Annotated in this window: 50 protein-coding genes and 1 tRNA gene (1 of these 51 running past the window's edge); 28 read left to right on the top strand and 23 right to left on the bottom strand. The window is 72.2% G+C overall.

Going from position 1 to position 56,685, the window contains the following annotated elements:
* Window positions 1–553: 553 nt before the first annotated feature.
* Window positions 554–1,168 carry a WecB/TagA/CpsF family glycosyltransferase gene (locus Q9S36_RS11000; protein ID WP_311285180.1) on the top strand — a complete coding sequence of 205 codons (615 nt, stop codon included), beginning with the start codon at window positions 554–556 and terminating at the stop codon, window positions 1,166–1,168.
* 250 nt (window positions 1,169–1,418) lie between these two features.
* Here the strand turns inward: Q9S36_RS11000 and Q9S36_RS10995 are convergent, their stop codons facing one another.
* From Q9S36_RS10995 to Q9S36_RS10980, 4 genes are all read right to left on the bottom strand, one after another.
* Window positions 1,419–2,600, bottom strand: coding sequence for a DegT/DnrJ/EryC1/StrS family aminotransferase (locus Q9S36_RS10995; protein WP_311285179.1), 1,182 nt, complete (start codon window positions 2,598–2,600; stop codon window positions 1,419–1,421).
* A 30-nt stretch (window positions 2,601–2,630) separates the two neighbouring features.
* Complete coding sequence (locus Q9S36_RS10990; RefSeq protein ID WP_311285178.1) at window positions 2,631–3,698, bottom strand: Gfo/Idh/MocA family oxidoreductase; 1,068 nt, start codon at window positions 3,696–3,698, stop codon at window positions 2,631–2,633.
* A 534-nt stretch (window positions 3,699–4,232) separates the two neighbouring features.
* The gene (locus Q9S36_RS10985) at window positions 4,233–5,480 is read right to left on the bottom strand and encodes a glycosyltransferase (protein WP_311285177.1); all 1,248 of its coding nucleotides are present in this window, start codon (window positions 5,478–5,480) and stop codon (window positions 4,233–4,235) included.
* Window positions 5,480–6,514, bottom strand: a complete 1,035-nt coding sequence (locus Q9S36_RS10980; protein ID WP_311285176.1) for a hypothetical protein — start codon at window positions 6,512–6,514, stop codon at window positions 5,480–5,482. Before Q9S36_RS10980 ends, Q9S36_RS10985 begins: the two co-directional genes overlap by 1 nt.
* Before the next feature lie 126 nt (window positions 6,515–6,640).
* On the opposite strand from Q9S36_RS10980, the gene Q9S36_RS10975 reads away from it, so the two are divergent.
* Genes Q9S36_RS10975 through Q9S36_RS10960 form a run of 4 tightly spaced genes read left to right on the top strand, consistent with a single transcriptional unit; the run spans window position 6,641 to window position 10,645 of the window.
* Complete coding sequence (locus Q9S36_RS10975) at window positions 6,641–7,762, top strand: hypothetical protein (RefSeq protein ID WP_311285175.1); 1,122 nt, start codon at window positions 6,641–6,643, stop codon at window positions 7,760–7,762.
* Window positions 7,759–8,865, top strand: a complete 1,107-nt coding sequence (locus tag Q9S36_RS10970) for a glycosyltransferase (RefSeq protein WP_311285174.1) — start codon at window positions 7,759–7,761, stop codon at window positions 8,863–8,865. Before Q9S36_RS10975 ends, Q9S36_RS10970 begins: the two co-directional genes overlap by 4 nt.
* Window positions 8,862–9,851: a hypothetical protein gene (locus Q9S36_RS10965; protein ID WP_311285173.1), complete on the top strand. Its 990-nt coding sequence runs from the start codon at window positions 8,862–8,864 to the stop codon at window positions 9,849–9,851. The genes Q9S36_RS10970 and Q9S36_RS10965 overlap by 4 nt, the downstream gene beginning before the upstream one ends.
* Complete coding sequence (locus Q9S36_RS10960) at window positions 9,848–10,645, top strand: galactosyltransferase-related protein (protein WP_311285172.1); 798 nt, start codon at window positions 9,848–9,850, stop codon at window positions 10,643–10,645. Before Q9S36_RS10965 ends, Q9S36_RS10960 begins: the two co-directional genes overlap by 4 nt.
* A gap of 66 nt (window positions 10,646–10,711) precedes the next feature.
* On the opposite strand, the gene Q9S36_RS10955 is transcribed toward Q9S36_RS10960, so the two are convergent.
* Genes Q9S36_RS10955 through Q9S36_RS10945 form a run of 3 tightly spaced genes read right to left on the bottom strand, consistent with a single transcriptional unit; the run spans window position 10,712 to window position 13,124 of the window.
* Complete coding sequence (locus Q9S36_RS10955) at window positions 10,712–11,911, bottom strand: glycosyltransferase family 4 protein (protein WP_311285171.1); 1,200 nt, start codon at window positions 11,909–11,911, stop codon at window positions 10,712–10,714.
* The gene (locus tag Q9S36_RS10950) at window positions 11,908–12,741 is read right to left on the bottom strand and encodes an ATP-grasp fold amidoligase family protein (protein ID WP_311285170.1); all 834 of its coding nucleotides are present in this window, start codon (window positions 12,739–12,741) and stop codon (window positions 11,908–11,910) included. Before Q9S36_RS10950 ends, Q9S36_RS10955 begins: the two co-directional genes overlap by 4 nt.
* A gap of 47 nt (window positions 12,742–12,788) precedes the next feature.
* Window positions 12,789–13,124: a hypothetical protein gene (locus Q9S36_RS10945; RefSeq protein WP_253034544.1), complete on the bottom strand. Its 336-nt coding sequence runs from the start codon at window positions 13,122–13,124 to the stop codon at window positions 12,789–12,791.
* A 157-nt stretch (window positions 13,125–13,281) separates the two neighbouring features.
* Here Q9S36_RS10945 and Q9S36_RS10940 point away from each other — a divergent pair, with 157 nt between their 5' ends.
* A complete protein-coding gene (locus tag Q9S36_RS10940; protein WP_290440310.1) occupies window positions 13,282–13,410 on the top strand; it encodes a hypothetical protein in 129 nt (42 codons plus the stop codon).
* A 59-nt stretch (window positions 13,411–13,469) separates the two neighbouring features.
* Here the strand turns inward: Q9S36_RS10940 and Q9S36_RS10935 are convergent, their stop codons facing one another.
* Together Q9S36_RS10935 and Q9S36_RS10930 are read right to left on the bottom strand one after the other, a co-directional pair.
* Window positions 13,470–14,534, bottom strand: a complete 1,065-nt coding sequence (locus Q9S36_RS10935; protein WP_311285169.1) for a YihY/virulence factor BrkB family protein — start codon at window positions 14,532–14,534, stop codon at window positions 13,470–13,472.
* A gap of 89 nt (window positions 14,535–14,623) precedes the next feature.
* Window positions 14,624–16,006, bottom strand: a complete 1,383-nt coding sequence (locus tag Q9S36_RS10930) for a cytochrome P450 (protein ID WP_311285168.1) — start codon at window positions 16,004–16,006, stop codon at window positions 14,624–14,626.
* Between the two features lie 227 nt (window positions 16,007–16,233).
* On the opposite strand from Q9S36_RS10930, the gene Q9S36_RS10925 reads away from it, so the two are divergent.
* The 8 genes from Q9S36_RS10925 to Q9S36_RS10890 all read left to right on the top strand — a co-directional run bounded on the left by Q9S36_RS10925 (window position 16,234) and on the right by Q9S36_RS10890 (window position 25,091).
* Window positions 16,234–17,184, top strand: coding sequence for a phosphodiester glycosidase family protein (locus Q9S36_RS10925; protein ID WP_311285167.1), 951 nt, complete (start codon window positions 16,234–16,236; stop codon window positions 17,182–17,184).
* Window positions 17,185–17,187: 3 nt separating this feature from the next.
* Window positions 17,188–18,327: a GtrA family protein gene (locus Q9S36_RS10920; RefSeq protein ID WP_311285166.1), complete on the top strand. Its 1,140-nt coding sequence runs from the start codon at window positions 17,188–17,190 to the stop codon at window positions 18,325–18,327.
* A complete protein-coding gene (locus Q9S36_RS10915; protein WP_311285165.1) occupies window positions 18,324–18,944 on the top strand; it encodes a DUF4956 domain-containing protein in 621 nt (206 codons plus the stop codon). The genes Q9S36_RS10920 and Q9S36_RS10915 overlap by 4 nt, the downstream gene beginning before the upstream one ends.
* Window positions 18,941–19,744, top strand: coding sequence for a polyphosphate polymerase domain-containing protein (locus tag Q9S36_RS10910; RefSeq protein WP_311285164.1), 804 nt, complete (start codon window positions 18,941–18,943; stop codon window positions 19,742–19,744). The genes Q9S36_RS10915 and Q9S36_RS10910 overlap by 4 nt, the downstream gene beginning before the upstream one ends.
* Window positions 19,729–21,504, top strand: coding sequence for a carbohydrate-binding domain-containing protein (locus tag Q9S36_RS10905; protein ID WP_311285163.1), 1,776 nt, complete (start codon window positions 19,729–19,731; stop codon window positions 21,502–21,504). The genes Q9S36_RS10910 and Q9S36_RS10905 overlap by 16 nt, the downstream gene beginning before the upstream one ends.
* Before the next feature lie 78 nt (window positions 21,505–21,582).
* Window positions 21,583–22,311 (top strand): response regulator transcription factor, encoded by a 729-nt coding sequence (locus Q9S36_RS10900; protein ID WP_290440309.1) that lies wholly within the window; start codon window positions 21,583–21,585, stop codon window positions 22,309–22,311.
* Window positions 22,308–23,774 carry an ATP-binding protein gene (locus tag Q9S36_RS10895; protein ID WP_311285162.1) on the top strand — a complete coding sequence of 489 codons (1,467 nt, stop codon included), beginning with the start codon at window positions 22,308–22,310 and terminating at the stop codon, window positions 23,772–23,774. Before Q9S36_RS10900 ends, Q9S36_RS10895 begins: the two co-directional genes overlap by 4 nt.
* 75 nt (window positions 23,775–23,849) lie before the next feature.
* Complete coding sequence (locus Q9S36_RS10890) at window positions 23,850–25,091, top strand: maltokinase N-terminal cap-like domain-containing protein (protein WP_311285161.1); 1,242 nt, start codon at window positions 23,850–23,852, stop codon at window positions 25,089–25,091.
* Between the two features lie 24 nt (window positions 25,092–25,115).
* Here the strand turns inward: Q9S36_RS10890 and Q9S36_RS10885 are convergent, their stop codons facing one another.
* From Q9S36_RS10885 to Q9S36_RS10870, 4 genes are all read right to left on the bottom strand, one after another.
* Window positions 25,116–25,415 carry a DUF3072 domain-containing protein gene (locus Q9S36_RS10885; protein WP_396653746.1) on the bottom strand — a complete coding sequence of 100 codons (300 nt, stop codon included), beginning with the start codon at window positions 25,413–25,415 and terminating at the stop codon, window positions 25,116–25,118.
* A 62-nt stretch (window positions 25,416–25,477) separates the two neighbouring features.
* Window positions 25,478–27,763 carry a maltose alpha-D-glucosyltransferase gene (gene treS / locus Q9S36_RS10880; RefSeq protein WP_311285160.1) on the bottom strand — a complete coding sequence of 762 codons (2,286 nt, stop codon included), beginning with the start codon at window positions 27,761–27,763 and terminating at the stop codon, window positions 25,478–25,480.
* Window positions 27,764–28,165: 402 nt separating this feature from the next.
* The gene (locus Q9S36_RS10875; RefSeq protein WP_311285566.1) at window positions 28,166–30,040 is read right to left on the bottom strand and encodes an FAD-dependent monooxygenase; all 1,875 of its coding nucleotides are present in this window, start codon (window positions 30,038–30,040) and stop codon (window positions 28,166–28,168) included.
* Window positions 30,041–30,084: 44 nt separating this feature from the next.
* The gene (locus tag Q9S36_RS10870; RefSeq protein WP_311285159.1) at window positions 30,085–31,467 is read right to left on the bottom strand and encodes an MFS transporter; all 1,383 of its coding nucleotides are present in this window, start codon (window positions 31,465–31,467) and stop codon (window positions 30,085–30,087) included.
* A gap of 110 nt (window positions 31,468–31,577) precedes the next feature.
* Here Q9S36_RS10870 and Q9S36_RS10865 point away from each other — a divergent pair, with 110 nt between their 5' ends.
* The 6 genes from Q9S36_RS10865 to Q9S36_RS10840 are packed head-to-tail and all read left to right on the top strand — an operon-like array spanning window position 31,578 to window position 38,047.
* Window positions 31,578–33,068: a fumarylacetoacetate hydrolase family protein gene (locus tag Q9S36_RS10865; RefSeq protein ID WP_311285158.1), complete on the top strand. Its 1,491-nt coding sequence runs from the start codon at window positions 31,578–31,580 to the stop codon at window positions 33,066–33,068.
* Window positions 33,050–33,748, top strand: a complete 699-nt coding sequence (locus Q9S36_RS10860) for a GntR family transcriptional regulator (RefSeq protein WP_311285157.1) — start codon at window positions 33,050–33,052, stop codon at window positions 33,746–33,748. Before Q9S36_RS10865 ends, Q9S36_RS10860 begins: the two co-directional genes overlap by 19 nt.
* Window positions 33,749–33,770: 22 nt before the next feature.
* Window positions 33,771–35,282, top strand: a complete 1,512-nt coding sequence (gene hpaE / locus Q9S36_RS10855; RefSeq protein ID WP_311285156.1) for a 5-carboxymethyl-2-hydroxymuconate semialdehyde dehydrogenase — start codon at window positions 33,771–33,773, stop codon at window positions 35,280–35,282.
* Between the two features lie 28 nt (window positions 35,283–35,310).
* Window positions 35,311–36,459 carry a 3,4-dihydroxyphenylacetate 2,3-dioxygenase gene (gene hpaD, locus Q9S36_RS10850; RefSeq protein WP_311285155.1) on the top strand — a complete coding sequence of 383 codons (1,149 nt, stop codon included), beginning with the start codon at window positions 35,311–35,313 and terminating at the stop codon, window positions 36,457–36,459.
* Window positions 36,460–36,476: 17 nt separating this feature from the next.
* On the top strand, window positions 36,477–37,262 hold the full coding sequence (locus Q9S36_RS10845; protein WP_311285154.1) for a fumarylacetoacetate hydrolase family protein: 786 nt from the start codon (window positions 36,477–36,479) through the stop codon (window positions 37,260–37,262).
* Complete coding sequence (locus Q9S36_RS10840; RefSeq protein WP_311285153.1) at window positions 37,247–38,047, top strand: HpcH/HpaI aldolase/citrate lyase family protein; 801 nt, start codon at window positions 37,247–37,249, stop codon at window positions 38,045–38,047. The genes Q9S36_RS10845 and Q9S36_RS10840 overlap by 16 nt, the downstream gene beginning before the upstream one ends.
* 46 nt (window positions 38,048–38,093) lie before the next feature.
* Here Q9S36_RS10840 and Q9S36_RS10835 read toward each other — a convergent pair.
* Window positions 38,094–38,184: transfer RNA gene (locus tag Q9S36_RS10835), tRNA-Ser, on the bottom strand.
* A 145-nt stretch (window positions 38,185–38,329) separates the two neighbouring features.
* Here Q9S36_RS10835 and Q9S36_RS10830 point away from each other — a divergent pair.
* The 4 genes from Q9S36_RS10830 to radA are packed head-to-tail and all read left to right on the top strand — an operon-like array spanning window position 38,330 to window position 42,540.
* Entirely contained in the window at window positions 38,330–38,695 is a 366-nt protein-coding gene (locus Q9S36_RS10830) for a DUF429 domain-containing protein (RefSeq protein ID WP_311285152.1), read from the top strand.
* A gap of 49 nt (window positions 38,696–38,744) precedes the next feature.
* Complete coding sequence (locus tag Q9S36_RS10825; RefSeq protein WP_311285150.1) at window positions 38,745–40,121, top strand: MFS transporter; 1,377 nt, start codon at window positions 38,745–38,747, stop codon at window positions 40,119–40,121.
* 53 nt (window positions 40,122–40,174) lie between these two features.
* The gene (locus Q9S36_RS10820) at window positions 40,175–41,128 is read left to right on the top strand and encodes an L-lactate dehydrogenase (protein WP_311285149.1); all 954 of its coding nucleotides are present in this window, start codon (window positions 40,175–40,177) and stop codon (window positions 41,126–41,128) included.
* A gap of 53 nt (window positions 41,129–41,181) precedes the next feature.
* Window positions 41,182–42,540, top strand: coding sequence for a DNA repair protein RadA (gene radA / locus Q9S36_RS10815; protein WP_311285148.1), 1,359 nt, complete (start codon window positions 41,182–41,184; stop codon window positions 42,538–42,540).
* A 26-nt stretch (window positions 42,541–42,566) separates the two neighbouring features.
* Here the strand turns inward: radA and Q9S36_RS10810 are convergent, their stop codons facing one another.
* The 3 genes from Q9S36_RS10810 to Q9S36_RS10800 all read right to left on the bottom strand — a co-directional run bounded on the left by Q9S36_RS10810 (window position 42,567) and on the right by Q9S36_RS10800 (window position 44,537).
* Window positions 42,567–42,968: a dehydrogenase gene (locus Q9S36_RS10810; RefSeq protein ID WP_217529765.1), complete on the bottom strand. Its 402-nt coding sequence runs from the start codon at window positions 42,966–42,968 to the stop codon at window positions 42,567–42,569.
* Between the two features lie 291 nt (window positions 42,969–43,259).
* A complete protein-coding gene (locus Q9S36_RS10805; RefSeq protein WP_311285147.1) occupies window positions 43,260–43,979 on the bottom strand; it encodes a hypothetical protein in 720 nt (239 codons plus the stop codon).
* A 45-nt stretch (window positions 43,980–44,024) separates the two neighbouring features.
* Window positions 44,025–44,537 (bottom strand): amino-acid N-acetyltransferase, encoded by a 513-nt coding sequence (locus Q9S36_RS10800; protein ID WP_311285146.1) that lies wholly within the window; start codon window positions 44,535–44,537, stop codon window positions 44,025–44,027.
* Window positions 44,538–44,625: 88 nt separating this feature from the next.
* Here Q9S36_RS10800 and Q9S36_RS10795 point away from each other — a divergent pair, with 88 nt between their 5' ends.
* From Q9S36_RS10795 to Q9S36_RS10785, 3 genes are read left to right on the top strand one after another with little or no spacing between them, the layout of a single operon-like run.
* Complete coding sequence (locus tag Q9S36_RS10795; protein WP_311285145.1) at window positions 44,626–47,136, top strand: circularly permuted type 2 ATP-grasp protein; 2,511 nt, start codon at window positions 44,626–44,628, stop codon at window positions 47,134–47,136.
* The gene (locus tag Q9S36_RS10790) at window positions 47,133–48,014 is read left to right on the top strand and encodes a transglutaminase family protein (protein WP_311285144.1); all 882 of its coding nucleotides are present in this window, start codon (window positions 47,133–47,135) and stop codon (window positions 48,012–48,014) included. The genes Q9S36_RS10795 and Q9S36_RS10790 overlap by 4 nt, the downstream gene beginning before the upstream one ends.
* A gap of 31 nt (window positions 48,015–48,045) precedes the next feature.
* On the top strand, window positions 48,046–48,336 hold the full coding sequence (locus Q9S36_RS10785) for a hypothetical protein (RefSeq protein ID WP_311285143.1): 291 nt from the start codon (window positions 48,046–48,048) through the stop codon (window positions 48,334–48,336).
* Window positions 48,337–48,416: 80 nt separating this feature from the next.
* Here Q9S36_RS10785 and Q9S36_RS10780 read toward each other — a convergent pair whose 3' ends face one another.
* The 6 genes from Q9S36_RS10780 to Q9S36_RS10755 all read right to left on the bottom strand — a co-directional run bounded on the left by Q9S36_RS10780 (window position 48,417) and on the right by Q9S36_RS10755 (window position 55,035).
* Window positions 48,417–49,919, bottom strand: coding sequence for a hypothetical protein (locus tag Q9S36_RS10780; protein ID WP_311285142.1), 1,503 nt, complete (start codon window positions 49,917–49,919; stop codon window positions 48,417–48,419).
* A 155-nt stretch (window positions 49,920–50,074) separates the two neighbouring features.
* Window positions 50,075–50,788, bottom strand: coding sequence for a GntR family transcriptional regulator (locus tag Q9S36_RS10775; RefSeq protein ID WP_311285141.1), 714 nt, complete (start codon window positions 50,786–50,788; stop codon window positions 50,075–50,077).
* A complete protein-coding gene (locus Q9S36_RS10770) occupies window positions 50,785–51,558 on the bottom strand; it encodes a 3-oxoacyl-ACP reductase (RefSeq protein WP_311285140.1) in 774 nt (257 codons plus the stop codon). Before Q9S36_RS10770 ends, Q9S36_RS10775 begins: the two co-directional genes overlap by 4 nt.
* A gap of 18 nt (window positions 51,559–51,576) precedes the next feature.
* Window positions 51,577–52,932 carry an aldehyde dehydrogenase family protein gene (locus Q9S36_RS10765; RefSeq protein WP_311285139.1) on the bottom strand — a complete coding sequence of 452 codons (1,356 nt, stop codon included), beginning with the start codon at window positions 52,930–52,932 and terminating at the stop codon, window positions 51,577–51,579.
* Window positions 52,929–53,699 carry a gamma-glutamyl-gamma-aminobutyrate hydrolase family protein gene (locus tag Q9S36_RS10760; protein ID WP_311285138.1) on the bottom strand — a complete coding sequence of 257 codons (771 nt, stop codon included), beginning with the start codon at window positions 53,697–53,699 and terminating at the stop codon, window positions 52,929–52,931. Before Q9S36_RS10760 ends, Q9S36_RS10765 begins: the two co-directional genes overlap by 4 nt.
* Window positions 53,680–55,035: a glutamine synthetase family protein gene (locus Q9S36_RS10755; protein WP_311285137.1), complete on the bottom strand. Its 1,356-nt coding sequence runs from the start codon at window positions 55,033–55,035 to the stop codon at window positions 53,680–53,682. Before Q9S36_RS10755 ends, Q9S36_RS10760 begins: the two co-directional genes overlap by 20 nt.
* Window positions 55,036–55,195: 160 nt before the next feature.
* Between Q9S36_RS10755 and Q9S36_RS10750 the strand changes: the two genes are divergently transcribed.
* A protein-coding gene (locus Q9S36_RS10750) for an amino acid permease (RefSeq protein WP_311285136.1) crosses the window boundary here: on the top strand, window positions 55,196–56,685 show its 5' portion. 55 nt of this gene lie beyond the right edge of the window; only the first 1,490 of its 1,545 coding nucleotides appear in the window; the start codon lies at window positions 55,196–55,198; its stop codon lies beyond the right edge, outside the window.

Here is a 56,685-nt window from a genome sequence, read left to right as displayed (position 1 = left end):
GGTTCGTCCCCCTATTGGTGGACACCGTCGTCACCTGTAGCGTCTCCGATATCGCCGCCGCAGAGGCTTTGGGGAGTCGACACGGCACATGGCGGCAGCAGATGGAGTGGGGGCGAGCTTGGGGGCCGTACCCATATCTGCCTGGGCTCTTCGTACGTCTTCGTTCGCGCATCGAACTCGTGCGAAGAGCCCTTATTCCGCACACCGTATGGGGCGGTGGGCGGGGTTTTCTGGGGGAAGAGAAAGAGGGTGCGCCGAGGGGTCGGTGCATCGAGCGGTGTCGCTGGGGGGCGGCGCCGCACACGCGGAATCGCGGATCGGATCCGCACATCGGGGGACGCGAGCCACACTTGCGTCGATGTTTTTCGGGGGATGGAACGTTCATGGGGACAGAACGGAACAGGGGTGCGCGTCTGCGTGACGCGCTCGTCGATCCGACGAGACCATCGGTGCGCGAGGCACTCCGGGGCCCGCGTGATCGCCGCCGGAGCCGTGGCCGCACCACGGTCTCCGGCGGCATCACCCCGACCGCGAGGGCGGTCCGCTGATGCACATGCGCCTTGTTGCGCCCGCGCCGCACTCCGCAGCTGTCGCTGAGCGCCGCACCCCGTCGCCGGCATCGCCCGTCGCCCCGTACCCTGCTGAGGGCCTGCGCGAGCGCTCGACGCCCGGCGGTCTGACGCCCGGCGCCCTCCTGGAGCATGCCGACGCGGCACACTGGCGCGTCGCCGTCGTCGGCGGCTCACCCGCCCAGCGCGAGGAGCTTCACCGGCGCATGGTCGCCGACCGACCCGGCGTGGCCCTCATCGGCCACTGGACGCCGGTGCACACCGCGATCCGATCGCGGGAGACCTCCCTCGACATCGCCGAACAGATCCGGCACGCCGAGGCCGACCTCGTGGTCGTCTGCCTGCAGACGCACCGGCAGACGGACTGGATCGGCACCTACGGCCAACTGACGGGCGCACGCGCCCTGATCGCTGTGGACGCACTCGGCGATCTTCTGACCGATCGAGTCCCGCGCATCCTTGCCGACGGCGCGCGCGGACGACTCGACAAGATGTGGCGGCTCGCGCTCGAGCCGAAGCGATGGGCGAAGCGGTACCTCGTCGAGGGACCCCCGGCCTCCCAGGCCGTCCGCCGATCCTCGGCTCCTCATGACGCGTGAACCGTCACCCGCACGCGGGCACGGCCGGACCTCCCCCCCGTCCGTCCGTGCCCGCCTGGTGGATCAGCCGGCGCGGCCCGAGCGCCGGCTCTTCCACGACCGCTCTGCCGCCTGGGCGCGCCACGGACCGTCAGCCCGCGACGCACCGCGGCGCCCGGCGCTGAGCGGGATGCCCCAGCTCAGCGACCGCAGCGCGCAACGCCTCGCTCAGCGACCCGCAGCGCCTCGCTCAGCGACGGCAGCGCCTCGCTCAGCGACCCGTGCGCGTCACCGTCTGCGCGTTCGCGAGCGCGGGTGCGCCCGGGTCGTGCAGGATCGCCACGATCTGATCCTGTTGCGCGACCGTGAGCGTGCGCGAGACGGGCAGGGCGAGTGTGCGATCGGCGAACCGCTCCGACCCGGGAAGCCCGTCGGGAGGTGTCAGCGCACGGTACGGCGCGTGGCGGTGGATCGCCGAGCCGCCCCGTCGCACGGCGATGCCGGCGGCGGCGAGCGCGGCGAGCAGTCCGTCGCGGTCGACCGGATACGCGTCCTCGACCTCGACCCAGAACGATCCGACGTTGCCCGTTCCCCACGCGGGGTCCGCCGCGAGACGTAGCCCCCGCACGTCCCGGAGCCCGTCGCGGTACCGGTCGGCGATCTGCCGACGGCGGCGCACGATCTCGGGCAGGCGACCGAGCTGAACGATCCCCACGGCGGCCTGCAGGTCGGTCAGGCGCGAGTCCCCACCCACCTCCCGGTACTCCTCCGCCGGCGGCACCGAGCCGGGATGCGGATCGGCGGACGGGGTGATCATGCCGTGCTCGCGCAGCCGCCGCGCCCGCGCCGCCCAGGCAGCGTGCGTCGTGGTGAGCATGCCGCCGTCACCCGTCGTCAGGATCGCGCGGCCGTCGAACGACCAGGTGGCGATCTCGGCCGCGGCACCGACGGGGCGGCCGCGACAGGTCGAGCCCACACCGCCGGCCGTGTCCTCGATGACGACGATCCCGAGCGGGTCCGTGACGTCGCGGATGCTCTGCAGGTCGACGGGAGAGCCCCCGTGGTCCGCGACGATGACCGCGGTCGTCGTCGGGGTGAGGGCACGCTCGACCATGGCAGCGGTCGCGGTCCCGGTGACCGGATCGACGTCGGCGAACACCGGTGTCGCCCCTACCGAGCGCACGGCGTTCGCGGTGGCGATGAATGCCAACGACGGGACGACGACGTCCTCGCCGGGCCGCACCCCTGCGACGAGCAGGGCGAGATGCAGGGCGTCGGTGCCGTTGGCGGTCGCGACGGCGTAGTTCGCGTCGACGAGACCGGCGAAGTCCTGCTCGAAGCGCGCCACCCTCGGGCCCTGCCCCACCCAGCCGCTCGCGATGACCTCGGCGACCGCGTTCAGCTCGGCCTGGCCCAACCAGGGGGCGTCGACGCCGATCTCCCACTCAGCCATGGTGGGCCCGCCCGTGGCGGCGCGACCGGCTCATGCCGCCACCACGGCAGAGGAGCGGGCGTGCGGGATCGGATGCGGCGCACCGAAGGCCGCCAGGCTGCCCGCGGCGGCGTCGAGGATCGACAGCACCCGGAGCCCGGACGCGCCACTCGTGCGCGAGGCGCGCTTCTCACGGATCGCGGCGGCGAACTCGCTCACGACGAGCGTGAGCGCCTCCCGCTCCTCGAGCGCCGGCGCGCGCGTCGCGCCCGCCCGGTACGGGATGCTGACCTCCCGTCGCTCCTTCGCGGTCGCGCGCGAGATCGATGCGACGTCCGCGCCGCGGTCGTACATGGTGAGCCGCTGCTGCGTGTTCAGGTCGTCCCACACCAGGGTGTGGCGGGTGCCCCCGATCACCATGCGGCGCGTACGGGTCGGGCTCAGCCAGTTGACGTGCACGTGCGCCATCGCCCCGCCCGCGAGCGGCATCGCGAGGTGGCCGATGCACGACTTGCCGGTGTTCAACGGGTCGGATCCGTGCGCCGACACCGAGGTCGCCCGCAGGCCACCCGGCAGCACGAAGTCCATGATCGACAGGTCGTGCGGAGCGAGGTCGCGGAAGACGTCCACGTCGGGCTGCACGAGACCGAAGTTGATGCGCACGCTGTCGATGAACAGGATGTCGCCGAGCTCGCCGCTCGCGATCAGCTCACGCATCTTCAGCACCGCGGGCGTGTAGCAGGACGTGTGGTCGGCCATCAGCACGAGGCCGCGTTCGGATGCCCGCCCGACCATCTCCTCGCCGCGCTGCTGGGTGTCGGCGAGCGGCTTCTCGACCAGCACGTGCTTGCCGGCCTCGAGCGCGGCCATCGCGATCTCGTGATGGGTCGATGCGGGCGTCGCGATCGCGATGGCGTCGATCTGCGGGTCGGCCAGCACGGAATCGAGCTCGGGGACGACCCGGGCACCGCCCACGGCGTCCGCGGCGCGGCGCGCGCGGTCGATGTCGAGGTCGCAGATGGCGGCGAGGCTCCACTCACGGCTGGCACGCAGCGTGCGCGCCAGGGTCGGCCCCCAATATCCCGCGCCGATCACGGCGACATTCAGTCGTCTCTTCACTTCGTCCCCCGGATTCCCCCCACGGATCACGCTCCCCACGAGCGCCCCCCGACGGCTGCTGCCGTCCACCGGTGGGGGCGATCGCCGCCGCACCGGTGTCGTCTCGCGGCGACCCTTCGAGGGCCGTCCGCGATGTCATGTGCCCGCACTGCGGTCGCCGAGCGAGCGCAGAGCTGCGGAAGTGTTTCGGAGCGCTCCGTCAGTCGGATGGCGACGCGCGGCGCTCGCAGGACCGGGGCGGCGTACGGCGTCCGGACGGCCGTGGCAAGGCGCGGTCGCGCGGTGGTCGCACGCGCGTCGATGCGCGTCGGACCCGTCCGGTGTACGCCGAGTGTCCCCGCAGTCCCCATGCTCTCCCCCGCAACGCCCACACCCCGAGCAAGAGGTGCGGACGGTAGACCGGCGCCGTCGACGATCCCACTCGTCGCCGTTGTGCTCGCCTCCCCAGGCGGGCACGACCGGTGTCCCCGCGGCTATGAAACCAGACGGGGGCGGCGGGCACAAGGCGACCCGCTCTGTGAATCCCGTGGGTGTTCAGCCCCACCCGCCGAGGTACGCGGCGACATCGGGCTCGCCGACCAGCGCGCGCACTGCGTCCGCGGTCTCCGTCGTGCGGGGGAACAGGTCGTCCCGCTCCCAGCGCGCCTCGCGCGCCGCGGCCCGGAGGGAACGGATGCGGAGGAGCACCGCGCCGTCCTCACCGGTGAGGCTCGCGACGCCGAGGCCCTCCTGGACGACCCGCTCCACGACCGCGTGAAGGCCCGCGGCCGCGCGGACCGGTCGCACGATCTCGAGGTGCAGCCGCACCCGATCGAGCACGCCGCGCCCTGCCGCCAGGTCCGCGGCGTCGACGGCGGCGGATCCGGGCACCGCCGCCACGACGGAGTCGACGCTCACGAACGCGGCGGCTTCCGAGGCGCCCTCCGGCGCGGTCACGGCGATGTCGACCCGCATAGTCGGCAGCCCGCGGGGTCGCGAGCACGGCACCGGGATCAGCTCCGACAGCAGCATCGCCTCGGCGTTCCGGTCCGCCTGGCCCGTCCCCTCGCGCGCACCCGCATCCGGACCGTCGTGCCACGCCACCGCGGACGGCACGTGCGCGAGCACCGCTCCCCGCAGCCACGCGCGGTATGTCCACTCCCAGTCCTCCCCGCCGTAGGCCCGGAATGACTCGTCGAAACCGCCGGCGGCCGCGAACATCGTCCGCGAGCACGCGAGCACGGCGCCGATCGTATGGCGGTAGCTGCGGTCGTCGGCGTCGAGCAGATCGCGCGACCACCGGTAGGCGTCGGCGAGCCATGCGGGCTCGGGGAGCTCCCGCCCCGCGACGACCCCGCGCACGTCGGCGACGGCGGGAGCGTCCGCGAGGTCGGCGTGGCGCCGTCGCCCGACCGCGACGACGTCCGGGGCGAGCCCGGGCATCCGCGTCAGTTCTCGGACGAAGCCGGGCTCGGGGACCGTGTCGGCGTCGAGGAAGACGAGCACCTCCCCCGTCGCGTGCGCCGCGCCGAGGTTCCGCACCGCGGCGAGGCGGAATCCCTCGTCGGCCTGCCGGACGAGCCGGACGCCCGCCGGCACCCGCGGCGGCACGGCCGAGCCGTCGTCCGCGACGATCACCTCGAGGCGGTCTCGGGGGTGGTCCTGGCCGGCGAGGGCCGCGAGGCACCGCGCCAACTGCGCGGGCTGCTCGTAGTGCGCGACGACGACCGAGACGGTGGGTGTCGCCTCCCGTCCGTCCAGCAGGTCCCAGCGGTTGCCCGGCAGGGCGATACCCTCCGGCATCAGGCCGCCCACCAGGCGAGGTACGACGCGGCGACGTCGTCGAGCGTCGGCGCGAGCGAGGCACCGGGAGCCAGCCGCGTCGACGTCGGATCGAGCCAGGCGTCCACGAGGCGGGCGGCGAGCTCGTCGGGGGCGTAGCGGGCGAGCGTGCCGGGGCGGAGCGCATCCATCTCGGCGGCGTAGCGCGAGTCGACGACCAGCGGGCGGCGGCCCGCCTCGACCCAGTCCAGCATCGACCGCGAGGCCGACACGTGCTCGTGTGCCGCGAGGGGGATGCCGGGGGCGAGCAGCTCGGCGGCGAAGGCGTCGTCGCCCAGGAATCCGGTGACCTCGAACGCGACGCCGAGCTCGGCGGCATCCGCCCGCAACCGGACGACGTCCTCCTCGTGGCCGCGCGACGGCGCGCCGATCGCGCGCACCGCGACGTCGCCGACGTCCTCGCCCCGGCGGAGGAGCTCGTCGGCGGCCCGGGCCGCCGCGACCACGGCGGGACGGTGACCCTTTCCGGGGTAGACGAAGCCGGCGATGAGGACGCGCAGGTCGCGCGTCGCCTCGCCGGGGCGCGACGGCGGGATGCCGGTGCGCGCCCCGAGCGCGATCGCCTCGGCGCGGGTGACCCCGGGCAGGGACTCGTCCATGAGCAGTTGCTCGTGACGACTGTTGACGGCGACCCGGCTGGCCGCGGCGACCATCCGCGCGTAGGCGGCGCGGCGGCGCTCGAACATCGTGCCGTCGGAGGGCTGGGGCACGTCGTGGAGCGTGAGGGTCAGCCGCACCCGCTCGGCCCAGCGTTCGACGACGTCCGCGGCGTCCTCGGGCGTGCTGCCGAAGAGGCGGTCGGTGGCGTGGAGGTGCACGCGCGCACCCGCGTCGAGCCCGGCGAGCGCCCGGTCGCCGGCGGCGACGTCCGCGACGCGCACCGTCCGCGCGCCGGGACGGAGGGCCCCGACGGCGCGGGCGACATCGTCGCCGTACCGCGTGACACCGTGCCCCTCCGGACCGAGGACGAGCAGGAGCGGAGGCGCAGAGATCACCCGGCATGGTTATCCGCCCGGGGGAGCGAGGTCAAGCCCCCTCGATCCGACGCATGACGCGCCTACGGTCGGGGCGTTCCCGCGCACCCACTTCTCGGTCGGCGCGACGCCGTCAAAGGGAGAACAGTGGACACGAGCACGCCGATCGTCGCCCCCGCGGGTGCGGAGAGGACCGGAGCGATCACGATCGTCTCGGTCCCCGCCGGCCACCCGTACGTCCGGCAGACGACGGCGGATCCGCGTGTGAGCGTGCTCCCCGACCCCGTCGCCCCCGGAGCGGACCCCGCGGTGTGGTGGCCGCCCGCCGCCCTCGACCCGACCTGGATCCGTGCGCACGCCGATGCCGCATCGCTCCTCCACATCCACTTCGGCACCGAGTCGTTCCCGCCCGGACACCTGACCGCGTGCCTCGAGGCCGCCCACGCCGTCGGCTGGCCCGTCGTCTACACGCTGCACGACCTCGAGCACCCACAGCTGGCCGACGACTCGGGCTACCTCGCCCAGCTCGACGAGCTCATGGCGGGCGCCGACGCGGTCACGACCCTCACGGTCGGCGCCGCCCGCGCGGTGCGCGAGCGCTGGGGCCGGCTCGCGACCGTCATCCCGCATCCGTCGGTCCTGCCGCGATCCGCCACGATCGAACCGGCGCTCGGCGCGGTCCGCGTCGTCGGCGTGCACCTGAAGGACCTCCGGCCGAGCGTCGACGGGCCGGGCACGGTCCGGGCGCTGGAGGCCGCGCTCACCGCCCTGCGCGACGCGGGCCACGACGTCCGCGGCGAGGTGCGTCTGCACCGTCGGGTGCGGGACGCGGATGCCGCAGCCGAGGTGCGCGCGCTGTGCGCGGCATCCGCTGTCCTCGACCTCGTCGAGCACGAGCGTCTCGCCGACGACGAGCTGTTCGCGGCCCTCGCGAGGCTCGACGCGTGCGTGCTGCCCTACCGGCACGGCACGCACTCGGGATGGCTCGAGCTGTGCTGGGACCTGGGCGTCCCGGTCGCCGCCCCGCGGATCGGGTTCTTCGCCGAGCAGCACGCCGACGACACGGTCGCCTCGTTCGCGCCCGGCGACGCCGCGAAGCTCGCGCAGGCCCTCGCCGGCCTGTGGGTCGCCCCGTCGGCGCGTCCGGCGAGCGCCGCGCGCGACGCCCTCGTCGACGAGCGCCGGGCGCTGCGCGCCGTGACGGATACCGCGATCGCCGAGCGTCACGCGGAGCTCTACCGGCACCTGCTCGAGAGCCGCACCGCGTGAGCGCCCGTCCGCTCCGCATCGTCGTGATCGCCCCGCTGCGCTTCCCGATCCGGCGCCCGCACGCGGGCGGTCTGGAGTCCGCCGTCTGGGCCGAGGTCGACGCGCTCCGCGGCCGCGGGCACGAGGTGACCTTCATCGCCCCCGAGGGGTCGGACTTCCTGCCCGACGAGGCGGCATTCCGGCTGCCGCCGGTGGTGTGGCCGGGCGATGCCGCACCGACCGACAAGACGTGGCCCGAGAGCTACCACCGCGAGAGCGCCCCGGCGCTCGACCGTGCGCTCAGCGTGATCGCCCGCCATCCCGGGCGGTACGACGTCGTCTCGAACCACTGCCTCGACCCCCTGCCGCTGCGCCGCGCGAACACCCTCGGCGTGCCGATGGTGACGACCCTGCACACGCCGGTCGACGCCGCCGCCGTGGCCGCCCACGTCGCCGCGGGAGGGGCGGGGTCGCGGTTCCTCGCGGTGAGTTCGCACACGAAAGGGCAGTGGGATGCCGCGGGTGTGCCCTCGGAGCTGTTGCCGAACGGCGTCGACCCGGCCGCGTGGCCGCTCGGCCCCGGGGGCGACGACCTCGTGTGGTTCGGCCGGATCGTCCCCGAGAAGGCACCCCACGTCGCCGTCGAGGTCGCGCGCCGGCTCGGTCGCCGCCTCGTGATCGCCGGCCGGATCGGCGACGAGTCGTACGCGCGCGAGGTGCTCCTGCCGGGCGTCCACGGCGCGGTCGAGTACGCCGGCGAGCTCTCGCCCGGACCGCTCGCGGAGCTCGTCGGGCGGAGCGGGCTCGCCCTGGCGACCCCTGCCTGGGCCGAGCCGTTCGGGCTGGTCGGACCCGAGGCGCTCATGTGCGGCACGCCGGTGGTGGGGTTCGCGGTCGGCGGCGTTCCCGAGATCGCGGCCGCGACGATGGGGATGCAGCTCGTGGCGCCCGGCGACGTCCTCGCGATGACCGAGCGGGCCGCGGCCGTGCTGCCGAGCGGGAAGGATGCCGCGTTCCGTGCCGTCGTGCGCGAGACGGCGGAGCGCCGTTTCTCGCTCGACGCGCGCATCGACGCCCTCGAGGCCACGTTCGCGCGGATGCTCGCGACGGAGACCGCCGCGTGACCGGGCGGACGCCCCGGCTCGGCTGGTACGTGCACCACCACGGCCGCGGGCACCTGACCCGGCTGCTCGCGATCGCACCGCACCTGGATGCCGAGGTCGACGCCGTCAGCAGCCTCGCGGCGCCCGCGGGCCTGCCGTCCGGCTGGACCTGGACCGTACTCGACCGCGACGACGACGGCGGCCCGCCGATCGACCCGACGGTGGACGGGATGCTGCACTGGGCCCCGATCGGGCACGTCGGGCACCGCACCCGCCTCTCGGTCATCGCTGCCGCCGCGGCGGAACGGCACTGGGACGGGATGGTCGTCGACACCTCGGTCGAGGTGACGCTGCTCGCGCGCCTGCTGGGGCTGCGGACCGTCGTCGTCACGCAGCCGGGTCACCGCATCGATCGGCCGCACCTGCTGGGATTCGCCGCCGCCGACACCGTGATCGCACCGTGGGCCCGCGGCATCCTCTCGCCCCCGCACCTCGAGGCGCTCGGCGACAAGGTCGTGCACACGGGCGGGATCAGCCGTTTCGCCGCGCGGGCCGCGGACGGGCCACGCTCGGACGAGGTGGTGCTGCTCGCGAGCGGGGGGAGCGTCGGGCCGGCCGCGATCCGGGATGCCGAGAAGGCCACCGGCCGGCCGTGGCGGGCGCTCGGGGACGGCGCGTGGGCCGACGATCCGTGGCCGGTGCTGGCGACCGCGGGCGTCGTCGTGTCGTGGGCCGGCCAGAACGCGGTCGCCGATCTGGCGGCGGCCCGGGCGTCGGCGGTCGTGATCCCGCAGGACCGGCCGTTCGACGAGCAGCGCGAGACGGGACGCGCGCTCCGGCGCGCGGACCTCGCGCAGGTCGAGGACTCGTGGCCGACCGCGGAGCAGTGGCCCGACCTGATCGAGCGGGCGGCGACCGCGCGGCCGGAGTGGGAGCGCTGGGAGGTCGCGGGGGCGCCGCAGCGCGCCGCCGCCGCGATCACCGACACGATGCGCGGTCGGCGATGAGCGTCGCCGTCGTGAGCCTGTGCTCGAGCCCCCGGCTCGCGCACCTGCGGGTGCAGTTGCGGGCCCTCGCCGGAGCACCCGACGTGCGTCGTGTCGTGGTGTGGATCGGGGACGAGGATCCACCCGATCTGGACGCCGAGACCGTGCTGCGGGTCCCGCCCGGCGCGGACGGGCTGCGCCTCGCCGCCGCCCGGAACGCGGGCGCGGCCGCCGCCGACGGCGCCGACCTGCTCGTCTTCCTCGACGCGGACTGCGTGCCCGGCCCGGATCTCGTGCGTCGCTATCGGGAGGCCGCCGTCCGTCACCCGGACGCCGTGCTGTGCGGGCCGGTGACGTACCTCGCCGAGGGGGTGTCGGCATCCGACTCGGCGCAGCTCGCCGCGCTCACCTCCCCCCACCCGGCGCGGCCGATGCCGCCGGACGAGGCGGAACGGACCGCGACGGCCGGCGAGTACCCGCTGTTCTGGTCGCTGTCGTTCGCGCTCTCCCCCGCGACGTGGCGACGGATCGGGGGCTTCGACGAGGCGTACGAGGGGTACGGCGGCGAGGACACCGACTTCGCGTTCCGGATGCGCGAGCACGAGGTGCCCCTCGTGTGGACGGGTGGCGCCCACGCGTACCACCAGTACCACCCGACGACCTCGCCGCCCTGGCAGCACCTCGACGACATCCTCCGCAACGGGGCGCTGTTCGCCGCGCGCTGGGGCGAGTGGCCCATGACCGGCTGGCTCGACGCGTTCGAGCGGGGCGGCGCGGTGACGCGGGATGCCGCGGGCTGGCGCCGCGTGCCCTAGAAGCCCTCGACCGCAGCCGTCGAGGGTGACGTTGATCGAGTACCGGAGGGGGCGCACAGCGCGACCCTACGCCGGGATGGCCGCGCGCGACAGCACCCGGTCGACGGCCGCCCGGAGGTCAGCCGCCACCGGCGCGGGGGCGAAGCGGTCGACCCCCGCAGCGGCGTGCGCCGCGCGGCGGCGGGTGGTGCCCGGGTCGTCGAGCACGGCGGCGAGCGCGGCCGCGAGGGCCTCCGGGTCGGCCGGCGGCACCATGAGGCAGTCGGCGCCATCGGTGCAGAAGTCGTCGAAGCCGCTGCCGGAGGTCACGACCAGCGGCGCCCCGGCGGCCATCACCTCGACGGCCACGTTGCCGAAGCCCTCCCACCGCGACGGGCACATCACCACGTCAGCGGCCGCGATCGCGCCGTACAACTCGTCGCCCGACACGTGCCCGAGGAACGTCACCCGGTCGCGCACCGCGGACGGCACCCGGTCGAGGAGGGCCGCCCGCGACGGCTCGAAGCGGTCGTCTCCCCCGGCACCGGCCAGCACGAGGCGGGCGGTGGGATGCCGCTGCGCGACCCGCGCGAAGGCGTCGACGCCGTCGACCACGCCCTTCCGCCGCTCGGCGCGGCCGAGGAAGAGGACGATCGGGCCGTCCGGACCCGGCCAGCCCGCCGGCGGCCTGCGCGTCGCCGCCGCGTGCCGCACCGCCGCGACGTCGATGCAGTTGCGGACGACCTCGACTCGCGGCATCCGTCCCCAGATGCGCTCCGCCCGGTCGGTCATCGCGTGCGAGATCGCGACGATCCCGGCCGAGCGGCGCACCTGCCGCGCCTCGAGGCGGCTCTGCAGCACGACAGCCGGGCGACTCGATGCCGGGAGGTCGGCGAGCCGCAGGCCCGAGATCTCGTGCGCGAGGTCCACGCCTGTTGCGAGGTTCGTCACGAGCGGGGCGTCGCGCGGCAGCAGCGCACCGAGCCCCATCCACTCCGGCACGAAGACGCGGTCGTAGGTGTCGGCCAGGTACGCCCGCCGCAGGGCACGGGGGCGATGCAGGAGCGCCGCGAGCCGCGGCATCCCCCCGGTCCGGTGGACGACCAGGCGACGGATGCCGGGGGCACCCGCTGCTTCTTCGGGACCGTCCGTGAACACCACGAGGTCGATCTCGGCGCCCTGCGCGGCGAGGGCGGGCAACAGGGCGGCGTAGTGCCTGCCGATGCCGCCGGTGTACGACGTCACGCCGGCGTATTCGGTCGTGGCCACGAGCCAGCGCTCGGTCATCGATATCGCCTCGGCACCGTCCAGTGCCGACCGAACTCCGTGTTGAAGGACTCCGGGTGGAACGGGCTGTCGCCACCGGCGGGGAAGCTCGTCAGTTCGCCGAAGACGATGCGGCCGTCGACGTCGTACAGGTCGACGCGCACGAAGTCGGTGTCCGCACCGAGCGCCTCGGCGACGCGGATCATCTCGTCGAGGCCCGCCGGCCGCGGCGGTGTCGGATCGGCCCACGGCGGACCGCCGCTCAGCGGCAGATGGGTCCAGTCGCGGTCGAAGAAGTCCTGCGTGCGACCGGCGAAGCGCCCCGCATCCACTTGCACGTACTGCACCCGACCGTGGAACACGAAGAGCTTGAGGTCATCGGGGATGCGGTCCGTCCGGCCGCCGAGCATCTCCTCGACGATGATCCGCCGCGGCACCCGGCCGTAGACCCACTCCCGGTTCGGACCCTGCCCGTAGAGCTGCGAGAGCCAGTCCGTCGCGAGGCGCACGAGATGCTCCCGCGGGGCGTGCTCGGGCCGGACGTGGCGGTAGACCCAACTGCCGTCCTCGGGCAGGCGCGCGTCCACCGGCGCCGACGGCGAGACGATGATCGCCGCCCCACTCCCGTGCGTCGGTTTCAGGACGAACGCGTCGGGCAGCTCCGCCGTCAGCAGCTCGGTCGGCGAATCGAACACGGCGGCATCGGGCAGGTACTGCGCGCCGACACGATCGGCGACGTAATCGCGCACGGCCGCCTTGTCGGCGAAGGTGACGACGAGGGGCCGATGGTCGCGGAGCATCTTGTAGCGGACCTTGTCGCGGAAGGTGACCGGATGCCGCGTCCGCCACAATCGCCAGCCGCGGACGAGGCGGCTGCGCTCCCGCAGGCGTGCGCGTCTCAGAACGACTCCTCGTACCAGGGGTCGTCTTCTTCGTACGGGTACTCGCCGACCGTCTCGGGCGGGTGCACGAGACGGTCGTTGCGACTGAGGAGGTCCATGACGGCGGCTTCGTCGTCGAGGTCCGCAGCGGCACCGGAGTGCGGCGTCGTATAGAGCTGGCTCGCGGGACCGATGAGCATCGACGAGACAGCCGGGCCCTCCGGAGTCGCGATGGGCACCGTGATGAGGTCGGAGGCCTTCTGCTCGGCGAGGGTCTTGGCGTAACGCAGCACCGCGTCGGCGATCGCGCCCGTCGTGACGACGTATCCGTCGGAGTAGTGCAGCTCGAGCATTGCTCGATGGTGCCCGCCATCGGTCGAGGTTCGAGGGGGGTCGCGCCTCCGGCATCCGTCTCTTACACTGCGGCGCTGCGAGGTGATTCGTCCATCACAGTCGCCGGCCGCTCGCAACCCCCTGCCGCGGCCGTCCTTCGCGGCGGAGCGTGTGGGCATGAGCGAATCCGACGACATGGGAACGGACTCCCCCCACGGTGGTTCCGCCGCGTCGCCCGCGACGGCCGCCGAACCGGACGAGCCGAATCGGCACGGCGTGGCGAAGCTCCCGCCCACCGGCCGTTGACGCCGGCCTCAGCGGCCCGGTGATCCCCCGCTTCAGACGGGTGGGAGTGTCGACATCCGTCATCGGTTCTCGTCCTCGCCATGGGCGAGGCGGATGCGGCGACCCTCGTCGATGTCCTTCTGCTCCTTCGCGGCCTGCTTGTCGGACTTCCGCGTGTCGCGGGCCGGCAGCTGGATGTCCTCCTCGGCGGCGATGCCGCCCTGCAGCTGACGGCCCCGTTCGAGCTCGGCGTCGAACTCCGCGCCGAACAGCAGCACGTTGTTCGCGATCCACAGCCAGAGCAAGAACACGATGACGCCGGCGAGTGAGCCGTAGGTCCGGTCGTAGTTCGAGAAGTTCACGACGTAGAAGGCGAACCCGGCGGTGGCGATGATCATCACGACGATCGCGATGAGCGCGCCGATGCTGATCCAGCGGAACTTCGGCTGCTTCACGTTGGGGGTCGCGTAGTACAGGACCGCGACCAGGAACACGACGACGAAGAGCATGACGGGCCACTTCGCGATGTTCCACGCGAGCAGCACGCCGTCGCCGAGGCCCAGCGTCTCCCCGATCGCTCGGGCGACGTCGCCCGAGAGGACGAGGCCGAGCGCGACGAGGGCGAGCGAGACCACCGCGACGAGCGTCACGAGCAGCTGCATCGGGCGCAGCTTCCAGAACGGGCGCCCCTCCTCGATCTCGTAGATCCGGTTCATCGCCCGGGAGAAGGCCCCGACGTACCCCGAAGCCGACCACAGCGCCACGACGATGCCGAGCACGAGCGCGAGTCCCGCACCGGGCGACGACGCGATCTGCTGGATCGGACCCTCGAGCGCGCTCGCCGTGTCGGAGGGCGCGACATCGCGCACGATGCCGAGCACCGCGTCGGCGGCCGCCTGCCCCTGTCCCACGACGCCGAGCAGCGAGAAGATCGCGATGAGGGCCGGGAAGAGCGCGAGCACCCCGTAGTAGGTGAGGCCCGCCGCGGTATCCGTGCACTGGTCCGCGCTGAACTCGCGGATCGTCTTGCCCAGGACGTACTTCCACGACCGCTTCTTCACGTCGCCGACGGAGTCGGGCTTGCGCGACGCCTCGGGGTCGGGCGCGTCGGTGCGTGTCGTCTGCGTGGTGTTCTGCTCGGCCATGGTGGTCCTCCCGGTCGAAGGTCACCCTGCGGCCGACACGGTCCGGTTCAGAGGGGGTTGCACGCGGCCCCGGTTCGTGGCATCGCGCCTCACCGGTGGAACGGGCAGCGCGCGCCGCCCGTCGATCCCGCGGTCCGGACGCGGCCGCCCGAACGGGGTTTCGTCGGCATCCGTTGCTCGTTCACCTCGAGTCCTGCGGGCAGGATCGCCAGGCGGGGGTCGCTCAGAGCGCTGATGGATGCCGCGAGCCCCGCGATCGCGAGCTTCTCGCCCGGGCAGCGGTGCCCTGTCGCGACGTCCGCACCCCCGTGCGGCACGAACGCGGTGATCGCCTCGTAGTCGTCGACACCGACGAAGCGCTCGGGATCGACGACGTCGGCGCGCTCCCACGACCCCTCGTCGGTGTCGGTGCCGAGGATGTCGAGCACGATGCGCCCGCCGGCGCGGACCGTACGACCGTCGACCTCGATGTCCTGCGTCGCGAAGGCCGGCAGCATCGGGACGAACGGCGACGTGCGCCGGATCTCCTGTGCGAACGCGGTCGCGAGCGGGCCGTCGACGAGCGATCCCCGCGCGGCGACCTCCGCGGCGATGCGCTCGCGCCATTCCGGGTGCTCCTGCAGCCGCTTCGCGGCGAAGGCGGTGAACCGGGCGACGGCGATCATCGGGCGGAAGCTGTTCTGCAGTTCCACCCCCGCGAGGCGAGCCGGCAGCAGCTCACCGGCGCTGTCGCGGTGCCCTGCCCAGGCGGCCAGCGCGGTTCCCGGGTGCGCGTCGAGGCGGCCTGCGCGCACGGCGCGGATGAGACGCTCGGCGTGACGGTCGGACCACCGCCGGTTCAGAGCGGCGAGCAGGTACTCCGGGGAGTACGGCACACCGAATCCGTCGACGATCTGCGCCTGCCGGCGCGCCCATCGCGTCTTCGCCTCGCCGGTTCCCGGTAGCCCCGCCCACCGCATGATCGCGCGACCCAAGGCTCCGACGGCGGCGTCGTACGCCGACCGTTCGCTGCCGGCGATCCACGCGTCGACCTCGTGCCGCCACTCTCGCTCGAGGTGCGGGCGCAGCCGGGCGACCTGCTCGTCCTCGTACAGCGCGGAGACGAACGTCGCCTTGCGGTGCCGGTGCTCGTCGCCGTCGAGGCTGTGCACCGAGTCGTGCCCGAAGAGGGTCTCCTGGATGAACGGCGGCATGGCGCCGTGCCGTGAGACCCGGGCGTCGTCGTAGAACGCCGCGACCCCCTCCGCGCCGCGCACCAGCAGGGCGTCGGAGAACAGCAGTCGCATCGGCGCCGAGCGCGCGCCGCGCGGCACGCGCTGCCAGATGCGATCGCCGAAGCGGTAGCCGCGGGTCAGGAGCGAGGCGGAGTCGTCGCGCCACGCGGGCCGCGACACCACCCCGAGCGTGGGATCCGCCGCCTGCCCAGGGCGGGTCTGCGGAGCGTCGGTCGTGGACTCAGGAGTGGTCGGCATGCTCCGACGCTCGCAGCGCGGAGCCGTGCCGACCAGGGGCGTGCGCCCGCGGGACCCATGTGATACCCCGCGTCACTCGCAGTCGCTACGAGGGCCCTCGTCGTACCAGACGTCGAAATCCGCCGGGGAGGCGACCGCCTGACCGTGCCCTGTCGGGAGGGCGTCGTTAATCCCGTTCTCAGGATCGGTCAACTTCCGCCCGACCTCGCGTCCGTACTCCTGGAGGCATGCCTCACACCACGAAACCGCGCCATCTTCGGACCGCCCTCATCGCCGGCGGCCTCACCGTCGCCCTCGCCGTCGGAGGGGCCACGGCGTGGGCCGCAGACCGGTTCCTCGTCGAGCACGTCGAGATCTCCGACGTCTCGGCGTACGAGGCCGAGAATTCGGCCATCGAGCCGACGACGTCGGCGACGAACCCGGCGGGTGTCGTCGAGGGCGACACCTATTCGGACGGCGAGACCACCGTCACCGTGTCGCAGGTCGTCACCGGGTCGGGCGACGACACCCTCACCTACTACGTCGCCGATGTGGTCCTCTCGGGCGCGACCCGGTTGCGCTCCGCGTTCGCGAAGGATCAGTTCGGCGAGAACATCACCGAGACCACGAGCGGGATCGCCGAGGACAACGACGCCGTGTTCGCGATCAACGGCGACTACTACGGCTTCCGCGACACCGGCATCGTCATCCGCAACGGGGTCGTCTACCGGGACTCCCCCGCCCGCGCCGGGCTGGCCTTCTATGCCGACGGAACGGTGCAGGTCTACGACGAGACGGCCACGAGCGCCGACCAGCTGCTCGCCGACGGGGTCTGGAACACCCTCAGCTTCGGTCCCGCACTCGTCGAGGACGGCGCCGTCGTGGCCGGGATCGAGGACGTCGAGGTCGACACCAACGTCGGCAACCATTCGATCCAGGGTGAGCAGCCCCGCACCGCCGTCGGCGTGATCGACGACAACCATCTCGTCTTCGTCGTCGTCGACGGCCGCAGCGAGGGCTACAGCCGCGGAGCGACCCTCACTGAGCTCGCCCAGATCATGATCGACCTCGGCGCCGAGACCGCGTACAACCTCGACGGCGGCGGGTCGTCGACGATGTTCTTCGACGGCGAGGTCGTGAACCAGCCCTCGAACGGCGGCGAGCGCGGCACGAGCGACATCCTCTACATCGCGGAGTGAGCCGTGATCATCCTCATCCCGGCCTACGAACCCGACGTCGCCCTGACCGACCTGGTCGGCGCGCTCACGATCTCCGCTCCCGGCATCCCGATCGTCGTCGTCGACGACGGCAGCGGACCCCGCCATGCCGCCGTCTTCGACGACGTCGCGGCACTCGGGGCGACGGTCCTCGGACACGTGCGGAACCAGGGGAAGGGCGCAGCGCTGCGCACGGGGTTCCGGCACGCGATGAGCGCCTTCCCCGGACATTCCGTGGTCACGGCCGATGCCGACGGCCAGCACACGGTCGCCGACATCCTGAACGTCGGCGCGACCACCGTCGCCGCGGTCGACTCCGGCGCGCCGGTGATGGTGCTCGGATGCCGCGACACCGGCCGACGCGGCAATCCGATGCGCAGCAGGCTCGGCAACGGGGCGGCGCGGGCGACGTTCCGTCTCGCGGCGGGATGGACCCTCTCCGACACCCAGACCGGGCTGCGCGGCATCCCGCCCGTCATGCTGCCCTGGCTGCTCGCGCAGCGCGGCGACCGCTTCGAGTACGAGCAGAACGTGCTCCTGCGCTGTCACCGCGACGGGTGGGAGACGTGCGAGGTCCCGATCGAGACCGTCTACGTGGCGGGGAACGCGTCGAGCCACTTCCGCCCCCTGGTCGACACCCTGCGCGTAGGGGTGCCGCTGCTGCTGTTCGCGGCCTCGTCGCTATTCGCGTTCGCCGTCGACACCCTGTTGCTCCTCGTCCTGACCGCGGTGACGGGAGCCTTGATCCCGTCCATCGTCGCCGCCCGGGTCGTCAGCGCGACCGTGAACTTCGTCGTCAATCGGCACGTCGTCTTCCGTCGCGACGGTACCGGTGCGCTGCACCGCCAGGCGACACGGTACGCGCTCCTCGCCGGCGCACTGCTGGCCTCGAACGTCGCCTGGATGACGATGCTCACCGCGGCCGGGATGCCGCTGCTCGCCGCCAAGCTCGTCACCGAGGCGGCGCTGTTCACGCTCGGCTACCTCATCCAGCGGAGCGTGGTGTTCGGCCGGAACCCGCGCGCTTCCCGCCTCGAATCGGCCGTCAATGCGCCTCTTAGGAACGGTGAAGGTGCCGCCACTCGAATGGAGATCGTCACCACATCCCCACGGAGGAACCCATGACCATCGCCTCGATCTCGCTCATCGCGATCGACCTCGCCGCCGCCCTCATCCTCAGCCTGGGGCTCTACTACCGACGCCACCGCCGCCGCGACCTGGTCGTCGCCTTCCTCGGGGTCAACGTCGGGGTGATGGCCGTCGCGACCGTCCTCGGCACCGCCGAGGTCGCGCTCGGACTCGGCCTCGGGCTGTTCGGTGTGCTCTCGATCATCCGGCTCCGGTCGTCGGAGATCTCGCAGCGCGAGGTGGCCTACTACTTCGCCGCACTGGCCACAGGCCTCATGGCCGGCCTCCCGACCACCGACATCCTGCCCGTCACCGGACTCATCGCGCTGATCCTCGTCGTGATGTGGGCGGCCGACCACCCGCGTCTGCTCTCCCGCAGCCGCCACCAAGTGGTGCGCCTCGACCGTGCCGAGGCCGACGAGACCGCGCTCCGCGCCCTCGTCGGGCAGCGGCTCGGCGGAGAGGTCACCTCGCTGACCGTGCAGGAGCTCGACCTCGTGAACGACACGACCACCGTCGACGTGCGCTACCGCATCGCGGACAACGATCGCCCCGCGCCCGACTCGACGGGGTCGCAGGTGGACGGCCGCCTCGCAGCCGGAGCGGTCCGATGAGCCCCGACGCTCTCGCCCGCTTCGACGGGGTGAGCCTCGAGGACATGGTGGCCGAGGCGGCACTCCTGGCCCGCGTCGACCGAAAGTACGTCGTGCCCCAGTCCGCACTGGGCGGCCTGCTCTCGCGGGTCGACGAGCGCACCCGCGTCCTCGACATCGGCGGCGCCCGCCGATTCGCCTACGAGTCCGTCTACTTCGATACCCCCGACCTGCTGAGCTTCCACATGGCCGCGCAGCCCCGCCGCCGTCGATTCAAGCTCCGTACCCGCACCTACGTCGACACCCACGCCGCCTACCTCGAGATCAAGACGCGCGGCGCTCGTGGGACGACGGTCAAGGAACGGTCGGAGTACGACGTCGCCCAGCGCGCCGTCCTCACCCCCGAGGCTCAGGAAGAGGTCGCCGCCGCCTTCGCCACGATCGGCGTCGACAGCGGTCGCGTCGACGAGCTGGATGCCACGCTCGTCACCCGGTACGCACGTGCCACACTCCTCGCCCCCGACCAGTCGTCGCGGGCGACCATCGACACCGACCTGCGCTGGGAACGCCCCGACGGCTCAGGCTTCTCCCTCCCCGATCTGGCGATCGTCGAGACGAAGTCGCCGTCGTCGGCATCCGCCCTCGACCGACTGCTGTGGCGTGCCGGGCACCGTCCCGTCTCGGTCAGCAAATACGCGACCGGACTCGCCGCGATGAGCCCCGACCTCCCCCGCAACCGCTGGGGACGCCTCCTGCGCGGCCCCTTCTCCCCCGCATCCACCACCATCCACACCGAGGAGCTGCCATGCGCCGCCGCCTGATCCTTCCTGCCGTCCCCCTCGCCCTCGCGGGGCTCGTCCTTGCGGGGTGCGCCGTCACCGGCGTCGCCTCGACCGGCACGAGCGGAACCACATCCACGACGGACGACTCCGCCACCGTCGCGGTCGCCGAGATCGACTCCGACCTCGACCCCGCGGCCGTCCTCGCCGCCAACGAGGACGCCACGGTCGTGGACGACGACGAGTGGTCGGCGGACGACGCGATCGACGTCACTCTCGAGGGATCGACCGCGACGGCGTCCGGCGACGGCGTGAGCGTCGACGGCGGCACAATCACCATCTCGGCCGCCGGCGTCTACCGGCTCAGCGGCGACCTCGCCGGGTCTATCGTCGTCGCCGCACCCGACGACGCGCAGGTCGTGCTCATCCTCGACGGCGTCGACATCACGAACGACGACGGCGCCGCCATCTCTGTCACGACGGCCGACGACGTCGCCATCTCGCTCGCCGACGGCAGCGAGAACTCGGTCTCGGACGCCACGAGCTACGACGACAGCGCCGCAGCGAACGCGGCGGTCTACGCCGATGCCGACCTGACCATCGGTGGAACCGGTTCGCTCGTCATCTCGGGGAACGGCAACGACGGCATCGCCAGCACGGACGACCTCGCGATCATCGGCGGGACGATCACGGTGGATGCCGCCGACGACGCCCTCCGCGGCAAGGACGCCCTCGTCATCTCGGGCGGAACGCTCGACGTCACTGCCGGCGGCGATGCACTCAAGAGCGACGACGACGAAGACGCCACGCGTGGGTACGTCTGGATCTCCGGCGGTGACATCACCGCCACCAGTGGTGACGACGGCATCGCCGCAACCACCGATGCCGTGATCACGGGCGGGACGGTGTCGATCAGCGCCGAGGGCGCGGCGGACGCCGGCTCGAAGGGCATCAGCGCGGGGGTCGTCGTCGCGATCGGCGACGGCTCGGTCGACGTGTCCGCCACGGACGACGGTCTGCATTCGGACGGCTCGATCGGGATCCTCGGCGGAACGGTCACGATCAGCGCGGGAGACGACGGTGCGCACGCCGAGGCGGCGCTCGAGATCGGTGGCGGCACGGTGACCGTCGGACAGTCGAACGAAGGACTCGAGGCGACCGACATCACCATCAGCGGTGGTGACGTCGCGGTCACCTCCTCCGACGACGCACTGAACGGCAGCGGCGACGCCGGCGCCGCAAGCGCCGACGAGGGCGGCATGGGCGGCGGCATGGCCGACACCGGTGAGACCATCACGATCTCGGGGGGCACCCTGACGGTGGATGCCGGCGGGGACGGGATCGACTCGAACGGCTCCGTGACCGTGACCGGCGGCGACATCGTCGTCTGGGGTCCGACCTCGTCCGGCAACGGTGCGCTCGACAGCAACGGGGGCTTCGATGTCTCCGGCGGCACGCTCCTCGCCGTGGGCAGCTCGGGCATGGCCGAGTCGCCCGACAGCGGCAGCGCGCAGGCGTGGATCGCCGCGACCGTCAGCGGATCCGCTGGAGATGAGATCCAGATCACGGATGCCGACGGCACGGTCGTCTTCTCCACCACGGCGGAGAAGGAGTTCCAGACCGTGGTGTTCTCGTCGGCCGACATCGCGGCCGATGGGACCTACACGGTGTCGGCGGGCGCGACGTCGGTCACGGTGACGGCGGGAGAAGCCGTCGCCGGCGGGATGGGGGGCGGAATGGGCGGCGGCCCCCGCGGCGGCACCGCACCCGACGGTGCCGCCGGCGCCGGCGAACGCTCCTGATCCCGCGCGACCGTGCGGCGTGCCTTTCCGGCCCGTCGCACGGTCGCATTCCCCCTTCGAACACGGAAAGCTGATGCCATGAACGCCACCCGCCCGACCCCGATGACCCGCATCGACGGCTCCCCGATCCGCGTGCTGGTCGTCGACGACGAGGCGAACCTCAGCGACCTGCTCCGCATGGCGCTGCAGAACGAGGGCTGGGACGCCCGCACCGCCGCGAACGGCCAGGAGGCCCTCACCCTGGTGCGCGAGTTCGCCCCAGACCTCGTCGTGCTCGACATCATGATGCCGGGCATCGACGGCATGGAGGTGCTGCGCCGCCTGCGCTCAGCCGGCAACGACGTTCCCGTCCTCTTCCTGACGGCGAAGGATGCGGTCGAGGATCGCATCGCCGGCATCAGCGCCGGCGGCGACGATTACCTGACGAAGCCCTTCAACCTCGAGGAGGTCGTCGTCCGACTGCGCGCGATGGCGCGTCGTCACGTGGCTGCGGCCGCCGCGGCCGAGACCCGTCTCCGGGTCGGCGACCTGACGCTCGACGAGGAGACGTACGAGGTGGAGCGCGGCGGCATCCCGATCAAGCTGACGGCGAAGGAGTTCGAACTGCTCCGCTACCTCATGCAGAACCCCCGACGGGTGCTCTCCCGTGCGCAGATCCTCGACCAGGTGTGGAGCTACGACTTCGGCGGCACGTCGAGCGTCGTCGAGATCTACATCTCCTACCTCCGGAAGAAGATCGACACCCTCGGCGAACCCCTGATCCACACGGTGCGCGGCGTCGGGTACACGATCAAGTCCGCCTCATGAGGGCAACGGGTCGGAGCGGACGGAGACGCTGGACGCTGCGGCGCACCCTCGTCGTCGGCACCGGTGCGCTCGTCGCGATCGCCCTGCTCGTCACGGGCCTGGCGACCTCGCTTGCTCTGCGGACCTTCGTCTACGACCGGCTCGACGGCCAGGTGCTGGAAACCCTGCAGATCGTCCGCGTCGGCGGGGGGATGCCGGGGGGCTCGTTCCCGTCCGGCGGCGCCTCCGGTGACCGCGAAGGTCCCGCACCGCGCATCGGGTCGCTGCACGCCGTGTTCGCCTCGGACGGTTCGGTGGTGTCGTCGAGCTACACGGGCGACGACGGCCAGGAGACGACGCTCGCCGAGAGTCAGCTCGAGGCGATCACGCGCGCGGAGCTCCCCTCGCGCACACCCGAGACGGTCGACCTCGGCGGGAGCCTCGGCGAGTTCCGCCTCGCGGCTCAGGAGGAGAACGGGATGCGGGTGGTCGCCGGCATCTCGCTCGACGAGGTGACCGCGACCACCTCCGCCCTCACCGTCATCCAGGTCGCCGTGGCAGGCACGGCACTGCTGCTCGTGCTCATCGGGCTGTCGCTCGTCGTGCGCCGGACGCTGCGCCCTCTCGACCGTGTCGCCGCCGTCGCCGACCGCGTGGCGGCGCGCCCGCTCGCCATCGGCGAGGTCGAGATCCCCGAGCGCGTGCCCGACCGCGACACCGATCCCGCGACCGAGGTCGGTCGGGTGGGTCATTCCCTGAACGTCCTGCTGGCCCACATCGAGTCGGCGCTGACCTCGCGCCAGCACAGCGAGGATCAGCTCCGGCGCTTCATCGCCGATGCCAGTCACGAGCTGCGTACGCCTCTCGCGTCAATCCGCGGGTACGCGCAACTCTCCCTCGGCGAGAACGCGCCGATGACACCCACGCAGCAACGCGCGTTCGACCGCATCGCCTCGGAGTCCACACGCATGGCCGACCTCGTCGAGGATCTCCTGCTGCTCGCCCGGCTCGACGCCGGTCAGCGGCTGCGCCGCGAGAGCGTGGACCTCACGATGCTCGCGATCGACGCGGTCAGCGACGCCCATGCCGCCGACCCGTCGCGGACGTGGCTGCTCGACCTCGGCGACGACGACACGATCGAGGTGACCGGCGACGAGAATCGGCTCCGGCAGGTCGTCGCGAACCTCCTGCGCAACGCGCGCACCCACACCCCACCCGGTACCCGCGTGGTCCTCGCCCTCCGGCTGGACGGCGAGGATGCGGTGCTCGAGGTGACCGACGACGGACCCGGGATCGCGCCCGACATCCGCGACAGGTTGTTCGAACGGTTCGCGCGGGGCGACGTTTCGCGCAACCGGGATGCCGGGAGTACCGGGCTCGGCCTGTCGATCGCCGAAGCGATCGTGGCCGCCCACGACGGCTCGATCGGGGTCGAGAGTACCCCTGGACACACCGCGTTCACCCTCCGCCTGCCGCTGGCGTGACCGCCGTCCCATAACGTCTCGACGATTCCTCGTCCACCCCTTCCCCGGGGCGGCTGCTCGGGCCAGGCTAGACGTGTGGGATTCGACGACGACCTCGGTGCCTGGGTGGCACGGCAGCGCTGGTACGCGGGCAAGAGTCACGATCCGCGGTTCCGGGTGCTCGACGCGCAGCCCATGGCGGGCGCGACCCGTTACCTCCTCATGGACGACGCGGGCGCGGTCCCCACTCTCTACAACGTGCCGCTCGCCGAGGTGAGCGACGCCGGAGACCTGGAGGTCGTCACCACGACCGCGGAGGGGCAGGCGGTGGTGGACGCCACGCGGCATCCCGCCTTCACGGTCGGCCTCCTCGCGGACATGGGTGTCGACACCAGCCGGGTGACCGGGTCGCGGGTCCTGACCGGGGAGCAGTCCAACACGTCGATCGTCTACGACGTCGACGGGTCCCCCACGATCATCCTCAAGCTCTTCCGCACCCTGCACCACGGCGAGAATCCCGACGTCACGGTGCAGCGGGTGCTGAGCGACGCCGGATCACCGTACGTGCCGCGGTTCTACGGCAGTGCGGATGCCGAGTGGCCCGACGTCGGCCGCGAGAGCGGCACGGCCCGCGGCACCCTCGGGTTTGCCCAGGAGTTCCTGCCGGGCGTGCGCGACGGATGGGCGATCGCGCTCGATGCCGCCCGCGAGGGCCGCGACTTCACCGACGCGGCCAGCGACCTCGGCGCCGCGGTCGCGGGGGTCCACGGCGACCTGCGCAACGCGCTCGAGTCGGTCGAAGCCTCCCCCGAACAGCTCGAGGCGGTCGGCCGCGCCTGGCGCCGCCGTCTCGCGATCGCGGCGGCTGAGGTCCCGGCCGTCGCCGACCGACTGGCCGCGATCGGTGCCGTGTACACCGCCGCGCTGGAACGTTCCCGGCCGCGGTTGCAACGCATCCACGGCGACCTGCACCTCGGCCAGGTGCTCGCCGTGCCGCACGGCGGCTGGCGGATCGTCGACTTCGAGGGCGAGCCGCTGCGGCCGATGGCCGAGCGGGCGGTCCCCGACCTCCCGCCGCGCGACGTGGCCGGCATGCTGCGGTCCTTCGACTACGCGGGTGCCGTCGGGGCGGGACCGGATGCCGCGGCCTGGGCGGCGGCCTGCCGCGAGGCCTTCCTGGCCGCCTACACCGCCGCGCCCGGGGCGATCGCCCTCGACCCCGTGCTGCTGCGGGCACTCGTGCTCGACAAGGCCGTGTACGAGTCGATCTACGAGGCCCGCAACCGTCCGGACTGGCTGCCCGTGCCGCTCGCCGGCATCGACGCCGCGCTCGCCTGACCGAGCGCGGCGTCGTCTCGCCGCTCAGTCGGAGGCGCCGCGCCCGGTCGCCTGCTGCAGACGGTCGATGTGCTCGGAGGCCTGCGCCTTCGTGAGGTCGGCGGGGATCTGCTCGCCCGCCTCCCGCGCGAGGGTGTCGAGGTAGCTGCGCTGCGCGCCGGTCATCGGCTCGTCGCCGGTGACCCACTCCTCGGGGTCCTTGACGGCGGTGTCGCCGCTCGGACCGCCGAGCATCTCGCCCGACTGCCCGGTCTCGGGCGGAAGCGCGTGACCCTCGGCGGGGTCGGTGGTGTCGTTCTCGGAAGGGGTGTTCTGGTCGCTCATGGGACGACGCTACGCAGGGCGCCGGACATCGCCGGGGGGCTTGCGCCCCGGCATCCGCTCCGTCAGTCCTCCTCGGCCTGCGGCTCGAGCAGCAGGAACCGGGCGCCGTAGGCGGGCAGCGACACCGAGAAGCTCTGCAGGTCGTCGACGCGACCGATGACCTCGTCGGCGGCCGCGTCACGGACATCGCTCTGCGGCGTCAGGTGCTCCGACCGCACGGTGCCCTCGATGGGCTCGGCCGAGAAGTTCAGGACCGTCACCTGTATGGGAGCGTCGGCCTCCGGCATCCCCTCGTCCAGGCGGTGGACCAGGACGAGCATGCCGGCGTGCGCGACCTCGGGGATGTCGACCTGCGTCGCCGTCGCCACCCCGTGCGCGCGGCGCAGGTCGATGATCGCCGACAGGCGCGACGCGAACGAGTCGGGGTCCTCGAGCTGCGCGGGCAGCGGACCGTAGAGCGCCCGGCCGCGCGGCATGCCCGAGGTCGAACGGGTCGCGCCCGGGTCGACGTCGAGCAGGTCGTGCGCACCGCGCTCGATCCACCGGGTGTCGCCGGCGCCGATCAGGTCGGCCACCTCGTCGGCGGGCAGGGTCAGCATGCCGACGAGGTCCCAGCCCGAGAGCCCGAACACGCCCGGCTGCCACGCGTTGTACGCGCACAGCAGGAGGTGCGCGTCGCGAATCGCGGGGACGTCGTCGTCGGTGATGTCGTCGAGGGACGGGATGCCGCGGGTCGCCGCGATGAGCGACGTCGACGTGCAGGCGATGCCGTTCTGCGTGAACACGCGGTTGTAGTCACCGGCATCCACCAGCTTCTCGGTCAGCTCGGCACGCACCACCTCGGCGAGCTCGCCGCCGGTGATCGTCTCGCCGCGGAAGCCGTACTCCTCGTCGGCGTGGCGGGTCGCCCAGTGGACGAGCTCGTAGGTGAGCTCGTCGTGGTTCTGCAGCCCGTGCACGAGCTGCACCGGCGCGACGCCGAGCGCGAGCGACGAGGTGAGCGCGAGTCGCAGGAACTCGGTCTGCCCGGTGGCGAGGGCGTGGTGGTAGCCCGGACGTCCGATGAAGTCGTACGACAGGTCGGCGCCGACGGCGCCCGTGTCGCGGATGTCCTCCATCGTCAGGTTCAGCTCCTGGAACGTGAAGCCGCCGACCTTGCGCACCATGCCCGCGATGATGTGGTTCGCCGCGTGCGAGAGCGGATGCCCCTCCGACCACGCGGGCAGACCCTCGGCGCTCTTCTCCACCCCGAGGAATCCGTTCGCGTCGAGGCGCAGCGCGCTCGTGCCGAGCTCGCCCAGGGAGTGCAGGGCGTCGCCGATCACGAGGCGCATACCGGCGAAAGTCGGGTCGAGCCAGTTGATCGAGGGCTGCCCCTGCTTGAAGTAGTGCAGGTACACCCAGCGGCGCGTGACCCCGTCGGGACCGATCGCGGGAGCGGTCGCGCTCCAGTTCGTCTCCTTCACCCCGGGCGTGTAGAAGATGACGCGCTGCAGGGCGCCGATGATGTAGCCGTGCTCGGCGAGGGTGTGCTCGGTCGCCGGGTCGAGGTTGACGCTGTCGTAGCCCTCGGGGACGTCGGGCAGCAGGTGCCAGTCCTCCGGCGGGATCGCGACCATGTGGTAGATCCCCGGGTAGTCCTTGAACCCCATCTCGGCGAGGCGGAAGTCCGCCCCCTTGCCGGTGTGGCCGGGGACGATGTCGTCGATGACGCTGCCGCCGTGCGAGTCGGCCACGTCGCACAAAGCCCGGAACTCGTCCTCCGTGCCGAAGGCCGGATCGATCGCCGTGCTGATGCGGTCGAAGTGCCCGTCGACGCTGGGGGTCTCACCCCACCCCTCGATGCCGCCGGCGCGCTTGACGGGCCCCGTGTGGATGGCGGTGATGCCGATCCGCTCGAACACCGACCAGAGCTCGTCGTCACCGAGGGCCGACAGGAACGACTGGCCCGGGCGCGTGATGAGCGAGATCGGGTACGCGGTGAACCACACGTCGCTCGTCGCGATCGCCCGGCGGGCGTCGGGGCGCGCATAGGCGTTGCGCCACATCGTGGGCTGTCCCGACAGCTGGCGCGCCAGGACGTCGGCATCCTTCAGCATCGACTGACGCACCAGCCACTCGACGTACGACGGGTTCGTCCCGTTCGCCGTACGCGGGTCGGTGCGGATCCGGCGCACGCTGCTGCCGCGCAGGTTGTCGCGCGGGCGGAGCCGGCGCGGACGCGCGGGGTACCGCTGCTCGTCGTAGCTGATCTCGGGCATCTCGAGATCGCCGTCCTCCGCGGCGAGCGCCGACAGGTCGATGGGTCCGGTGTAGAGGTCCTCGGGTCGGTCGTCGTCACGCGCCATGGCTCCACGCTACGAACTCCGCCCCGTCGCCCGGAAGGGGTGGTGCCGAGTTTCTCGCCGCGATATGAGCCCCGGAGCTCGGCCCCGAACGCCGAGGCGTCGCACATGGTCGCTCCCCCGCCGCTCGCGCGACCATCTGCGACCCCTCCGGGCCGCGACCCGACGCGAAGTGCGGTCTCGCACGCGGGATGGGCGCAGATCGCGTCGGGTCGACGCGGAAGCCCGGGGCGTGGCGCGAGCGCGACGAGACGTCGCGGATGGTCGCTTCCCGGCATCCTGCCCGACCATCTGCGACCCCTCGCGACCGCGACCCGACGCGAAGTGCGGTCTCGCACGCGGGATGGGCGCAGGTCGCGTCGGCTGGCGCGAGCCGCCCGCGAGCCGCCCGCCCGTCCGCGCGCGTCAGCCCGCGAACGCGCGCGACAGGAAGGCGTCGAGCTCGGCGGGCGCGTCGAGCGGCAGGACGGCGGCGACGTACTGGTCGGGGCGCGCGACGACGACGGCGCCGCGGCGGTCGATGCCGCGCTCGGCGAAGATGTCGACGGAGTTCCAGGCGCCGGGCCCGGCCGCGTAGACCTTCTCCCAGTCCATGAGGCCGAGCGGGCCGGTCCGCGGCCGGAAGACCTCCGGCACCGCGTGCAGCTCCACCTCGTCGTACGACTGCGGGTACACGACCTTCACGTCGAACACCGCGTCGACGTCGGCGCCGGCGGGCGTGAACCGCACCAGCGGTGAATCGGCGGATGCCGCCCACTCCGCCCACGTGCCCAGGGCCGCGGCATCCGTGTCGGCGAAGGCGTATACCCGCCACCGTCCGTCGGCGCGGGCATGGTGACCGAGGTGCACGACGTTGCCGTCGCTCACCCGGGTCACCGGGACCGACGCGAAACGCTTGCCGACGGGGTAGCCCTCGGCGAGCGCCTGGTGCCGGTCGTCCGCGACGATCGCCGACGGCTCGTAGCGGGTCATGAACCCCGAGGGGAACTCGGCGGTCGCGAGGTAGTAGTTCGCGAGGTCGTCGGGGTCCGAGATCTCGTGGGGCTTGCGGGCCATGAGCGAGGACCACTCGCGGTCGAAGTCGATGAGCTGCTGCGCGACCGGCTGACGCTCGCCCGAGTAGGTCGACAGGAGGGATGCCGGGGCCAGCCCGGTGAGCACGTGCCCGAGCTTCCAGCCGAGGTTGAACCCGTCCTGCATCGACACGTTCATGCCCTGCCCCGCCTTCGCGCTGTGCGTGTGGCAGGCGTCGCCGGTGAGGAACACCCGCGGGGTGCGGCCGTCGCCGTCCTCGACGTCGTCGAAGCGATCGGTGACGCGGTGCCCGACCTCGTACACGCTGTGCCAGGCGACCTGCTTCACGTCGATGGAGTACGGATGCAGGATCTCGTTCGCGCGGCGGATGATCTCCTCGGTGGGGGTGCTGCGCACCGCGCGGTTGTCGGTGTCGGGCACCTCGCCGAGGTCGATGTACATGCGCGAGAGGTACCCGCCCTCGCGCGGGATGTGCAGGATGTTGCCCGCCTCGGAGGTGATCGCGCACTTGATGCGCCAATCGGGGAAGTCCGTGTTCACGAGCACGTCCATGACGCCCCACGCGTGCGCCGCGAACCGCCCGACGTGCCGCCGTCCGATCGCCTCGCGCACGCCGCTGCGCGCCCCGTCGCATCCGACGACGAACTTCGCGCGGATCGTGCGCTCCTCGCCGGCCCGCGCACCTTCGACGTGGCGCACCCGCACCGTGAGCGGGTACTCGTCTGCATCGTCCCGGCTGAGTCCGACGAACTCGACGCCGTAGTCCGGGCGGATGCGGCCGGGGCCGAGCGCCGCCGCCTCGGCGAAGTAGTCGAGCACGCGCGCCTGGTTGACGATCAGGTGCGGGAACTCGCTGATCTTCAGCCCGTAGTCCTCGGTGCGGCTGGTGCGGCGGATGCGCGACGGGTCCTCCGGGTCCGGGCCCCAGAAGTTCATGTACCCGATGTTGTAGGCCTCGGCGGTGATCCGCTCGGCGAACCCGAACGCCTGGAACGTCTCGACGCTGCGCGGCTGGATGCCGTCGGCCTGGCCGAGGGGCAGCCGCCCGCCCCGCCGCTCGATGATGCGCGTCGAGACCGCCGGGAACTGCGACATCTGGGCGGCCAGCAGCATCCCCGCCGGTCCCGACCCGACGATCAGGACGTCGGTCTCGTCGGGAAGCTCCTCGGGTCGGTCGATCCCCGTGCCGGCGGCGTTCTCGACGCGAGGATCGCCGGAGACGTAGCCGTGGTGGTGGAACTGCATGATGCTCGCTTTCGGGAGGACGGTCGGATGCGGCATCCGGGATCTCAGGCCCGGGCCACCCCGTAGATCGGGCTCTTCGCCTGCTCCTCCTCGTGATCGGGCCCGAGGGGGATGCCGGTGCGATCACGCAGCAGCAGCGTCGCCAGCAGGCCGAGCACGGTCATCCCGGCGAGGTAGAACGCGACCGACCAGGTCGACCCCGTCGCCTGCACGAGCGCGGTCGCGATGGTGGGAGCGAAGGCGCCGCCGAGGATCGCGCCGATCGCGTACGAGATCGAGACGCCGGAGAATCGGATCGAGGCGGGGAAGAGCTCGGCGTAGTAGGCCGACTGCTGCCCGTACGTGAAGCCGAGACCGATGGCGAGGATCGCGAGACCCGTGAACAGCAGGCCGAGGTCCCCCGTGTTGACGAGCGGGAAGAGGGTGAACACGCCGATCAACTGCAGGATCCAGCCGCCGATGTAGGTCGAGCGCCGGCCGATGCGGTCGCTCATCCAGCCGGCGGTCCAGGTGGAGGCGAGCCAGAACAGGGCCGAGCCGGTGACGGCGAGGAGGACACCGCTGCGGTCCATCGCCAGCGGGCCCTCGGGGTTGGTGGCGTAGTTCTGGATGTAGCCGCCGGTGGTCATGTAGCCGGCGGCGTTGTTGCCGGCGAACACGAGCGCCGCGATGACGACGAGGAGCGCATGCTTGCGGAACAGCTGCACGATCGGGGTGCGGGTGCGCTCCTTGCGCTCGGCGAGCTCGAGGAAGACGGGGCTCTCCTCGACACGGCGGCGGATGTAGTACCCGACGAGGATCAGCACGATCGAGAAGAGGAACGGCACACGCCAGCCCCACTCGAGGAACGCGTCGCCCGGGGCGAGCACCGACATGAGCGCCATCATCCCCGAGGCCAGCAGCAGACCGATCGGCACACCGATCTGCGGCGAGGCGCCGAACAGCCCGCGCTTCTGCTTCGGGGCGTGCTCGACGGCCATGAGCACCGCACCGCCCCACTCGCCGCCGGCCGAGATGCCCTGCAGGATGCGCAGGAAGATCAGCAGGATCGGGGCGGCGAGGCCGATGACGGTCCAGGTCGGCAGCAGGCCGACGAGCGTCGTCGCGACACCCATCAGGATGAGCGTCACCACCAGCACCACGCGGCGGCCGTACTTGTCGCCGAAGTGTCCGGCCAGGAACGCTCCGAGCGGGCGGAACAGGAAGCTGATGCCGACGGTGAGGAACGACAGGATCGTCGCCGTGCTCTCCCCCAGCGGTGCGAAGAAGAGCTGGGCGAAGACGAGCCCCGCCGCCTGGGCGTAGATGAAGAAGTCGTACCACTCGACGGTGGTGCCGACGACGGTCGCGAACACGACGCGGCGACGGTCGGTGGGGCTGCTGATCGTTCCGGTGGGGGTGAACCCCGTGCGCGAGCGTTGGCTCATCTTCATTGACTCCTGGTGACGACGTTGTCGGGTGCGCAGTGGTCCTCATGGTTGCTGCGATCGGTTAGATAATATACGATTTGGGATATGCCGCAAGAGCGAGGGAGCTCATGACCCACGACATCGAACCGACGACCCCCGTCGATCCGCGTTTCGCCGCCCTTCCTCAGCGCCCGGGCAAGATCGTCGCCGTCCACCTCAGCTACGCCTCGCGCGCCGACCAGCGCGGACGCCGCCCCGCCGCGCCGTCCTACTTCCTCAAGCCGTCGAGCTCGCTCGCCGCGTCGGGCGACGAGATCGAGCGACCCGCCGGCACCGAGCTCCTCGCCTTCGAGGCCGAGGTCGCGCTCATCATCGGCACCGATGCGCGCCACGTGGGCGCGGCGGAGGCGTGGGCGCACGTCGGGTGGGTCACGGCATCCGACGACTTCGGTCTCTACGACCTGCGCGCGAACGACCGCGGCTCGAACGTCCGCTCCAAGGGCCGCGACGGGTACACGCCGATCGGGCCGCACCTCATCGACGCCCGCCAGGTCGACCCCGGGGCGCTGCGTGTGCGCGCCTGGGTGAACGGCGAGCTCGCGCAGGACGACACGACCGCCGACCTGATCTTCCCCTTCGCTCAGATCGTCGCCGACCTCTCGCAGCACATGACCCTCGAGCGCGGCGACGTCATCCTCACCGGCACCCCCGCCGGGTCGTCGGTGGTCGTCCCCGGCGACGTCGTCGAGGTGGAGGTGGATGCCCCGGATGCCGCCGGTGCCCCCTCGTCCGGCCGCTTGCGCACGACGGTGATGCAGGGTGAGCGGGCGTTCGACCCCGCCCTGGGTTCCCTCCCCGCCGCCGACGACCTGCAGCGCGCCGAGGCATGGGGCTCGCGCGAGGCCGCGGGTCTGCCCGCGCCGGGGCTCGACCCGGAGCTCCGCGCGAAGCTCGAGCGGGCACCCGTCGCCGGGCTGTCGCAGCAGCTGCGCAAGCGCGGCCTGAACAACGTCACGATCGACGGCGTCCGTCCCCTCCACCCGGGTGCGAAGCTCGTCGGGCTCGCCCGCACCCTCCGCTTCGTCCCGAACCGCGAGGATCTCTTCGACTCCCACGGCGGCGGCTACAACGCGCAGAAGCGCGCGTTCGACGCTGTCGGCGAGGGCGAGGTCATCGTGATCGAGGCCCGCGGCGAGTCCGGCTCGGGCACGCTCGGTGACGTCCTCGCGATCCGCGCGCACGCGCGCGGGGCGGCGGGCATCGTCACCGACGGCGGCGTCCGCGACGTCGACGCCGTCTCGGCCGTCGGCATCCCGGTGTACACCGCCGGTGCGCACCCGGCGGTCCTCGGCCGCCGTCACGTGCCGTGGGATGCCGACGTGACGATCGCGTGCGGCGGTACGACGGTGCAGCCCGGCGACGTCCTCGTCGGCGACGCGGACGGCGTGATCGTGATCCCCCCGGCGCTCGCCGCCGAGGTCGTCGACGCCGCGCTGGAGCAGGAGATCGAGGACGGCTGGATCGCCGAGCGCGTCGCCGAGGGCCACGCGGTCGACGGACTGTTCCCGCTCGCGGGCGAGTGGAAGGACCGGTACCGCGCATGGCGGGCGACGAACTGACGGCGTCGGCGGATCTCAGCAAGTCGCAGCGCGCCTATCACTGGGTGAAGGAGCGCATCGCCTCGCAGGAGTTCACGCCGGGCTACCGCCTCGTGCTCGGCACGATCGCGGGCGAGCTCGGCATGAGCGTCGTGCCCGTCCGCGAGGCGGTCCGCCAACTCGAGGCCGAGGGGCTCGTCACGTTCGAGCGCAACGTCGGCGCCCGCGTCTCGATGGTCGACGACACGCAGTACCGCTTCAGCATGCAGGCCCTGTCGATCCTCGAGGGCACCGCGACCGCCCTCGCCGCGCGCCGCCTCACCGCCGACGACCTCCGGCTCGCCCGCGAGACCAACGAGCGGATGATCCAGTCGCTCAGCGACTTCGACCCGCACTCGTTCACGCGGCTCAACCAGGTGTTCCACGCGACGCTCTACGCCAAGTGCGCGAACCCGCGGATGCTGGAGCTCGTCGAGTCCGAGTGGGCGCGTCTCGGGCACCTTCGCGACTCGACGTTCAGCTTCGTCCCGGGGCGTGCGCAGGAGTCGGTGCGCGAGCACGAGCAGATCGTCGCGCTCATCGAGCGCGGCGCGCCGCTCGGCGAGATCGAGCAGGCGGCCCGGCGACACCGCTCCGCGACGCTCGACGCCTACATGATCCACGAACACCCGGGCGAAGCGCTCGGCCTCCCCAACTTCTGACCCTCGAGCAAGGACGCACGACATGACGGATCCCACCCTCGCGGCCCCGCACACGCCCGCGGACCTCCCCACCCGCATCCAGCACTACATCGACGGCGCCTTCGTCGACTCGCAGGACGGCGACACCTTCGACGTGCTCGACCCCGTGACGAACCGGGTGTACCTGCAGGCCGCGGCGGGCAAGAAGGCCGATGTGGATGCCGCCGTCGCGGCCGCGCGTCGCGCGTTCACCGACGGCCCGTGGCCGCGGATGCTGCCGCGCGAGCGCTCGCGCGTGCTGCACCGGATCGCCGATCTCGTCGAGGCGCGCGACGAGCGCCTCGCGGAGCTGGAGTCCTTCGACTCGGGCCTGCCGATCACGCAGGCGCTCGGGCAGGCCCGCCGAGCGGCCGAGAACTTCCGCTTCTTCGCCGACCTGATCGTCGCCCAGTCCGACGACACGTTCAAGGTGCCGGGCCGGCAGATCAACTACGTCAACCGCAAGCCGATCGGCGTCGCGGGACTCATCACTCCCTGGAACACGCCCTTCATGCTCGAGTCGTGGAAGCTCGGCCCCGCGCTCGCCACGGGCAACACCGTGGTGCTGAAGCCCGCGGAGTTCACGCCGCTGTCGGCATCCCTCTGGGCGGGCATCTTCGAAGAGGCGGGACTGCCGCAGGGCGTCTTCAACCTCGTCAACGGTCTCGGCGAAGAGGCCGGCGACGCGCTCGTGAAGCACCCCGACGTGCCGCTCATCTCGTTCACGGGCGAGAGCTCGACGGGGCAGCTGATCTTCGCGAACGCCGCGCCCTGGCTCAAGGGCCTGTCGATGGAGCTGGGCGGCAAGAGCCCCGCGGTCGTCTTCGCCGACGCGGACCTGGAGGCCGCGATCGACGCGACGATCTTCGGGGTGTTCTCGCTCAACGGCGAGCGCTGCACGGCGGGCAGCCGCATCCTCGTCCAGCGCGAGGTGTACGACGAGTTCGTCGAGCGCTACGCGGCGCAGGCCGCGCGGGTCAAGGTCGGATTCCCGCACGACCCGGCCACCGAGGTCGGCGCGCTCGTGCACCCCGAGCACTACGCCAAGGTCATGTCGTACGTCGAGCTCGGCAAGACCGAGGGTCGGCTCGTCGCCGGCGGCGGCCGGCCCGACGGCTTCGACGACGGCAACTTCGTCGCGCCGACCGTGTTCGCCGACGTGCCGCCGACGGCGCGGATCTTCCAGGAGGAGATCTTCGGCCCCGTCGTGGCGATCACGCCGTTCGACACCGACGACGAGGCCCTCGCGCTCGCGAACGACACGAAGTACGGGCTCGCCGCCTACATCTGGACCAACGACCTCAAGCGGGCGCACAACTTCTCGCAGGCCGTCGAGGCCGGAATGGTCTGGCTGAACTCCAACAACGTGCGCGACCTCCGCACCCCGTTCGGCGGCGTCAAGGCCTCGGGCCTCGGGCACGAGGGCGGATACCGCTCGATCGACTTCTACACCGATCAGCAGGCCGTGCACATCACCCTCGGCAAGGTGCACAACCCGACCTTCGGCAAGAACTGACCTCCCTCACTCACGCAAGGACGCTGACATGAGCCACCGCGACGACATGACCCTCACCTCCTCCGGCTTCTGGGTGAGCCAGGAGTCCCCCATCCGCTCCGACAACCCGATCCCGACCCCCTCCTCGCCCGCCCCCGACGTGCTGCGCTGCGCGTACATGGAACTGGTCGTCACCGACCTCGCGGCATCCCGCGTCTTCTACGTCGACATCCTGGGGCTCCACGTCACCGAGGAGGACGACGAGGCGATCTACCTGCGCTCGACCGAGGAGTTCATCCACCACAACCTCGTCCTGCGGCAGGGCCCGATCGCCGCCGTCGCCGCGTTCTCGTACCGGGTGCGCTCGGCCGAGGACCTCGACAGGGCGGTCGCGTTCTACTCCGAGCTGGGGTGCGACGTGCGGCGCGAGCCGAACGGGTTCACGAAGGGCATCGGCGACTCGGTGCGCGTCGTCGACCCGCTCGGCTTCCCGTACGAGTTCTTCTTCGCGACCGAGCACGTCGAGCGGCTGTCGTGGCGGTACGACCTCTACAGCCCCGGCGAGCTCGTCCGGCTGGACCACTTCAACCAGGTGACGCCCGACGTGCCGCGCGCCGTCAACTTCATGCAGTCCCTCGGCTTCCGCGTGACGGAGGACATCCAGGACGAGGAGGGCACGGTGTACGCGGCGTGGATGCGGCGCAAGCCCACCGTGCACGACACGGCGATGACCGGCGGCGACGGTCCCCGCATGCACCACGTCTGCTTCGCGACGCACGAGAAGCACAACATCCTCGCGATCTGCGACAAGCTCGGCGCGCTGCGGCGGTCGGACGCGATCGAGCGCGGCCCCGGCCGTCACGGCGTCTCGAACGCGTTCTACCTGTACCTGCGCGACCCGGACGGGCACCGCGTCGAGGTCTACACGCAGGACTACTACACCGGCGACCCCGACAACCCCGTCGTCACGTGGGACGTGCACGACAACCAGCGCCGCGACTGGTGGGGCAACCCCGTCGTGCCGAGCTGGTACACGGATGCCTCGCTCGTGCTCGACCTCGACGGCAACCCGCAGCCCGTCGTCGCCCGCACCGACTCGTCCGAGATGGCGGTGACGATCGGCGCCGACGGCTTCTCGTACACGCGCGCGCCCGAGGCGGCGGGCGATGGCGAGTTCAAGCTCGGCAACCAGCTCTGAGGCGCGGAGGAGACCGGATGCTGCCCCCCGAGACCATCGCCGCCATCGCCGCCGAGCTCGCCGAGGCCGAGCGCACGCGCGGGATGATCCCCCGCATCACGGCGCGCTACCCCGACGCCACCGTCGAGGACGCCTACGCGATCCAGGGCGTCTGGCGCGACCGCAACATCGCCGCCGGGCGCTGGCTCGTCGGACGCAAGATCGGGCTGACGAGCAAGGCCATGCAGCAGGCGACGGGGATCACGGAGCCCGACTACGGGGTGATGTTCGACGACACGGTCTACCGCTCGGGCGACGAGATCGAGGCGGCGCGGTTCTCGAACGTGCGCATCGAGGTCGAGCTCGCCTTCGTCCTGCGCGAGCCGCTCGAGGGGCCGGGCTGCACGCTCGAGGACGCGCTCGCCGCGATCGACTACGCCGTCCCGGCGCTCGAGGTGCTGAACTCGCACATCGAGCTCGAGGGCCGCACGATCGTCGACACCATCTCCGACAACGCGGCCTACGGCGCGATGGTCCTGGGCGACGTGCACAAGCGTCCCGACGAGATCGACCTGCGCTGGGTGCCCGGTGTGCTCTCGCGCAACGGCGAGATCGAGGAGACCGGCGTCGCCGCGGGCGTCCTCGGCCATCCCGCGACGGGTGTCGCCTGGCTCGCGAACAAGTTCTCGCAGCACGGCGCCCGGCTCGAGGCGGGCAAGATCATCCTCGCCGGGTCGTTCACCCGGCCGATGTGGGTGTCGGCGGGCGACGAGGTACGGTGCGAGTACGGCCCGATGGGGGAGATCACATGTCGCTTCGTCTGACCCCGACCTTTCGCGCCGCGCTGGCGCAGTCCGACCGTCCGCTGGCCGGCATGTGGGTGTGCTCGGGTTCGCCTCTCGTGGCCGAGATCTGCGCGGGCACGGGCCTGGACTGGGTGCTCATCGACATGGAGCACGCCCCGAACGGGCTCGAATCCGTCCTCGCCCAGTTGCAGGCCGTCGCCGCCTACCCGGTGACCCCGGTCGTGCGGGTGCCCTCCGACGATGCGGTCGTGATCAAGCAGGTCCTCGATCTCGGCGCGCAGAACCTGCTCGTGCCGATGGTGTCGTCCGCCTCGCAGGCCGAGGCGGTCGTCCAGGCGGTGCGATATCCCCCGCGCGGTCGGCGCGGCGTCGGGTCGGCGCTCGGGCGGTCGGCCCGGTGGAACCGGGTCGAGGGATACCTCGCCGACGCCGACGAGCACGTATCGCTGTTCGTCCAGGTCGAGACGGCCGAGGGCGTCGAGGCCGCCGGGGCGATCGCCGCGGTGGACGGCGTGGACGGTGTCTTCGTGGGACCGAGCGACCTCGCGGCATCCCTCGGTCTGCTCGGTCAGCAGACGCATCCCGACGTCACCGCCGCCGTTCTGCGGGCCTTCGCCGCGGTGACGGGTGCCGGCATCCCGGTCGGCGTCAACGCGTTCGACCCCGAGGTCGCACAGTCCTACGTCGACGCCGGCGCCGACTTCGTGCTCGTGGGGGCTGACGTCGCCATGCTCGCCCGCGGGTCCGAGGCGTTGGCCGCACGCTGGTCGCAGGCCGGCGACGAGGAGCGCGCGGGTTATTGAGACCTTCTCCGGAAAGGGAAAAACCCCCGACTCGCGGGGGTTTTTCTGGCGGTGACGGTGGGATTTGAACCCACGGTAGGGGGTTACCCTACACAACTTTTCGAGAGTTGCACCTTCGGCCGCTCGGACACGTCACCGTCGTCCAGTTTACGACACGAGAGCGGATGCCGCGAACCGGCGCCCCCTCGCGCTTCGCCGAGGCGTCGCAGATGGTCGCTTCCCGCCCGCGATGGCGACCATCTGCGACGTCTCGGCGCACCGGCGGGCGGGTAGCGTCGGCGTGTGATCACCACGGGAGTCGACCTCGCGGCGCAGCCCGCGCGCGCCGCCGCGCTGCGCACCTGGCGCGTCGACGTGACCGGCTACAAGACGGATGCCGCGGCCCGCGTCGCCGCGACGGCGGACCTCCTCGACGCGGCGCCGTGGCTCACCCTCTCCCCCGCGCAGCGCGCGCTGATGGAGGCCTCCGACGACGCGTTCGACGCCGTGGTCGCCGCGCTCATCGCCCGCGCACACGCGGTCCGCGCGACGCATCCCGTCCCACCCGCCCGCACCGCGCGTGCCCGCCGCGAAGGCTGGATCGCCCTACCCGCGACCCCCCTCACCGTTCTCGACCCGACGCGAACCGTCGCTTCCACCCCCGGGTGACGACCGTTCGCGTCGGCTCGGCGGCGGCGCACGGGTCTACGGTGAGCCTGTGAGCGCATCGACGACCCCGCGATTCGGACTCATCGTCGCGATCGCCGCCCTCGCCTCGGCGGTCGCCTTCCTCGACGGCACGATCGTGAACGTCGCCCTGCCCGCGATCGGCGAGGAGCTCGGCGGGGGCCTGTCGACGCAGCAGTGGACGGTGGATGCCTACCTCCTCACCCTGAGCTCGCTCATCCTCTTCGCCGGTTCGGTGAGCGACGCGTTCGGCCGCGTCCTGGTGCTGCGCATCGGACTCATCGGGTTCGGCATCGCTTCGATCGGCGTCGGGCTCGCCCCCGACCCGAACGTCCTGATCATCGCGCGGGCGCTGCAGGGCGCGGCGGGGGCGTTCCTCGTCCCGAGTTCGCTCGCACTCATCACCTCCCTCTTGAACGGTCCCGGGCAGGCGCGGGCGATCGGTCAGTGGACGGCGTGGACGACCGCCGCGAACCTCGCGGGCCCCCTTCTGGGCGGACTCTTCGTCGACCTGCTGTCGTGGCGGTTCGCGTTCCTCGTGCAGATCATCCCGATCGCGATCACCTTCGTCCTGCTCGCCCGCCTCGGGCACATCGACCACCGCCGCGACGACGCGCACCTCGACCTCGTGAGCGCGACCCTCTGCACCCTGGGACTCGGCGGGGTGGTCTTCGCCCTCATCGAGCAACCGAACCTGGGGTGGGGTCATCCGGCGATCTGGATGCCGCTGGTCGCCGGCATCGTCATGTTCGCCGCGTTCCTGCTGCGGCAGCGGACGGTGCGCTCGCCGATCCTCCCGCTCGACATCTTCCGCGTGCGGAACTTCTGGACCGGCAACCTGGCCACCCTCTTCATCTACGCCGCGCTCACGCTCAACGGGTTCGTCGTCGGCGTCTACCTTCAGCAGGGCGCGGGGCTCAGCGCCACCCTCGCCGGCCTCGCCAGCCTTCCCGTGACCGTCGCCCTGATCGCGTTGAGCTCGGTCGTCGGCGGGTGGACCAACCGTTTCGGGCCGCGCCTGTTCCTGACCGTCGGCCCGCTCGTGATGGCGGTCGGCTCGCTGATGCTGCTCGCCGTCCGCGAGGACTTCGACTACGGGACGCAGGTGCTCCCCGGGCTCGTCGTGTTCGGCCTGGGCCTCGGCGTCACGGTGTCGCCGCTGACCTCGACGATCCTCGGCGCGATCGGCGGGGAGCGCTCCGGCATCGCCTCGGCGACGAACAACGCCGTCTCCCGCATAGCGGGACTCGTCGTCATCGCGATCCTCGCCGTGATCATCGGCGGATCGCTCGACCTCGACGGGTTCCACCGGGCGGCGTGGGTCACCGCGGTCCTCATGGCCGCGGGCGCGGCGGTCTCGTTCCTCGGCATCCGCCGGCCTGCGACGAGAGAGGCGCAGCCCGCCTGATTTCTCCGGCCCGATCCGAGCCACCCGCACCCGCCGGCTGCCACACTGGCGGTATGAGCCTCATCGAGAACTCGAAACTCACCGTCGTCGGCGCGGGAGCCGTGGGGTCGAGCGTCGCCTACGCGGCCCTCATCCGCGGGTCGACCCGCCACGTCGCCCTCTACGACATCGCCGCCGAGAAGGTCGAGGCCGAGGTGCTCGACCTCGCCCACGGCGCGCAGTTCACCGGCTCGAGCGACATCTCCGGCGGGGCCGACATCTCGGTCGCCGCCGGTTCCCACGTCGTCGTCATCACCGCCGGCGCCAAGCAGAACCCCGGGCAGACCCGCACCGAGCTCGCCGGTGTCAACGCCGGCATCCTGCGACGGATGCTGCCGCAGCTGCTCGAGGTCGCGCCGAACGCCGTCTACGTCATCGTCACCAACCCGTGCGACGTGCTCACCGTCATCGGTCAGGAGGTCACGGGCCTTCCGCCCGAGCGGATCTTCGCCTCGGGCACCGTCCTCGACACGTCGCGCCTGCGGTGGAAGCTCGCGCAGCGCGCGGGGGTGTCGACCTCCAGCGTGCACGCCTACATCGTCGGCGAGCACGGCGACACCGAGTTCCCGCACTGGTCGCGCGCGACGATCGGCACCGTCCCGATCCTCGACTGGCAGCCGCCCGACGGCCAGCCCGCGTTCACGACCGAGGAGCTCGACGCCATCGCGGTCGACGTGCGCGACGCCGCCTACAAGGTCATCCAGGGCAAGGGAGCGACCAACTACGCGATCGGTCTGTCGAGCGCGCGGATCGTGGAGGCCATCCTCGGCGACCAGCACGTGGTCATGCCGGTGTCGACGGTGCTGAGCGATTTCCAGGGCGTCGACGGCGTCGCGCTCTCGGTGCCATCGGTCGTCAGCAGTGCGGGCGCCCGGCCCATCCTCGAGACCTCGTTCTCGGCCGATGAGCTGGCGCTGTTCCACCGCTCGGCGGAGGCGCTGCGGACCGTCGCGACGTCGCTGCACTGACCGGGATCACGCCTGCCGGCGGCGATGTCGGATGCCGCAGCTAGCCTGTCGGCATGGCTTCACGACGTCCCGCCCCGACCGCCGCCTTCCGGTGCACGGAGTGCGGATGGACCACCGCGAAGTGGGTCGGCCGGTGCGGCGAGTGCCAGCAGTGGGGCACGGTCGTCGAGGCCGCCACGCAGACCGGGATCACGGCATCCGTCACCCCCGTGACGCCCACGCGCAGCGCGCGGCCGATCACGCAGATCGACACGCGGGAGACCCCCCGCCGCGCCAGCGGCGTCGGCGAGTTCGACCGGGTGCTCGGCGGCGGCATCGTCCCCGGCGCGGCGATCCTGCTCTCGGGCGAGCCGGGTGTCGGCAAGTCGACCCTGCTGCTCGAGGTCGCCGCCCAGAGCGCCCGCGCCGGCCGTCGCGTCCTCTACGTCAGCGCCGAGGAGTCGCTCAGCCAGGTGCGCCTGCGCGCCGAGCGCACCGGAGCGCTGCACGACGAGCTGTACCTCGCGAGCGAAACCGACCTCGCCACGACGCTCGGGCACGTCGACGACGTCCGTCCCGACCTGCTCATCGTCGACTCCGTGCAGACGGTGTCGTCGGGCCTCATCGACGGCGCCGCCGGTCAGCCGAGCCAGGTGCGCGAAGTGGCATCCACCCTCATCCGCGTCGCAAAGGAGCGCGACCTGCCCGTCGTGCTCGTCGGCCACGTGACCAAGGACGGTCAGGTCGCGGGACCCCGCATCCTCGAACACCTCGTCGACGTCGTCTGCCACTTCGAGGGTGACCGGCAGACGTCGCTGCGGTTCGTGCGGGCGCTCAAGAACCGCTTCGGCGCCACCGACGAGGTGGGCTGCTTCGACATGGCGGGCGACGGCATCGCCGAGGTGCCCGATCCCAGCGCACTCTTCCTCAGCAACCGCCCCAGCGAACCCGGCACATGCGTGACCGTCGCCCTCGAGGGGCGCCGCGCGCTGCCGGTCGAGGTGCAGGCCCTCACGCTCCACACGTCGGCACCCAACCCACGCCGCATCGTGAGCGGCGTCGACGGCGCGCGGGTCGCGATGGTGCTCGCCGTCCTCGAGAAGCGGGCCGGCATCAAGCTGTCGGACCAGGACGTCTACGTCTCGACCGTGGGCGGGGTGCGGTTGACCGAGCCCGCCGCCGATCTCGCCATCGCGCTCGCGATCGCGAGCGCCACCACCGAGCGCCCGAACCCCGAGAAGCTCGCGGCGATCGGCGAGCTCAGCCTGTCGGGCGAGATCCGCCGCGTCACGCAGCACGACCAGCGCCGGTCCGAGGCCACCCGTCTCGGATACCGGGCGGTCATCGACGCCGGCGCGGGCACCCTGCGCGACGCCCTGGCTCAACGGGCGCGCCACCACCGCCCACGATCGGACGACCGCCCCGACTTCTGACGGCGGTCAGACCTCGAGCGCGGCGGTCAGGCCTCGAGCGCGGCGATCACGTCCGCGGGAGCGGCCTGCATGGGGTGCGGCCCGGCGATGTCGAAGAACACCGTCGTGATCTGCTCGCCGTGGGTGCCGAGGAACGCGCGCAGCCACGCCGGGGACTGCAGCCCGACCCCCGGCGGCAGGGATGCCGGCTTGTTCGCCGCGTCACTGAACAGCAGCAGCGCGACGTCGCCCGTGGCGGGGTCGCGGTAGGTCCAGACCTCCCCCGCGTCGCGGGGATCGTCGCGCGCACCGGGGCGCAACAGCGGCACGACCGTCGGTCCGTGCCGCAGTGCGAACGCCAGCGCCGCCATGTCCTGCGTCTGGAGCGCATCGGCGAGCTGCGTGTTGCGGAACTCGAGCGGCTTCTTCTCGCGCTTCTTCCCGGCCATCCCCCCAGCCTACGGCGGCGCGGGCCGGCCCGGCGAGACGTCAAAGGGCCCCCTCGAACTCCCCATTGGGGACTGGAGAAGTCGAGAGGGCCCATCACTCACCGGCGGCGGGGGGGGATCCGATCGCCACACCTCTGGGGGTCGGTGTGGCTCCGTTGCTGGGGCCAACGGGGAAAGCCGCCGGGAGCTGCCCCCAGGGTACGCGGCGAGCGCGAGGCGGCGACAGGGCCCCACCCCGCGAGATCATGAGAATCCTCTCAGAATCTCCTCCGCGCGCGGGGCCGGAGCGGGTCAGCGGATCGTGAACGAGGCGGGTTCGACCGAACCGATCCCGCCGATCGAGACCGCGAGGTTATACCACCCGGGCAGCGCCTTCTGCCGGTCGCCGTCGCAGGTGTCGACGGACGAACGGGTGCGGTCCCACACGATCGGCGCCGCGCTCGTGACGGTCTGACCGGCATCCAAGGTGACGACCTGGTCGCTCGGCTCGGTCTGGCAGTCCGTCGACCGCCACCAGGTGTCGCTGCCGCTCGTGATCTCGAACGTCTGAGCCGCCGTCCCCACATTGATCAGGCACGGCAGGTCGGTGTCGTTGACGAGCCGGATCGACAACTGCGGCAGCTCCCCCGTCCCGTAGGAGCTCTTGTCGACGACGGCGCTGACCGTGACGTCGCCGGTCGTGCACGGGGCGGCCGCGGGTTCGCCGTCGTGCTCCGCCCCGGTGTCACCGTCCGCCGACGAGGTGACGCGCGGCGTCGGCGTCCCTGACGCGGCGGCGGAACCGCTCGGCGTCGGCGAGGAGCCGGCGCCCGGAGAAGTGGAGGCCGGGGAAGCGGATGCCGGAGCCCCGGCCGTCGGCTGCGGCGCGGCATCCGCCCACGCCCGCCAGGGCTGCCACGCGACCACCGCGACGATGCCGCCCACGATCAGGAGGGCCAGCAGCACGACGGCGAGCCGACGACGCCGGTACACGGCGGGTGTCGGCTTGCGGCGGCGGGTCGGGCTGGTCACGGATCCAGGGTACGCACGGGTCCCCGGCCCGCCCGCCCGGCGCGCCTACAACTGCTTGAGCATGCGGGTGTTGCCCAGGGTGTTGGGCTTGACGTGCGCGAGGTCGAGGAACTCGGCGACACCCTCGTCGGGGCTGCGCAGCAGCTGCGAATAGACGTCGGGGTCGACCACCTGTTCACCGATCTCGGCGAACCCGCGTCGCGAGAAGAACGGCACCTCGAAGGTGAGGCAGAACAGCCGGCTGAGCCCCAGCGCACGGGCGTTGTCTTCGAGCAGGTCGACGACCGCGCCGCCGACGCCCCGGTGCAGCCAGTCGTCGGCGACGATCAGCGTGCGGATCTCGCCGAGGTCCTCCCACATGACGTGCAGGGCGCCGCATCCGACGAGCCGGTCGCCGGCCTCGGCGACGACGAACTCCTGCACGGTCTCGTACAGCGTGACCCGCTCTTTGCCCAGCAGAATCCGGCGCTGCACCCACGGCTCGAGCAGTTCCTGGATGCGGGGGACGTCCGACGTCCGCGCAGGTCGCACGGTGAATGTGGCGTCCGATCCCGTCATGCCTTCCACTGTATTCGCCCGGCACCGGCGGGAACGCGCGGATCGACCGCGCCGCGTGCCCCTACGCTGGACCCGGAAGGGGACCTGCGTGAGTGTGCTCCGTGATTACGCCGCGGCCGTGTCGCAGCCGACGCTGCCGTTCGCCTCGGCAGCGCCGCGGTTCGACGAGGTCGTCGACGCCGACGGCACGCTGCGCCCCGCCTGGCAGGGTCTCGCCACCCTCGCCCTCGGTCTGACCCGCGAAGAGCTCGACCGGGTCGACGGCGAGATCGCCCGCTTCCTCGCCGACGACGGCGTCTCGTACGCGCGAGCCGGCGCCGAGCTGCAGCCGTGGCAGCTCGACCCGATGCCGTTCGTGATGGATGCCGCCGGCTGGGCGCGCCTGGACGTCGGACTCGCGCAGCGGGCCGAGCTGTTGAACGCGCTGCTCGCGGACCTGTACGGGCCGCAGGTCGTGCTGCGCGAGCGGATCGTGCCGGCCGCGGTCGTCCTCGGCCACGCCGGTTTCGTGCGGGCCATGGCCCGCACCGGCGACGACGCCCCGCCGCCGGATCTGCTGCTGTCGGCGACCGACCTCGGGCGGGATGCGGCGGGCGACTGGCATGTGCTCGCCGATCGTGTGCAGGCTCCGTCGGGGCTCGGCTACGCCGCCGAGAACCGGCGCGTCATCTCGCAGGTGCTGCCCGACCTGCTCGACGAGGGCGCGCTGCACCGGATGGATCCGTACTTCGCGGCCCTCCGCGCGGCGCTCATCGCCGCCGCCCCCGAGTGCGTCAGCACGCCGCGGATCGTCGTCCTCTCCCCCGGCCCGCTGTCCGAGACGGCGTTCGACCAGGCGTTCCTCGCGAACGCGCTCGGCTTCCCGCTCGTGCAGGGCAGCGACCTCGTCGTGCGGGACGGGGCCGTCTGGATGAAGCCCGCCCAGTGGCCGTCGCGGACGCCGCGCGAACGCGTCGACGTCATCCTGCGACGCGTCGATGCGGAGTGGTGCGATCCGCTCGAACTCCGCGCCGGGTCGCGGCTCGGTGTCGCGGGCCTCGCCGAGGCGGTGCGCCGCGGACGGGTGCGCGTCGTCAACGGGCTGGGCGCCGGCGTGCTCGAGAACCCGGCACTCCTCCCCTATCTGCCGGCAGTGTGCGAGCGGCTGCTCGGCGAGCAGCTGCGGCTCCCGTCGGTGCCGGCGTGGTGGCTCGGCGACGACGACGCGCGCGCCGAGGCGCTGCCCCGGCTGGATGCCGCCGACCCGGCGCTCGAGGTGTTCGACATCGACGACCCCCGCCGGCCCCTCGCCGCGACCGACCCCGCCGTCCGCGGCCGGATCGACCGCGAGCCGCACCGCTTCGCGGCCGTCGAGCGACTGCACCTGTCACAGGTTCCGGTGTGGGATGCCGGGGGCGCGGCATCCGCTCGACCCGTCACCCTGCGGGGCTTCGCGATCCGCTTCGGCTCGACCTACCGGCCGCTCGTCGGCGGGCTGGCGACGGTGCGCACCGCACCCGAGGCGGCGCCGCGCACGAAGGACGTGTGGGTCCTGAAGTCGGACGAGGCCGATCCCGACCAGGGGATCGCGGAGGTGGCATCCCTCCCGACGACGCGCAGCGACCCGACCCTCGCGCCGCGCGCACTGTCGAACCTGTTCTGGACCGGACGGTACGCCGAGCGCGCCGAGGATCTACTGCGCCTCGTCATCGCGACGCAGGCGGCGCTCGACCAGCCCGGCGCGCACACGGCCGCGCGGGCGGCCGAGAGCGTCCGCGTGCTGCTCGCCGCGCTCGACCGCCTCGCCGGGACGCGCTGGACCGACCCCGAGGCGGAGTTCCGGTCGCTGCTGCTCGACGCCTCCCGCCCCGGCTCGGCGGCGCACTCGATCGCGCGGCTACGCGACGCGATGGAGGGGGTCCGCGATCAGCTCTCGGGCGACACATGGCGGGTCTTCTCGAACATCGACCGCGCCGTGCGCGCGCTGCGGAGCGCCCCGCATCCGCACCGCACCGCAGAGTCCGCCGGACGCATGCTCGCGTCGATGCTGTCGCTGTACGGCGTGACGGCGAACATGATCCGCGACCCCGGCTGGCACATGATGGAGGCCGGTCGCTACCTCGAGCGCGGCCTGCAGCTGACGACCCTGCTGTCGTCGGCACTGTCGGCCAGCCGCGGGCCCCGCACCGACCGCGAGGTGCTCGAGTCGCTACTGTTGTCGGCCGAGAGCGTCGTGACGCACCGTCGCCGGTACCGCGGGGCGATGCGGGCGGCCGACGTCGCCGAGCTGCTGCTGCTCGACCGCGGCAACCCGCGCTCGCTCGCGTTCTCGCTGCAGACCCTGCGGGAGCACCTCGCCGCCCTGCCGGCGTCGACCGGGTCGTCGCGCGCCGAGCGCCTGCTCGACCAGCTCGAGACGGGTCTCGCCGAGGTGGAGGTGCTCGAGATGACCGCCGTCGTCGGCGGGCGCCGGGAGCGCCTCGTCGAGGGACTCGAGAGCATCCGCGCGCAGCTCGAGCAGCTGTCGGATGCGATCGCCGACCTGCATTTCGAGGCGGGGCCCCCGCCGGTGTCGATGACGGAGCTGTCGCTCGTCGAGCTGATGGGCGCGCGCGCATGACCCGGTACCGCGTGTGGCACCGCACGGCGTACACCTACAGCGATGCCGTGCAGGACAGCATCGGCCAGTTCCATCTGCGCCCGCGCGAGCTGCCCTGGCAGAGCGTGGCGCAGGCCGAGGTCATCGTTGAGCCGGTGCCCGGCGACGTCTCGCCGCGCACGGACTGGTTCGGGAACTCGTCGACCTACTTCCACGTGACCGATCCGCACGAGGCGCTGACGATCGAGGCGGCGAGCGAGGTGACGGTCGCGGTGCCCGAGTACGACGCCGAGGCGCTCGCGCAGCCGTGGGAGCTCGCGCGCCCCCTGCGGCATCCCGACCTGCCGGGGGCCGTCGAGGCCACCGAGTACGCGCTCGAGTCGGCGCGGGTCGCGCACGATTCCACCGCGCACGCGTACGGGGCGGAGTCGCTGACGCCGGGACGTCCGATCGGCGAGGCGGCCACGGACCTGATGCAGCGGATCTTCCGCGACTTCGACTACGACAAGACCGCCACCACCGTGACGAGCACGGTCGCCGACGCGATGACGAAGCGGGCGGGCGTCTGCCAGGACTTCGCGCACGTCGCTCTCGCGTGCCTGCGCAGTCACGGCGTGGCCGCACGGTACGTGTCGGGATACCTCGCGACGCAGCCCCCGCCGGGCAAAGAGCGCGTGTTCGGTGCGGACGCCTCGCACGCCTGGCTCGCCGTCTGGCTGCCCGGCACCGACCAGTGGCTCGCAATCGACCCGACGAACAACCAGTGGGCGAACGACCGCTACGTCACCGTCGCCTGGGGACGCGACTACGGCGACGTCTCGCCCGTGACCGGCATCATCTTCACCGAGGCCAAGACCTCGACCCTGCGCGTGCAGGTCGACGTCGCCCCGCTCGACTGACCCGCCGCCCTGCGCGGACTAGCCTGCCCTCATGGGGAGAACAAGAGCGCGCCTGCTGCTCGTGGGCTGGATCGTCGTCATGGGGGTGATCGCGCTGGCGCTGCTCGTCATCGCCGTCGGTGCTGCGGTGACGTCCGCCGTCCTCGTGGACGGGTTGCCCGGAGGCGGAGGGACCCCGGAAGAGACGACCCCCGCGGTGGATGCCGCGCACGCCGCTCTCGCACGGTCTTCCCTCGGGATCGTCGTCGTGGTGATCGTCGGTGTCGCCGTACCGTTCCTCGTCGCGCTTCTCCGCCGCCGTGCGCGGATGCAACAGATCTGACGCGACACGCCGCACAGCGACCAGCGGATGCCGGGTGCCGCCCGGCATCCATTGCATCCGCTGACGCGCGCGGCCTGGGGTCAGTTGCGCGGGTTCCCCAGCTGCAGCGTGCGCGAGCCGAAGTCGAGAATCGTGTAGCGCCCGCACGCGACGCGGGTCGCATCGAAGGGCCACACCCCGGCGGGCAGCTCGAACGGCACGTCAGCCGCTCCCTCGACGAGGAAGGTGACCGGCCCGCGACGCTCGGCGCGGTTCACGAGCCAGTCGTAGGGCCTCAGCGTGTTGTCGACCTGGACGAGCTGCGACGGGTCGGCGAGCGCGAGCTTCGGCGCCCGCACGGTCCAGAACTGCCCGGCCCCGGTGCGGCCGGACTCCTCGACCCAGCGCGTGGCACAGGCGAGATCGGCGTCGCCTCGACCGGAGGCAGCGACCGCGACCGGCACCGCGACGACACCCGCGACGGCGAGCGCGCCGGCCGTCGCCACAGCCACCGCGCGGGGCACAGCCACCGCCGGAGGCGCGACCGCGAGCACGAGGATCGGCAGGAACACCCACGGCTGCAGGTACCGATCGGCATCCGTCCCCGCGACGATGACCAGGATCAGCGCGGCGATCGGCGCCGCAACCGCTACGGCGCACACCGCGGCGACCGGAACGTTGCGTCGGCGCCACGCCCGCGCGCCGACCACAGCGCACGCGACGACCAGAGCGACGACCGCGGCGAGCCAGAGCACGCCGTCCCACCGCCCGAGCGTCCCGCCGACGGCGCCGGCGAGGTGACTGAGCGCGGCATCCGCCTGATCCGGACGCAGATAGTTGCCGCCAGCGGCGACGATGTTCGCCGCGAACGGCACGCGCAGCAGGTACCCGATCCCGGCCCCGCCGACCACAGCTGCCAGCACCACGAGAACGACCCGCGGCACGACACGTCGACCGAGGAGCAGGATGCCGACGACGCCCGCTATCGGCAGGACGCACCACACCACGAACAACGGATTCGTGAGCGTCGACACGGCGGCGACCACCGCGATGCCGACGACCATCCACTGCGCCTTCGCCCCGTCGAGAAGGCGCCGCACCATCCCGACGACCATGAGAGTCCCCACGACCGTGGCCGAGTAGTACGTCGTCGTCGCCGTCAGCAGCGCAAGGTGCAGTCCCGGCATGCCCGCCGGTCCTTCGAGGATGATCAGCGCGACGAATACCGCGAAGGCGAGCACCGATCCCCGCACCGGTCGCGCCCCTGTGCGAGGCCGTCCGGCGACCAGACGGATGCCGCCGTACACGGCGAGCAGGTTCACGACCGCGTTGAGGGTGCGGGTGCCGTTCGTGCCGAACCCGAGGAACGACAGCACCGCATAGACCCCGGTCTCGGGCAGGAACACCACCGGCGAGAGCGCCCAGTCCTGCGGATCGCCTCGCCGCAGCGAGTCCGCCATCAGTGCGACGACGACCGAATCACCGTCGCGGTACAGCAGCCACCCGCTCGTCGTCGCGACCACCGCGACGGCGACGAGCGCCAGACCGAGCGCGGCGGCCCAGCCGGCAGCCTCGCGCCGGTGCATCACCCCGGGCCGTGTCATCACCGCTCAGCACAGCAGATCCGCCCCGCCGGCACCAGTCGGCGTCGCGACGTGTGACGGATGCACGACCGGTGGGGCTGATGTCGCCTCGGGGCGCGCCGGAGGGCTCACCTGCACCACCGCCCGTGCATTCGTGCACCCGGCACACCGCAGGCTCAGCCCAAGAACCCCCGCAGCAGCGCCTCCGAACCGGCCAGGTGGTCGAGCACAGCCGCCTCGGCGGCGTCGGGCTTGCCGGCGAGGATCGAGGCCACGATCCTCTCGTGCTGCGCGTCGGAGTGCTCGATGTTGCGCGGCAGCAGGGGGAACGTGTCGAGCCAGGCGTTCACGCGCGCCCGGTTCTCGACGATCAGAGGGAGCAGCGACGGGATGCCGCTGGCCTCCGCGATCGCGAGGTGCAGCAACGAGTCGAGCCGGCGGTACTCCCCCTCGTCGGCTCCCACGGTCGCGTGATGCCGCTGCTCGAGCGCGGTGCGCGCGGCATCCGTCAGCTCCCGCGAGGCCGCCGCCCGCGCGGCCCCCGCTTCGAGCACACGCCGGAGCCCCAGGACGTCGTCGAGCTCAGCGGTGTCGACGGGCCCGGTCGGCACGGGGAGCGGGTCGGCGACGAACGTGCCGCCGTACCGGCCGCGCCGGCGCACGACGTACCCGGCGTCGGCGAGCTCGCCGATCGCCTGACGCACGGTGTCGCGGCTGACGCCGTACCGGTCGGCGAGGTCGCGTTCGGAGGGAAGCGACTCCCCCGGCGCGACCACGCCGAGCCGTACGGTCTGCACGAGCCGGGCGACGGTGTCTTCGAGCGCGTTGCCGCCGCGCACCGGTCGGTAGACGGTGCGGCCGAGATCCGGCGACGACGCGGCGCGGGTCACAGCGGCGTCACGTAGGCGTTGGTGATGCCGCCGTCGACGACGAAGGCGTTTGCGGTGATGAACGAGGCGTCGTCCGAGGCGAGGAACGCGACGGCGGCCGCCATCTCCTCGGGCTCGGCGAAGCGGCCCATCGGCACGTGCACGAGGCGGCGCTGCGCGCGCTCGGGGTCCTTCGCGAACAGCTCGCGCAGCAGCGGCGTGTTCACCGGCCCCGGGCAGAGCGCGTTCACGCGGATGGCCTGCCGCGCGAACTGCACCCCCAGCTCGCGGGTCATCGCGAGCACGCCGCCCTTCGAGGCGGTGTACGAGATCTGCGACGTGGCCGAGCCGAGCAGCGCGACGAACGACGCCGTGTTGATGATCGAGCCTTTGCCGGCCGGCACCATGTGCCGCAGCGCCGCGCGCGAGCAGAGGTAGACGCTCTTGAGGTTGACGTCCTGCACCTTGTCCCACGCGGGCAGTTCGGTCGTCTCGATCGAGTCGTCGTCGGCGGGCGAGATGCCGGCGTTGTTGAAGGCGATGTCGACCGAGCCGAGGTCGGCGGCGACCCCGTCGAAGAGCGCGTCGACGGATGCCTGGTCGGCGACGTTGACCTGGCGGAAGACACCGCCCACCTCGTCGGCGGCCTTCTGCCCGGTCTCGGGGTCGAGGTCGGCGATGACGACGCGGGCGCCCTCGGCGGCGAATCGGCGAGCGGTCGCGAGGCCGATGCCGCTGGCACCGCCGGTGATGATGGCGACGCGGTCGCGCAGGCGCTGGGTGAGGTCCATTCGGGAGGTCCTTCCGGGTCAGGAGGTGGCGTAGAAGACGTTCTTGGTCTGGGTGAAGTGCTCGGCGGCATCCGGCCCGAGTTCGCGGCCGAGGCCCGAGGCCTTCATGCCGCCGAACGGGGTCGCGTAGCGGACCGAGGAGTGCGAGTTGACCGACAGCACGCCGCTGCGCACGCCCCGGGAGACTCGGATGCCGCGCCCCAGGTCGCGCGTCCAGATCGAGCCCGCGAGCCCGTAGACGGTGTCGTTCGCGAGGGCGATCGCGTCGGCTTCGTCGTCGAAGGGCAGCACGGCGACGACGGGTCCGAAGACCTCTTCCTTCGCGATGCGGTCGCCCCGCCCGGCGAGCACGACGGTCGGCGCGAACCAGAATCCGTCACCCTCCGGTGCGATCCCGCGGAAGGCGACGTCGGCACCGTCGACATAGGACGCGACCCGGTCGCGCTGCGCGGCGGAGATGAGCGGGCCCATCTCGGTCGACTCGTCGTTCGGATCGCCCACGCGCCAGGCGGCGACGGCGGGTTCGACGAGTTCGAGGAACCGGTCGTACACCGACCGCTCGACGAGCAGCCGGCTGCGGGCGCAGCAGTCCTGCCCCGCGTTGTCGAACACCGAGCCGGGGACGGCTGCGGCAGCGGCCTCGAGGTCGGCGTCGGCGAAGACGATGTTGGCGCTCTTGCCGCCGAGCTCGAGCGTCACGGGCTTCAGCTCGCGCGCGCAGCCCGCGGCGACCTGGGTGCCCACCCGCGTCGAACCGGTGAAGACGACCTTGTGGACATCGGGATGCGTCACGAACCGTTCGCCGACGACGGGACCCGCACCGGGGATGACGGTGAACACCCCCTCGGGCAGGCCCGCCTCGACCGCGAGGTCGCCGAGGCGCATCGCGGTGAGCGGGGTGAGCTCGGCCGGCTTCAGGACGACCGCGTTGCCGGCGGCGAGCGCGGGCGCGAAGCCCCACGACGCGATCGTCATCGGGAAGTTCCACGGCACGATGATCCCGACCACGCCGTACGGCTCGTGGTAGGTCACGTCGAGTCCGCCGGCGACGGGGATCTGGCTGCCGATCAGGCGTTCCGGTGCTCCCGCGTAGTAGTTCAGGACCTGCGCGACGTGGGACGCCTCCCACCGCGCGGACGAGATCGGATGCCCCGCCTCGAGCACCTCGAGCTGCGCGAGCTCCTCGACGTGGGCCTCCACTACACCGGCGAACCGACGCAGCGCGTCGGCGCGGGCGACGGGGGCGAGGTCGGCCCACGTGCGCTGAGCGCGGACGGCGCGTGCGACCGCGGCATCCGTCTCCTCCACGGAGGCGAGGTCGACGTCGCGGACGGCGGCGCCGGTGGCGGGGTTCAGGACGGTGAAGGAGTTCACGCGGTGACCCCCCGGTGCGAGGCTGCGTACGCGTCGGCGGCGGCGACGAGACCGAGGAAGAGGCGCCGGTCGGCGGAGTTCTCCTCGGGGTGCCACTGCACCGCGACGAGGTAGTCGTCGCCCGGAGCCTCGAACGCCTGCACGAGGCCGTCGTCGGTGCGCGCGGTCACGACGAGCCCTTCGCCGAGGCGGTCGACGCCCTGGTGGTGGTAGCTGTGCACCGTGTACGGACCGGCGCCGATGAGGCCGGCGAGGGTCGTCCCGGCATCCACCTCGACGGTGTTCTCGGCGAACACGCCGCCACCGATCTTGTAGCGCTCGGTGCCGAGGGCCTCGGGCAGGTGCTGGTGCAGTGTGCCGCCGTAGGCGACGTTGATCAGCTGCAGCCCGCGGCAGATGCCGAACACGGGCATGCCGCGCTCCCGCGCGCCCGCGAGCAGGGCGAGCTCCCACTCGTCGCGGTCCGCGCGGGCAGGGTCGGTGAGCGGATGCCGGGGCGCACCGTACAGCTCGGGTTGCACGTCGAGCCCGCCGGTGAGGATCAGCCCGTCGAGGCCGTCGAGCACGACCTCGGCCGCCGCCTTCGCGGACGGCTGCGGCGGCAGCAGGACCGCGACCCCGCCCGACGCGGTCACGGCATCGAAGTACTGCTGCGGCAGGAAACTGGCGCGGACGTCCCAGACGCCCTGCACCGCCCGCTCGAGGTAGGTGGTGAGTCCGATGACGGGGCGGCGGCCGCCCGCGGGATCAGAGACGTTCGAAGCCACGGATGCGCTCCCAGTCGGTCACGGCGGCGTCGTAGGCGAGGACCTCGACACGCGCCTGGTGCAGGTAGTGGGCGACGACGTCCTCGCCGAACGCCGCGCGCGCGACCTCGGACTTCTCGAAGAGGTCCGCCGCTTCGCGGAGCGTCGTCGGCAGGTGCTCGACGTCGGAGTCGTAGGCGTTGCCGGTGAGCGGCGCCGGCAGCGGAAGCTCGTTCTCGATGCCGTGGAGGCCGCCGGCGATGATCGCCGAGATGGCGAGGTACGGGTTCACGTCGCCGCCGGGCACGCGGTTCTCGACGCGCAGCGACGAGCCCTTTCCCACGACGCGCAACGCACAGGTGCGGTTGTCGACGCCCCACGCGATCCCGGTCGGGGCGAACGAGCCCTTCGCGAAGCGCTTGTACGAGTTGATCGTGGGCGCGTAGAGCAGCGTGAACTCGCGGAGGGTCGCGAGGATGCCGGCGATCCAGTGCTCCATGAGCGGGCTGAACCCGTGCTCGCCGTCGCCCGCCATCACGGCCTCGCCGTCCTCGCCGCGCACCGAGAGGTGGATGTGGCAGCTGTTGCCCTCGCGCTGGTCGAACTTCGCCATGAAGGTCAGCGACTTGCCGTGGGCGTCGGCGATCTCCTTCGCCCCGTTCTTGTAGATCGTGTGCTGGTCGGCGGTCTCGAGCACCTCCGCGAACCGGAAGGCGATCTCCTGCTGGCCGTCGTGACACTCGCCCTTGACGCCCTCGCAGTAAAGGCCGGCGCCCTCCATGCCGCGACGGATGTCGCGCAGCAGCGGCTCGAGTCGGGTCGTGGCGAGCAGGTTGTAGTCGACGTTGTAGTCGGTGGATGCCTGCAGTCCGACGTAGCGCTTCGCCCAGGCATCCCGGAACGAGTCGTCGAAGACGATGAACTCGAGTTCCGTGCCCGAGTAGGCGACGAGGCCCCGGTCGGCGAGGCGCTGACGCTGGGCGTTCAGGATGCCGCGGGGCGACTGCACCACGGCTCCGCCGCGCACGTACTCGAGGTCGGCCATGACGAGCGCGGTGGCCGGCTGCCACGGGATGCGGCGGAGGGTCGCCATGTCGGGGCGCAGGACGAGGTCGCCGTACCCCTTGTCCCAGCCCGACATCGCGTAGCCGTCGATCGTGTTGAGGTCGACGTCGACCGAGAGCAGGTAGTCGCACACCTCGGCGCCGTGACCGGCGACCTCGTCGAGCCAGAACCGCCCTGCGACCCGCTTGCCGACGAGGCGACCCTGGGCGTCGGGGAAGGCGACGATCACCGTGTCGATCTCGTCGGCCGCGATCGCATCGGCGAGCTCGTCCACCGTCAGATTTCCGGGCATCCGTCATCCTTCCGTCGTGCGCTGGGCGGGTCTGTAACGAGAACGCTACATGCCAAAGGTAGACATGGCATACCAATAGACGCCACACTCATCCGCAAGGCGTGAGCCAGCGCGCCGACCCGACGGCGCCCCGACGCGCCGACCGCAGCCAGGAGGTCTCATGACGAATCCGAGCACCACTCCCCCCGCCACCGGCGGTGTCCGCTACACCCGCGCCGAGGACGGCTACTTCGAGAAACGCACGCTCAAGCGCTCCGCCGGCGTGTGGGGGCTCTGGGGCCTCGCGGTCGCCGCCGTCATCTCGGGCGACTTCTCGGGCTGGAACTTCGGCATCGGGTTCGCCGGGTTCGGCGGCATGCTCATCGCCTTCGCCGTGCTCGTGCTCATGTACTACGGCCTGACGTTCTCGATCGGCGAGATGGCGGCCGCGATGCCGCACACCGGCGGCGCGTACTCGTTCTCGCGCTCGGCGATGGGCCCGTGGGGCGGTCTCGCGACCGGCCTCGCCGAGACCATCGAGTACGTCGCGACGACCGCGGTCGTCGTGTACTTTTCGGGCCAGTACGCCGACTCGGCGCTGTCGCTCCTGACCGGGGTGAGCCTGCCCCCGTGGCTGTGGTGGGTCATCCTCTACGCGCTGTTCATCGGCCTCAACGCGGCAGGCGCCGCCGTCTCGTTCGGTTTCGCGATCGTCGTCTCGGTCATCTCGATCGGCATCATCGTCGTCTTCGGTGTCATGGCCCTCGTCTCGGGCGCCTTCAGCTGGGATGCCCTGTGGGACATCGCCCCCAACCCCGACGCGTTCGCCTCGTCGACGTTCCTCCCCGAGGGCATCGGTGCGGTCCTGCTCGCGCTGCCGTTCGCGATGTGGTTCTTCCTCGGCATCGAGGAGCTGCCCCTCGCCGCGGAGGAGTCGCACAACCCGGCCCGCGACATCCCGCGCGCCGGTCTCTGGGCCCGCGGCACGCTCATCGTGACCGGTCTCATCGTGCTGTTCCTCAACACCGGCGTGCTCGGCGCCGAGGCGACCGGCACGTCGGTCGAGCCGCTCCTCGACGGCTTCACGGCGTTCCTGCCGCCGCAGGCCGCCGCGATCCTGTCGCTGCTCGCCCTCATCGGCCTGCTCGCCTCGCTGATGGGCATCATGTTCGCCTACGGGCGCAACATGTACTCCCTGTCCCGCGCCGGGTACTACCCGCGCTGGCTGTCGCTGACGGGCAAGCGCCAGACGCCGTGGGTGGCGCTCACCTTCGGCGCCGTGCTCGGGTTCATCGCGCTCGTCATCCTGCAGGCCGCCGGTGGCGACGCCAGCCCGGCCGGTGCGATCGTCCTGAACATCGCCGTGTGGGGCGCGGTGCTCGCCTACTTCCTGCAGATGGTGTCGTTCATCATCCTGCGTCGGAAGTTCCCGAACGCCGAGCGTCCGTACAAGAGCCCGTGGGGTCTGTTCGGCGCCTACTCGGCGGCGATCATCGCGGCGATCGTGTTCGTCGGGCTGCTGTTCAACCCGGCCTACCTGCTGGCGATCGTGGCGATCATCATCGTCTACGTCGTGATCTTCATCGGGTTCGCCGTCTACGGTCGCACCCGACTCGTCCTCTCGCCCGAGGAGGAGTACGCGCTCTCGGGCGGCCTGCACGGGGACCCGCA

This window comes from Microbacterium sp. ARD31 (assembly GCF_031844425.1).
This window is presented reverse-complemented; position numbering and strand designations above follow the sequence as displayed.

Excerpts from the sequence above, each read along its gene's own strand:
- Q9S36_RS10910 (WP_311285164.1), top strand. The coding sequence starts at position 18,941 with ATGAGCCCCGACGCTCTCGCCCGCTTCGACGGGGTGAGCCTCGAGGAC.
- Q9S36_RS10875 (WP_311285566.1), bottom strand. The coding sequence starts at position 30,040 with ATGCAGTTCCACCACCACGGCTACGTCTCCGGCGATCCTCGCGTCGAG.
- Q9S36_RS10945 (WP_253034544.1), bottom strand. The coding sequence starts at position 13,124 with ATGCTCGAGCTGCACTACTCCGACGGATACGTCGTCACGACGGGCGCG.
- Q9S36_RS10790 (WP_311285144.1), top strand. The coding sequence starts at position 47,133 with ATGACCCGGTACCGCGTGTGGCACCGCACGGCGTACACCTACAGCGAT.
- hpaD (WP_311285155.1), top strand. The coding sequence starts at position 35,311 with ATGAGCCACCGCGACGACATGACCCTCACCTCCTCCGGCTTCTGGGTG.
- Q9S36_RS10960 (WP_311285172.1), top strand. The coding sequence starts at position 9,848 with ATGAGCGTCGCCGTCGTGAGCCTGTGCTCGAGCCCCCGGCTCGCGCAC.
- Q9S36_RS10895 (WP_311285162.1), top strand. The coding sequence starts at position 22,308 with ATGAGGGCAACGGGTCGGAGCGGACGGAGACGCTGGACGCTGCGGCGC.
- Q9S36_RS10845 (WP_311285154.1), top strand. The coding sequence starts at position 36,477 with ATGCTGCCCCCCGAGACCATCGCCGCCATCGCCGCCGAGCTCGCCGAG.
- treS (WP_311285160.1), bottom strand. The coding sequence starts at position 27,763 with ATGGCGCGTGACGACGACCGACCCGAGGACCTCTACACCGGACCCATC.
- Q9S36_RS10930 (WP_311285168.1), bottom strand. The coding sequence starts at position 16,006 with ATGCCGACCACTCCTGAGTCCACGACCGACGCTCCGCAGACCCGCCCT.
- Q9S36_RS10995 (WP_311285179.1), bottom strand. The coding sequence starts at position 2,600 with ATGGCTGAGTGGGAGATCGGCGTCGACGCCCCCTGGTTGGGCCAGGCC.
- Q9S36_RS10755 (WP_311285137.1), bottom strand. The coding sequence starts at position 55,035 with ATGCCCGGAAATCTGACGGTGGACGAGCTCGCCGATGCGATCGCGGCC.
- Q9S36_RS10955 (WP_311285171.1), bottom strand. The coding sequence starts at position 11,911 with ATGACCGAGCGCTGGCTCGTGGCCACGACCGAATACGCCGGCGTGACG.
- Q9S36_RS10915 (WP_311285165.1), top strand. The coding sequence starts at position 18,324 with ATGACCATCGCCTCGATCTCGCTCATCGCGATCGACCTCGCCGCCGCC.
- Q9S36_RS11000 (WP_311285180.1), top strand. The coding sequence starts at position 554 with ATGCGCCTTGTTGCGCCCGCGCCGCACTCCGCAGCTGTCGCTGAGCGC.
- Q9S36_RS10900 (WP_290440309.1), top strand. The coding sequence starts at position 21,583 with ATGAACGCCACCCGCCCGACCCCGATGACCCGCATCGACGGCTCCCCG.
- radA (WP_311285148.1), top strand. The coding sequence starts at position 41,182 with ATGGCTTCACGACGTCCCGCCCCGACCGCCGCCTTCCGGTGCACGGAG.
- Q9S36_RS10940 (WP_290440310.1), top strand. The coding sequence starts at position 13,282 with ATGAGCGAATCCGACGACATGGGAACGGACTCCCCCCACGGTGGTTCC.
- Q9S36_RS10925 (WP_311285167.1), top strand. The coding sequence starts at position 16,234 with ATGCCTCACACCACGAAACCGCGCCATCTTCGGACCGCCCTCATCGCC.
- Q9S36_RS10820 (WP_311285149.1), top strand. The coding sequence starts at position 40,175 with ATGAGCCTCATCGAGAACTCGAAACTCACCGTCGTCGGCGCGGGAGCC.
- Q9S36_RS10865 (WP_311285158.1), top strand. The coding sequence starts at position 31,578 with ATGACCCACGACATCGAACCGACGACCCCCGTCGATCCGCGTTTCGCC.
- Q9S36_RS10840 (WP_311285153.1), top strand. The coding sequence starts at position 37,247 with ATGTCGCTTCGTCTGACCCCGACCTTTCGCGCCGCGCTGGCGCAGTCC.
- Q9S36_RS10785 (WP_311285143.1), top strand. The coding sequence starts at position 48,046 with ATGGGGAGAACAAGAGCGCGCCTGCTGCTCGTGGGCTGGATCGTCGTC.
- Q9S36_RS10905 (WP_311285163.1), top strand. The coding sequence starts at position 19,729 with ATGCGCCGCCGCCTGATCCTTCCTGCCGTCCCCCTCGCCCTCGCGGGG.
- Q9S36_RS10870 (WP_311285159.1), bottom strand. The coding sequence starts at position 31,467 with ATGAGCCAACGCTCGCGCACGGGGTTCACCCCCACCGGAACGATCAGC.
- Q9S36_RS10780 (WP_311285142.1), bottom strand. The coding sequence starts at position 49,919 with ATGACACGGCCCGGGGTGATGCACCGGCGCGAGGCTGCCGGCTGGGCC.
- Q9S36_RS10985 (WP_311285177.1), bottom strand. The coding sequence starts at position 5,480 with ATGCCGGAGGGTATCGCCCTGCCGGGCAACCGCTGGGACCTGCTGGAC.
- Q9S36_RS10860 (WP_311285157.1), top strand. The coding sequence starts at position 33,050 with ATGGCGGGCGACGAACTGACGGCGTCGGCGGATCTCAGCAAGTCGCAG.
- Q9S36_RS10810 (WP_217529765.1), bottom strand. The coding sequence starts at position 42,968 with ATGGCCGGGAAGAAGCGCGAGAAGAAGCCGCTCGAGTTCCGCAACACG.
- Q9S36_RS10800 (WP_311285146.1), bottom strand. The coding sequence starts at position 44,537 with ATGACGGGATCGGACGCCACATTCACCGTGCGACCTGCGCGGACGTCG.
- hpaE (WP_311285156.1), top strand. The coding sequence starts at position 33,771 with ATGACGGATCCCACCCTCGCGGCCCCGCACACGCCCGCGGACCTCCCC.
- Q9S36_RS10885 (WP_396653746.1), bottom strand. The coding sequence starts at position 25,415 with ATGAGCGACCAGAACACCCCTTCCGAGAACGACACCACCGACCCCGCC.
- Q9S36_RS10770 (WP_311285140.1), bottom strand. The coding sequence starts at position 51,558 with ATGGACCTCACCCAGCGCCTGCGCGACCGCGTCGCCATCATCACCGGC.
- Q9S36_RS10935 (WP_311285169.1), bottom strand. The coding sequence starts at position 14,534 with ATGGCCGAGCAGAACACCACGCAGACGACACGCACCGACGCGCCCGAC.